This is a genomic window from Intestinibacillus massiliensis (assembly GCF_900155735.1).
Classification (GTDB): Bacteria; Bacillota; Clostridia; order Oscillospirales; family Butyricicoccaceae; genus Intestinibacillus; species Intestinibacillus massiliensis.
In genome coordinates this window covers 365672-420375 of record NZ_LT707059.1, presented here as the reverse complement: position 1 = coordinate 420375, position 54704 = coordinate 365672, and the positions used below count along the sequence as shown (strand labels likewise).

The following is a 54704-nucleotide window of genomic DNA, read 5'->3' as shown; positions in this document are numbered from 1 at the left end:
CCTCATGTCTTATTCTCCCTTACTCGATGCCCAGCACCTTATAGCCCGCCTGTTCGACCGCCGCGGACAGGTCGCCGTCGGCTACCGTGCCCGCCATGGTGACGACCGCCTCGCCGCTCTCATGGCTCACCGCCGCTTCCTGCACCCCCGGGATCTTGCACAGCGCGTCATGGACGTGGCCGGAACAGTGGGTGCACATCATGCCCTCAATCTTAATGGTCTTCTTCATCGTATTTTCTCCTTTTTTATGTGATACCTGGATCGGTGGTTGCCCTAATCCATCCCCTGTGCCCTGGCTTGCAATCGGCTTAAAGAACCGCAGGCGCAGCGCATTCGTGACGACGCAGACCGAGCTGAGGCTCATAGCGGCCGCGCCGAACATCGGGTTCAGCTTGAGCGCAAACGGGACGAAGAATACGCCCGCCGCGAGCGGGATGCCGATGCAGTTGTAGAAAAACGCCCAAAACAGGTTCTGGCGGATATTGCGGATGGTTTTCCGGCTCAGCCGGATGGCGTTCGCCGCGTCCAGCAGGTCGCTCTTCATCAGGACGACGTCCGCCGATTCGATCGCGACGTCCGTGCCCGCGCCGATCGCAATACCGACGTCCGCACGCGCCAGTGCGGGCGCGTCGTTGATGCCGTCGCCGACCATCGCGACCCGCTTGCCCTGCCCCTGCAGGGCGCGGATCTCCCGCTCCTTATCCTGCGGCAGCACCTCCGCGACGACCCGGCTGATACCGAGCTTGCCGCGGATCGCTTCCGCGGTCTTTTTGTTGTCGCCCGTCAGCATGACGACTTCCAGCCCCATCTCGCGCATGGCCTGCACCGCTTGCGCGCTCGACGGCTTGACCACGTCCGCGATCGCAATGACGCCCGCCGCCTCGCCGCCCTTGGCGAAATACAGCGGCGTTTTGCCGTCCTGCGCAAAGGCCTCGCCCTGCTGCCGGAGCGCGCCCAGGGAAATGCCGTTTTCCTCCATCATACGCGCGTTGCCCGCGCGGCACAGCACGCCGTCCACTTTGGCTTCCAGCCCACGGCCGACCTTGGCGTCAAACGCTTCGACCGGCTGCGCGGTCAATCCCGCCTGCTCCGCATGCGTGACGACCGCCTCCGCAAGCGGGTGTTCGGACGGCTGCTCAAGCGACAGCGCCAGCGTGAGCAGGCCGTTTTCCGTCATGCCCGCCGCCGGGACGACGTCGGTCACGCGGGGGTGGCCTTCGGTCACCGTACCGGTCTTGTCCAGCACCACGGCCGAAACCGTATGCAGGTGCTCGAGCGCTTCGGCTGATTTGAACAGCACGCCGTTTTCCGCGCCCACGCCGGTGCCGACCATGATCGCGACCGGCGTTGCCAGGCCGAGCGCGCACGGGCAGGAAATGACGAGCACCGCGATACCGGTCGACAGCGCAAACGAGAATGTCGCGCCGAGCAGCAGCCAGGCCACGGTCGAAACCAGCGCGATCGCCAGCACCGCCGGCACGAAAATGCCGCTGACCTTATCCGCCAGTTTGGCGATCGGCGCCTTGGACGCGCCCGCTTCCTCGACCAGGTGGATGATCTGCGCAAGGGTCGTATCGTCGCCCACCTTGGCTGCCCGGAACCGGATGAACCCGGTTTTATTGATCGTCGCGGCATATATCCGGTCGCCCACGCCCTTTTCGACCGGCATGCTTTCGCCGGTCAGCGCGCTCTCGTCGATCGCGGTCTGCCCCTCGGTGATCTCGCCGTCGACCGGGATGCTTTGCCCCGGGCGGACGATTACGGTATCGCCCACGGCGACCTCTTCGATCGGCACGGCCGTTTCCGTGCCGCCGCGCTCGACTACGGCGGTCTTGGGCGCGAGATCCATCAAGCGGGCGATCGCCGCGCCGGTCTTGCCCTTGGCGCGCGCCTCCAGGAATTTACCGACCGTGATAAGCGTCAGGATCATGCCCGCGGACTCAAAATACAGGTCGGATACATATTGGTTGACGCGCGCCGCGTCCCCGTGCCCCAGCCCCCAGCCGATCTGGTAAAGGGCGAACACGCCGTAAACCATCGCCGCGCCCGAACCGAGCGCGATCAGCGAATCCATATTCGGCGCGCGGTGCAGCAGGGTCTTAAACCCGTTCACATAATATTTGCGGTTGACGAGTACGATGGGCAGCGTCAGCAAAAACTGCGTCAGCGCAAAACTCATTGCGTTTTCCTGCCCGTGCAGGAAATGCGGCAGCGGGATACCCACCATATGCCCCATGGATACATACATCAGCGCGGCCAGGAACACGACCGAAACGGTAAGCCGCCGCTTCATTTCACGGATCGCGTCCGCGGCAACGTCGGTCTGCGCCACGGCTTTGACGGCGGCTTTTGCGCCGCGCAATGCCGCGCCGTAACCCGCGTCGGTGACCGCGCGGATAATATCGTTGTCCCCGGCCGCCTGCTCGTCGTAATTGACCGACATCGTGCCCGCCAGGAGGTTTACCTGCACCTCCTGCACGCCTTTGACCTTGGAAACGGCCTTTTCCACATGTGCCGAGCAGGCCGAACACGTCATACCGGTGACGTTAAAATTCTGTTTCAAGCCTTCACCTCCATACCACACCCCTCCGGGGGTGTCTGCTTGCAGTATAACCCAGCCGTTGCTACCTGTCAAGCGCTTTTTAGTTTTTGCGGCGGCGCGCCGCTTTATCCGCCGTTTGACAGGGGCGCGCCCAAAAGCTATAATAATAACAAAAAACGAAAGGGGCGTCTGAGCCATGGCATCCGAGCTTTTGAAGGCGGCGGGGCTCCGCTGTACCCATCGCCGCGAAGTCATCTTGCAGGTTCTGGCACAGGCCGGGACGCCGATGACGGCGGACGAAATCCATGCCCTCGCTGTAAAAGAAGATAAAATGGGGCTTTCCACCACCTATCGCGTGTTGGCGCAGCTCACCGAATGCGGCCTGCTGCTCAAAAACGACGGCGGGGACGGCCGCTTCTATTACCAGCTTAATTGCCCGCAGTCGCATAAGCACACGCTCCACTGCACGGTCTGCGGCGACGTCGTCCCGATCGACGGCTGCCCGCTCGGCGAGCTGGAAAAACGGCTGTGCGAGGAAACCGGCTATGTCATCACCGGCCACAGCCTGGCGTTTACCGGCGTCTGCCCGCGATGCCGCAAAAAGGGCGCGCCCTGTGCGCCGCATCATCACGAACACCCACATGGGCACAAAGAGTAAAAGCACCCCGGAAGGTACCGGGGTGCTTTTCTTTTAGTCCAAGTCTTGGATATTCATTTTGTCAAGCTCGGCCGCCTTTTTCTTATGTGAGCGGCAGGCAAAGTAGATGGCGAGCAGGACGAGCGTCGGGATGTTCATCATCAGCATCGTCACAAACGCCTGCAGCGCAAACTGGACCGTATGCATCCCATATCCCAAGATGCCGAGCAGGCCAAGCAGCGAATAGAGGAAGGTCAGCGCGGGTAATACCAGCCCCGGCCACCGGCTTTCCCTCCTGGATAAAAATATCTGCAGTACAACGCCGCCGACAAGGACGGCAAGCCAGAAAATTAAGACGACCGCTATCGTTTGAGAAGCAATTGCCATTTTCATATCCCCTCTTCCGGTTTCGCTTTTTTATATGCGTGAATCAGGATTTTTGCCGTGTTAAAATCCAGCTTTTCATTGATTGCAAGCTGCTTGACCAGCGCAATAAACGGGTCGCGCTCCGCGCTTTCGCTCAGTTCGATGCGCTGGATCAGGCGGTCGAGCCGCAGCCGCACCGTGGGATAGGTCACTTCGTATTGCCGCGCCATTTCCTTGAGCGAGCCGGACGCAAGCAGGAACTTTTTGATGAAAGTGACGTCCTCTTCCTCCAGCCCCGCCATCCAGCCGGGTACCACTTCGATTGCCACACCGCACCTCCTTTAATATAGTTCAATATATCATTTAATTTTAGTAAAGTCAATATTGAATATATATTTTCATTTTTATCATTATAAGGTTTCTCAAAACTGTCAATACTAAGCCGGACTGGAAAAGAGGGATTCAAATGATTTACACACTCACCTGTAACCCTTCGCTCGACCTGGTGGTCTCGCTGCCCCGCCTCAGCCCCGGTACGGTCAACCGGGCGGCGGGCGAACAGGTCTATCCGGGCGGGAAAGGCATCAACGTATCGCTGATGCTCACGCGTCTCGGCCTGCCAAACCACATGCTCGGCTTTACGGCGGGCTTTACCGGGCGTGAGCTGGTGCGGCTGCTGCACGCCCAGGGCTGCACGCCCGATTTTATCGAACTGCAGGAAGGCTGCACGCGCATCAACCTCAAACTCCGCGCGCAGGAGGAAACCGAAATCAACGGCGCAGGGTCGGCAATCCCGCCGCGCGCGCTTGCGAACCTAAACGACCGCCTGGACGGCCTGCACAGCGGGGATTACCTCGTCCTGTCCGGCAGTATCCCGCCGAGCCTCCAGGACGACCTCTACGAAACGGTTTTGCGCCGCATGAAGGGGCGCGGCGTACATTGCGTCGTCGATGCGGCTGGCGCGCTGCTGCGCCGCACGCTCCCCTACGCGCCGTTCCTCATCAAGCCCAACCAGCATGAACTGGGGGAACTGTTCCAGGTGCGCCTGCACGCCATAGAGGACGTGGTCTTCCACGCAAAGCGCCTGCAGGGGTTTGGCGCGCGCAACGTGCTGGTTTCCATGGGACAAGAGGGCGCCGTCCTGCTGACCGAGCAGGGCGAGAGCCTGTGTATCCCCGCGCCGGAAGGGGAACTGATCGGCTCCACCGGCGCCGGGGACAGCATGGTCGCCGGCTTCCTTGCCGGATGGATCAAAACGGGCGCTTACCAGCCCGCGCTGGAATGGGCGGTCTGCGCGGGCAGCGCCACCGCCTATTCCGAGTGGCTTGCCGGCCGCGAAGCCGTACAGGCGCTGCTGCGCCAATACCAAGGGGAAGGGGAACTTTTATGAAAATTACCGACCTGTTGCAAAAACAATCCATCCTGTTGCAGGTGCGGGCGAAGAGCCGCGACGGCGTGATCGACCAGTTGACCGATCGCATGGCGAAAAGCGGCGCGGTCATCAACTCGGAGCTGTACCGCAAGGCGGTCTATGCGCGTGAAGCGCAGGGCACGACGGGCGTCGGCGACGGCGTGGCGATCCCGCACGCGAAATCGAGCGCCGTGCGCGAGGCCGCCCTCTGCGCGATGACCATCCCGGACGGCGTGGATTTTGCCTCGATGGACGGCGCGCCTGTCCGCCTGGTATTCCTGATTGCCGCACCGGATACCGCGGATAACGTGCACCTGGACGTGCTTGGCCGCCTGTCCGTCCTGCTGATGGACGAGGCGCTGCGCGCCGACCTGCTGCGGGCAAAAAAGCCGGAGGAATTCCTGCGGCGCATCGACCGCGCGGAACGCGAGAAATTCAGTGAAAATGAACCGCCGCAGACCACGGCTCCCACGCCTGGGGACGGCTTCCGCGTGCTCGCCGTAACCGCCTGCCCGACCGGCATCGCCCACACCTATATGGCGGCGGAAGCGCTGGAAAACGCGGCGCGGAGCATGGGCGTCCCCATCAAGGTCGAAACCGACGGCTCGGGCGGCGCAAAAAACGTGCTGACGCGCGAGGAAATCGAACGCGCGGATTGTATCATCGTCGCGGCCGACCGCAAGGTGGACACCGCCCGCTTTGACGGTAAGCCGCTCATCCGGGTGCGCGTGGCGGACGGCATCCATAAGCCGCAGTCCCTGCTGCGGCAGGCCACCTCCCCGGGCGTGCCGATCCATCATGAGCGCGGCGGCTCCACGGACGAGCCGGCGGAAGGCGCAGGGCGCAGCCTGTACAAGCACCTGATGAACGGCGTATCGCATATGCTGCCGTTTGTCATCGGCGGCGGCATCCTGATCGCGCTCGCCTTCCTGTTCGACGACTACAATATCGATCCCGCGAACTTCGGCAAAAACACGCCGCTTGCCGCGCTGCTCAAGACCATTGGCGAAACCGCGTTCGGCTTCATGCTGCCTGTGCTGGCCGGTTTTATCGCCCTTTCCATCGGCGACCGGCCGGCGCTCGCCGTCGGCTTTGTCGGCGGTATGCTGGCCAATACGGGCGGTTCCGGATTCCTGGGCGCGCTGCTGGCAGGTTTCCTCGCCGGATGGATCGTAAACGCGCTGCGCCATATTTTCGACCGCCTGCCGAAAAGCCTGGAGGGCACCAAACCCGTCCTTTTATACCCGTTTTTCGGCATCCTGCTCATCGGCGTATTGATGCAGCTCGTCGTCGGCCCGCCAGTCGCGGCGCTGAACGCCTGGCTCACCGCGTCGCTCGACGCGATGGGCAATACCAGCCGCGTGCTGCTCGGCGGCGTGCTCGGCGCCATGATGTCGATCGATTTCGGCGGCCCGATCAACAAGGCCGCCTATGTGTTCGGCACGGCCTCGATCGCTTCCGGCCAGCCGCATATCATGGCCGCCGTCATGCTGGGCGGCATGGTGCCCCCGCTTGCCATCGCGCTGTGTTCGCTGTTCTTCAAAAACCGGTTCACCCGGCGTGAACGCGGCTCCGCCCTGACCAACATCATCATGGGCTTTGCCTTCATTACCGAGGGCGCGATCCCCTTTGCGGCGGCCGACCCGCTGCGCGTGATCCCGGCGTGCGCGGTCGGTTCGGGCGTGGCCGGCGCGCTGTCCATGTTCTGGGGATGTACGCTGCCCGCGCCGCACGGCGGTATTTTCGTCTTCCCCGTCGTCGGGAAGCCGATGCTGTATCTCGCGGCGCTGGCCGTCGGCGCGGCGGTCGGCACGGTACTGCTTGCAATCCTCAAACGGCCGGTCAAAAACGCACAAAACGCATAAAGAAAGCGTCCTTCCGCCAAGGCGGAAGGACGCTTTCTTTATTTCTTTGTGACCGGGATCTGCAATTCGGTCAGCCAGTCTTCTTTGCTGTCCTTGTTCCAGATGCCGTCAATATAGCTTTCGCGCGGGTTATCGGCCGCTGTATAACCGTTTTCCTCGATCCATTTAAACGCATAGGCGTATGCCTCGGGCAACCCGGCGTAGTCCCCCCTGTGCATCACGGAGACCGCCGTCACGGGCTCTATCCGCTTGAACACGATATCGTCAAAATCGGGGCGCATCCCATCCACCGCCTCGCAGAACTCCACATGGATATCCTTTTCACGGTATTCCCCATCCAGATAGATAATGAAGCAATACTCCGGCACCGTGCATTTGATATCGGGGTATTTTTCCATCACCGCCTGCCCGATCGCGGGGATCCTTTCAAAATACGCATCGTAGCCCGGCACCGTCATCTGTTGGGAATACACGGTGCATGCGGGCAGTTCTTTTAACACTGCAACATAGTTCATAAACCTTTCCTCCTCCTGTCCCGATAGGATAAACGCAATCCTGGATAGCTGTTCCTCCCCTGCGGCGATCTCTGCGCGCAGTTCCGCCCGGCGCTTTTCCAAAACCGTGTGCAGGTCGGCGCCCGCCAGGATCGCCTTGATTTCGTCGATCGGCAGGCCAACCTGCCGGAACGACTGGATGCGGTGCAGCTCGATCAGTTGCCGGGTGGTATAGCGCCGGTACCCGTTTTCACGGTCGATGCATTCCGGCTTGAGCAGCCCGATTTCGTCGTAGTACCGCAGCGCCTTGATGGTCACCTTGCCCATCTTGGAAAATTCACCGATCCGGAACATCCTGTCCCCTCCTTCCGTATCCTATCGTAATGCCTCCCCTAACAGGAGTGTCAAGGCCTTATTTCAAAAAGCAGGGCGCCGCCTGAAAAGGCATGCGCCCTGCCCGCCGTCAGGCTGTGCCGCCGGTTTTCGACAGCAGGTATACTATGAGTGCAATCAGGCCGATGACGACGAAGATGCCGAGCATCCCCTGCCACATCATCGTGGCCGCCTGCATCAGGTTTTGCAGCACCTGTTCCGTTAACATAACGCTTCCCCCTTTACAAGAAGAACCCGAGGATGACGCCGCCCGCGACAACGCTCGCGATCTGGCCGGACACGTTCGCGCCGACCGCGTGCATCAGCAGATGGTTCTGGTTATCCTCCTGGATGCCCATTTTTTCCACAACGCGCGCCGACATCGGGAAGGCCGAAATCCCCGCGGCGCCGATCATCGGGTTGACCTTGTTCTTGCAGAACAGGTTCAGCAGCTTGGCGAACAGCACGCCACCGATCGTGTCAAACACGAAGGCAAACAGCCCGAGGCAAAGGATCATGAGCGTCTGCCATGTAACGAACTGTTCCGCATGCATGGAGAAAGAGATCGTCAGGCCGAGCAGCAGCGTAACCAGGTTCGCCAGCTCGTTCTGCGCGGTCGCGGCCAGGCGGTTCAGCACGCCGCATTCCCGGATCAGGTTGCCGAACATCAGGAATCCGACGAGCGAAACCGAAGCCGGCGCCACCAACCCCGCGATGACCGATACAAGGATCGGGAACAGGATGCGCATGCGCTTGGATACATTGCCGGGCGTATACGGCATCCGCATGGCGCGTTCCTTCTTCGTCGTGACGAGCCGGATCGCCATGGGCTGGATGATCGGCACCAGCGCCATATACGAATAGGCCGCCACGGCAATCGCACCCATATACCCGCTGCGCAGCACCTGGGAAACCAGGATCGAGGTCGGGCCGTCCGCCGCGCCGATAATGCCGATGGACGCCGCGTCGCGGATGTCGAACCCGAGCAGCGTGGCGACGATAATCGTCAGGAAGATGCCGAACTGCGCCGCCGCGCCGAACAGGAACATCTTCGGGTTGGAGAGCAGCGGCCCAAAGTCGATCATCGCGCCGATGCCAATGAACAGCAGCAGCGGGAACGCCTCGGATACGCCGATGCCCGTTTCAAACAGCCACTGGATGATGCCGTGCGTCGTCCCCACGCCCTGCGCGATCTGGTCGATCACCCCCGACATCGGCAGGTTGACCAGGATCGCGCCGAACCCCATCGGCAGCAGCAGCGCCGGCTCATAGTTTTTCTTGATCGCCAGCCAGATCAGCGCGCCGCCCACACAGTACATGACGAGCTGTTTCCAGGTGACCGCCAGGATGCCTTCCCACAAAAACTCCATCTCATCGCCTCCATTATTTTGCACCATACCTGCTTATCTTGCCCATATATCCCGGGCTGGATAACAAAAAAGACCTGTGTCCCTGAAAAACAGGAACACAGGTCTGGTCATTTAAGGTGAAGCCAGGATGCCCTGGGCGGGCAAACACGCTTGTTGGCTTCATCACGCAGGCATCTGCCCGCGCTGACTACTCCCCTTTGTTACAGGTATCATACCATGGGGCGGGAGAAACTGTCAAGCAAAATCTTCCGCCAGCCAGCGCGCGACATAGGCGGCGTCCACGTCCATGCGCGCTGCGACCTGCGCGTTTGTCATGCCCTGCGCACGGAACCGCAGGCACACGTCGCGCATGCTTTCCCCGACCTCTATGACATGCCTGTCCGGGTCGTAAAAGCGCACGCCGCGCTGTCCCCAGGAGTGTTCCTGCACCGGGTGGACGTACTCCAAACCTGGCCAGGACTCCAGCTTCTTTACGAACCCGTCAAAGTCGTCCCCCTCGAAATAAAGCTCTGCGTCGTTGCCCGCAAACCGCACGTCAGCCGGGGCGCGATGGATAAACCCCGACCAGCTTTCCAGGGTTTGCAGCGAAAAGGCGTTGTCAAACGTGATGTTTGCGCCAAAATCTTCGGTGACCTTGCAACCCATAAGCTCCATATAAAAACGCTTGGAGCGTTCCAAATCCTGCACTACAAGCAGGGTGCCGTTAAATTTCATCGGATTTCCCCTTTCAAAACAGCGTAAGCTGACGTTCCGCATAGCCCTGCCGGGACGCGCGGATAATGGTTTTCATATCGAACAGGATACCATATGCGGCGCACGCCTCGGTAAAGGCCGCCCACAACTCGCGGGCGCGCGGGCTGGTACAGACGTAACGCGCCCCGTACCGCCTGACATATTTGTCCCGGAGGCCGGGGAAATGCTCGTCCAGCCTGCCGTAATAATACTCCCGCTGCCGTTCCCGGCAGGTCATCCCAAAGGCCGGATAGATAAACCTTGCCCCCGCCCCATGCGCGCGGCGCACAATCTCTAGCACGTTTTCCCGGCTGTCCTCCAAATATGGCAACACGGGCATGAGCAGCACGCCGGTAAACAGCCCCGCGGCCGAGAGCCGCTCCATCGCGCGGAACCGCGCGGACGGCGGCGGCGCATGCGGTTCGACCCGGGCCGCGAGCGCGTCGTCCGCCGTGGTCACCGTGAGCTTGCAAAGCACGGGCATCTGTGACCGTATTTCGCCCAGGATATCGATATCCCGTGTGATAAGGTCGCTTTTCGTCGCGATCGCCGCGCCAAACCCGAACGCCGAAAGCAGTTCCAGCGCGTGGCGCGTATACCGGTGCTCCCGCTCAAACGGGTTATACGGGTCGCTCATGGCGCCGGTGCCGACCACGCCCGTTTTGACCTTGCGGCGCAGTTCGTCCCGGACAATTTCCAGGCAGCCCTGTTTCACGCGCACGCGGTCAAAATCCTCTATGCCGTAGCAGGCCGAACGGCTGTCGCAATAAATACAGCCGTGACAGCAGCCGCGGTACAGGTTCATATTATAATCGATCCCGAACCAGGCGCCGGGCGACTTCGTGCGTGTGACAATCGTTTTTGCGGGGACGGTATCCATCTTACTTGCGCCACCTCTTCAGCGTCGGGAAATACGACAGCATCATGTCGCGGGATTTCTCGCGGTCGGTATAGATTTTCGGCGCCACGTCCAGGCAGGTCTCGATCATCTGCTCCATCGTGCAGTCCGCCGTAAACGCCCCCTTTTCCATGCAGTAAACACAGTATTCCGCGCTCCGGCTGCCGTCCGCTTCCGTGCCGTACTCCTCCGGCTTTGTCATCGGCATACCGCAGGACTGGCAGATATCCGCAAGGCCGATATAAATGTTGATCTGTGCGTTGGCCTCGTCGCCGTCCTCACAGATGTATTCCTCAAAGTCTATGCGATAGGCGCGCGGCAATTCGGTCTGCCAGACCTCGCCCCAGAACCGCCCGGTATCCTGCGTCACATCCCCACGGAAGGAGAATTTTGCGTACCGGCCGCCCGGGATCGTTACGCGCTGGAAGCCCTCCGGCAGCGGCGCGTCGCCCTGCGCGCCCCAAGCCGCAAGCATGTCGTAGGAATTATCGTCCCAGGTGTAGTTATAGTACAGGCCATAGCAGCGATCCCCCGTCCTGCCCGGTATGCGCTCGACCGCGCCGCCGCCCATAAAATCCTGCCAGACCTTGCCGATCTTCTGCATCATATCCGGTGCATCGTTGCCTGTCCGCGTGCCGATCCCGACGACCGTGCGCTCATCGAGCGTTACTACCTCATAATTCATAATCTGTTGCCTCGCTTTCCTTTTTGGTATCTCCAGCATAACAGATCAAACAGGACACCCTATGTCATATTAACCATATATTTTTGCAATCCGCTGCGCGGCCTGCCGGAGCGCCTGACGCGCCTCCAGCGGCTCCAGGACCTCCACGGCCGCCCCGAACGACAGCAGGTAGCCATACCCCCAATCGCCCGCCGGCCACGCGATCGAAACGTCCAGGCTGCCGTCCGCGTTCCGGGTGATCTTCGACCGTTCAAACTCATCATACACGCGGAACGCCATTTCCGGCGCAAAGCGCAGGCGCAGCGGCATCATTGGGAGCGTATCCCCCGGGTCGTCCATGACCGGAACCGGCTCCAGCCGCGGCACAAACGTCTCGTCCGTAAGGCGCACGGCGTCCATCCGGCTGATTTTAAAGGTGCGGTAGGCCTGCTTTTGCCGGCACCATGCCTGCAAATACCAGCCTCCGCTCTTAAAGCCAAGCCGCATCGGCTCGGTTTCACGGGAGGAATGCTGCCCGTTCGTATTATAATACTCAAACGCCACCACTTTCCCGCTTAAAATGCCCTCCTTCAAGACGGCAAACACGCGGCGCTCCTCGTCCTCGCTGCCCCAGCGGGAAAAATCGACGTCGATCCAGTCTACATGGGAGCGTCGGAACAGGCCGGAAAGCCGGGACAGCGTATCGGATGCCCCGGCCGCGCCGGTCGCGTGCAGGCTTTGCAGGGCAAACAGGATCTCGTCCTGCTCGCGTGTGGAGAGCAGGGACTTGCTGAGCACAAATTCCGGCAGGAGTCGCACGCCACCGCCCCGCCCGCGCGCCGCATAAACCGGGATCCCAGCGGCGGAAAGCGCGTCAATATCGCGCTGGATCGTGCGCGTGGAGACCTCGAAGCGCTGCGCCAGCGCCGCAGCCGTCATGCTACCGTGTTCCAGCAGTAGGTAAACAATCTCAAATAGCCGGTGCATCTGCATGCGCGGCACCCCCTTCCGTATCCAGTATACCATACCATGCCGCCATCCGGATACCCGGGGATTACAGCCAGTGGTAATTGCGTATTGCGCCCAGTACCCGGCCGAGCGGACGGAGCTCATCCGCCTCGTGGACGACGACCGAACGCAGGTCAACATTGACAGCCACCAGCTTTTTGATCCCCTTTTTGCAGTACATTTTCCGGACAAAGCCTTCCCGGTTCATAAGGAATACCCCCAGCTGGTTGTGCGCGACTTCGCCCGATTTTATCGCGAGGATCGTCCCCTGGGGGTAAATCGGCTCCAGCGCATCGCCCGATACCTGCACCGCCATATCCGCCTCCTCCGTACATGGGGAAAGCACGGCGGCCAGGCTACGGTACAGGAACGCGTCGGCGAAGGAACCGTGATCCCCCTGTGCCGGCGCCACGCAGCACAGCAGCACCCGTTCTTCAGCGCCCTGGCTGGCGGCGCCCAAACGGGTATAAAGCTGGTTGACCAGGATATCGACCGTGTCCTTCGCATGGTCGTCGAGCGCCCGGTAACGCTTCGCCAATTTCATCTCCCGGCCGCTGATGCAATCCAATTGTTCATGCTCGGCAAAAACGGACAGATCGCATTCGATCGGGATGGTGTTATCCAATAAATAATGCAGCGGCACACGGAACACATGCGCCAGGCGGTCCATCGTGCGCAACGCCGGGTTTTTGGTGATGCCCGTCAAGATCTTGTTCAGCGTGCCCAGTGGTATGTTTGCCATCCTCGATATTTCTTCCGCAGTCCAGTGGTCGCGCTTACGCAGATAGTCTAGCTTCTGTAAAAGCATTCCCCGTTCTCATCCTCCTTTTCCATATTTGGAAAAACTTTTTCAAATCCTCCCCCGTTTTCTCCCATCTAATTGACAATTTTATGGGAATATTATAAGATTGGCTTGTTTTTCCACGGATTGTTTCATTATACCACAGTTACATCTTCCCGCAAATTTTTATGTGTTCCAGTGGTATCGAAACCGGATGCAAACGATAAAAGTAAAAGGAGAGAATGGAAATGTTATACCGCGTTGTGGAGGACCACACAACCACCCCGACCATGTTTGGACTGGCTGCACCAGGGGGCTATTGCATGCAGCGCATATCCACGGATTCTTCCGAAATGGAACAGCTGGCGCGCACGCTCAACCGCCTCCAGTTATCGCCAATCCACTTTTACGAAATTGTTGAAGACTTCCGGAAGTCTTGAGCGCCGGCCGTTTGCCGTCGCCCAGGCCACGGGCAGCCGTTACCATATCCCCCAGCAGACCCGGTTTGTGGCGTCTAAAAAAGGCTTCGACCCTGCCCTGTCGAAGCCTTTTCCCGTCCTGCAAAGCCCTTACATACCACATCTGTCAGGCCTTTTTTGATTGGTATTCCATGCCCCAAGCGGTCATTGCGTCCAGGACAGGTTTAAGGCTGTAACCCGTTTCTGTCAGGGTATACTCCACCTTCGGCGGCACCTCCGGATAGGCCTTCCGGGTCAGCAGGCCGTCGGCCTCCATCCCGCGCAGGTTCGCTGTCAGCACCTTTTGGGAAACGGCGCCGATGGACTTTTTCAGTTCGCCAAACCGCTTGGTGCCGCCCATCAGGTCGCGCAGGATCAGCACCTTCCAGCGGTCCGAAATCAGCATCAGGGTGGTCTCTACCGGGCACGCGGGCAATTCCTTTGCCATCGCCATAACACCTCGTTCCTTCATTCCCAAATGGTGGCTACCATCTACGGCCGTGCCTGCTCAACAAGACTTCCTTATAGCGTTATAGTAATTCCAGCCGGGAGAAATGTCAAGCACAACCGGTCGGGCAAACGGAAGGGCGGCACCCCCGCTGGGCGCAAAAATGCGGCGCGGTATGCTTTGGCATACCGCGCCGCATTCCTATCCTAACACGCTGCAGTGCGTGCCTTATCCAAGCTTTACAAGCTCCTGCGCCAGCAGCTTGTTGATCATCTGCGGATTGCCCTGCCCCTTGGAAGCCTTCATGCACTGGCCAACCAGGAACCCGGTGACGTTCTTGCCCGCCTTATAGTCGTCGATTGCCTTCTGGTTGTCCGCCAGCACGTCCTGTACAATCTTCAGGATCGCGCCCTCGTCGGACACCTGCTTAAGCCCCATACGCCCGACAATGGCCTCGACCGTCTCGTCGGTCTCGAACATGGCCGGCAGCACCTTCTTGCCGGCCGCGCCGGAAATCGTGCCCTTGTCGATCAGTACGATCAGGTCGATCAGCTTGTCCGCCGTCAGCTTGGTGTCTTCCAGCTCCACAGCCTTGTCGTTGAGGTACTTGGAGATGTCGGACAGGATCCAGTTCGCAGCCGCCTTGGGCTTCACCTTGCCCGAGCGCGCGGCCGCGTCCAGCAGCTCCGCCTTGGCAAAGGAATCGGAAAGCTGGCGCGCCTCCATGGCGGTCATGCCGAACTCGTTCCGGTAGCGCTCGTAACGGGCGACCGGCAGCTCCGGGATTTCGGAACGGATCTTGTCCATCCAGGCGTCGTCGATCTCGACCGCGATCAGGTCGGGGTCCGGGAAGTAACGGTAGTCCTGCGCGTCTTCCTTGGTACGCATGACGGTGTTCTTAAGCTTAACGTCGTCCCAGCGGCGCGTCTCCTGCTGGATCGTACCGCCGTGCTCGACCACGTCAATCTGGCGCGCGACTTCAAAATCAATCGCGCGCACCGCGCCGGAAAACGTGTTGATGTTCTTCATCTCAACGCGGGTGCCCAGCTCCGTGGAACCCTCCGGGCGGATGGATACGTTAACGTCGCAGCGGATCGAGCCTTCCTCCATCTTGCAGTCGCAGATATCGAGGTAGGACAGCGTGGTCTTGATGGTTTCCAGGAACTCCTTCGCCTCAGCGGACGAATGGAGGTCGGGGCGCGTGACCATCTCGATCAGAGGCACGCCGCAGCGGTTGAAGTCGACGACCGTGCCGTCGATCTCGTCGTGCAGCAGCTTGCCCGCGTCCTCCTCAAAATGGATGCGCTCCAGGCGGCAGCACTTCTTTTCGCCGTCCACATAGAAATAGACCTCGCCGTTTTCACAGATCGGAACGTCGAACTGCGAAATTTGGTACGCCTTGGGCAGGTCGGGGTAAAAATAGTTCTTACGGTCGGACTTGCACAGGCGGTTGACCGTGCAGCCGGTCGCAAGGCCCATCTTGGCCGCATAATGTACCACCTGGCGGTTGAGGACCGGCAGGGAGCCGGGCATACCGGTACAGACCGGGCAGGTGTGCGTATTGATGCCCGCGCCGAACTTGGCGGAGCAGGAACAGAAAATCTTGCTCTCGGTGGACAGCTCTGCGTGCACCTCGAGGCCGATTACAGCTTCGTATTTCATCGTTTGCCTAACCTCCTTACAGTGCCGCAATGATGTTTTTGAGACCGGACGCCTGCTCAAAGGCAAGGCCGGCGTTCAGCAGGCGCTGCTCGCCAAAGCGCGGCCCAATGAGCTGCATGCCGATCGGCATCTTGTGCGCGTCAAAGCCACAAGGCTGCACCATCGCGGGCAGGCCGGCGATATTGACCGAAACCGTGCACACGTCGCCCGCGTACATCTCGAGCGGGTCGGTGGACTTTTCGCCGATCTTGTAGGCCGTGGTGGGCGCGACCGGCGTCAGGATCACGTCGCACTTCTGGAACGCGCCGTTAAACTCCGCCTTGATGCGGCGCTGCGCGGCGCGCGCCTTCTTATAGTAAGCGTCATAGTAACCGGAGGACAGCACATAGGTGCCCAGCATGATGCGGCGCTGTACCTCGCTGCCGAAGCCCTGGCTGCGCGACTGGACATATAACTCGGTGATGTCCTCAATGCCTTGCGCGCGGAAGCCGTACTTCACGCCGTCAAAGCGCGCCAGGTTGGAGGACGCCTCCGCGGAGGACAGGATATAGTAAATCGGCAGCGCATATTCGACGAGCGGCAGGGAGATTTCAAATACCTCCGCGCCGAGCGCCCGATAGGTTTCCGCCGCGGCCAGCACGCCCGCGCGCACTTCCTCGGAGATACCCGCGCCGAAATACTCCTTGGGCAGGCCGATCTTCAGCCCCTTGACGTCGGGGTTCAGCCCCGCATGCAGCGAGCCGAACGGCGCGGCGCACGAGGTCGAATCCATCTTGTCCTGGCCGATGATGACGTCGGAGAGCAGCGCGACGTCCTCCACGCTGCGGCCGAACGGGCCGATCTGGTCGAGCGAGGACGCGAACGCGACCAGGCCGAAACGGGAAACCGCACCGTAAGTAGGCTTGAGGCCGACCACGCCGCAGAACGACGCAGGCTGGCGGATCGAGCCGCCGGTATCGGAGCCGAGCGAAATCGGCGCCTCGCCTGCCGCGACGACCGCCGCGGAGCCGCCCGAGGAACCGCCCGGCACATGGTCAAGGCCATGGGGGTTATGCGTCGGGTGCATCGCGGAGTTCTCGCACGAGGAACCCATTGCAAATTCATCCATATTGGCCTTGCCGGTGATGACGAGGCCGTTTGCCGCCAGCTTGTCCGCAACCGTCGCGTTGTAGGGCGGCACAAAATTATACAGCATCTTGGAGGCGCAGGTCGTCAGGATGCCCTTGGTGCAGATATTGTCCTTGACCGCCACCGGTACGCCTGCGAGCGGCGGCAGCGGCTCCCCTGCGGCGCGCTGATTGTCAACCGCCTTGGCCTGCGCCAGCGCGGCATCCTTTGTGACCGTCACATAGCCCTGGACGCGCGCTTCCACCGCGTCGGTACGCGCAAGCACGTCCTGCGCGAGCTCGACAGCGCTAATTTCCTTGGATGCGAGCAGCGCGGAAAGCTCGCCCGCCGTCTTCTGATACAATTCCATCTGTTCCACCTCTTATTCTACCACACGGGGTACGGCTACGCCGCCCGCCTGAAAATCGGGCGCGTTGGGCTTGATCAGCTCTTCCGGATTGCTTTCCGGCTTCGCCACGTCCTCGCGCAGCGCGTTTTTGCGCTCCGTATCGATCTGGTCGGTAATATCGCCCAGGTCAAGCTGCTGCAGCTTGTCTACCATGCCGATAATGCCCTGCATGTCTTCCGCCAGGCGGTCAAAAATGCCGCCCGTGCTGTCGAGCCGCGCCAACACCGCAATATGCTCGATTTCTTTCCTCGAAATTGCCATTTACGAGTTCCTCCTCTATTTACAATGAAAATTTACCCATTATCTTCCGCCATGCGGCGGAATTCGTCCTCCGTCAGCACCGGGACACCGAGCTGCTCGGCCTTCGCAAGCTTGGAACCCGCCGCTTCGCCCGCAACCACATAGCTGGTCTTTTTGGAGACCGAGCCGGACGCCTTGCCACCCATGCTTTCGATGATCGCGGTCGCCTGCTGGCGCGTAAACTGCGTCAGCGTGCCGGTCAGGACGAAGGTCAGCCCGGCGAACTTGTCGCTTTTGGCGACCTTTTCCCCGGTAAAGTTGACCCCCGCGTCGCGCAGCCGCGCGATCAGCCGTTTGGACTGCGCCTGCTCCCGCCAGGCCGCGATGGATTCCGCCGTCGTCTGCCCAATATCGCGTATCTCGGTCATCTCTTCGACCGACGCTTCCAGCACCGCGTCCAGGCTGCCAAAATGGTCGGACAGGACCTTGCCGGCCTTCTGGCCGACATGACGGATGCCAAATGCAAACAGCAGCCGCGACAAATCCTGCGACTTGGAACGCGCAATGCTTTCAATCAGGTTGTTCGCCGACTTTTCCTTCTTGCGATCGAGTTTCAGCACGTCCTCGGCTGTCAGGTAATACAGGTCGGCGGCCGAGTGGATGAGATCCGCCTCGACGAGCGCCTTGAGGACGGCTTCGCCACAGCCGTCGATATCCATCGCGTCGCGCGACGCAAAGTGCATCAGGTTGCGCAGGAGCTGCGCCGGGCACGCCGCGCCCGTGCAGCGGATCGCAGCCTCCTCCTCATCGGCGTAAACCGGCGCGCCGCAGACCGGGCACACGTCCGGCCAGGTGAATGGGAGCGCGCCTTCCGGCCGCTTGTCCGTCACCACCCCGACAATTTCCGGGATGATCTCGCCCGCCTTGCGCACCCGCACGGTATCCCCGACGCGCACGTCCAGACCCGTGATAAAATCGCGGTTGTGCAGCGTCGCGCGGGAAACCGTGGTGCCGGCCAGCCGTACCGGCTCGAGCACGGCGTTCGGCGTGAGCACGCCGGTGCGGCCGACGGAAATCACGATATCGTGCAACAGCGTTTCCTTGACCTCGGGCGGGTATTTGTAGGCCGCCGCCCAGCGCGGGAATTTCGCGGTGGAGCCGAGCATCTGGCGCTGCGCGAATGCGTTTACCTTGACGACCGCCCCGTCGATATCAAAATTCAGTTCCCCGCGGGATTCGCCCATCTGTTCAATTTCGCGGCGCACCTCTTCCGGGGTGCTGTATACGGGATACCGCGGGCTGACCTGGAAGCCCAGCTTTTTCAGGTAGTCGAGCGATTCCGTATGGCTGGCGAGGGGCAGTTCGTCGCTGTTCTGGATATTAAAGCAAAAGATGGATAAGCGCCGCTGCGCGGCGACGCGGCTGTCCTTCTGCCGCAGGGAGCCTGCCGCCGCATTGCGCGGGTTGGCCAGCAGAGGCTTTTCATGCAGCTCCAGTTCGGCGTTCAGGCCGTCGAAAACCGAACGCTTCATGTAGACCTCCCCGCGGACGATCAGCCGCGGCGGCGCGCCTTCGAGCTTTTGCGGGATATCCCGGATTGTGCGCAGGTTGTGCGTCACATCCTCGCCGTCCACCCCGTCGCCGCGCGTGGCGCCGCGCACAAACACGCCGTCCTCGTACTCGAGCGCGACGGATAGGCCGTCGATCTTATATTCCACCACATATTCAGCTTTTCCTGCGGCGTTTTCGACACGCTCGAAAAATTCCTGCAATTCCTCAAAGGAAAAAACGTCCTGTAGGCTTTCCAGCGGATATGCATGGTGCACCGGCGCGAATTTTTCCGACGCGCGGCCGCCGACACGCTGCGTCGGGGAATCCGGGTCCGCATATTCCGGGTGCGCCTCCTCCAGTCCGCGCAGGCGGCGCTGCATCATGTCATATTCGTAGTCTTCAATTTCGGGCGCATCTTCGTTATAGTACTTTTCATTATGATGCCGCAGCTGCGTGCGCAGCGCGGTGATTTCCTGTAAAACGTCCATGCTTCTCTCCGTTCCAGTACGCGCATCACGTACTTTTGTATTATACCAAACATTGGCCGTTTACGGAAGGGTTATTTTGACGTTTTCGGTATTTTAGGCGCCGGTTCGGCATAATCATTGATTTTTCCGAGCAGGCTTTGTTCCGTGTCGTCAATATACGTATACTGTTCCGGGACCGTGCCCACAATCACCGTATCCGTGACGTTGAAGCGGCTTGTGACCGTCGTCGTGCAGCGCCCGAACGCCGTCATTACGTCGACGTCCGCGCGCACCTCGAGGATGATATTATGCCGCGTCTGGTTGATCCCCGCCTGTGTAAAGGCGCTGATGAATTCCGCGCTCGCAACCCCCAGCCCGGACATGCCCACGTGCATCTTCGGCCCCATGCCGCCCAAATAGTCCGGCGCAAGCACCGTGCCCGCGGGGATGTCAAGCGAAGTACGCTCCAGGCCGTTGACCGCGTCATAAAGGGTGTTGACAATTTCGGTCTTGATCCGGTTAATCGAAATCGCGTCGGTCTTGAGCGCCGTTACACGGCTGTCGTTGTCCCGTTCCAAAACGACCAGTTCTTCATATTGTGCGCGGTTCTGGTAAATTTTATCCTGCACGGCGTCATTGATTGCGCGCGTGGCGGTGAACTGCACCAAATTTGCCGCGTGGAGCAAAATGATCGGCCTGACATATACCGTAAACAGCACCGCACAGCCGAGCGCTGCCGCAAATAGGAGCAGCAGCCGCGCCCGCCAGGACGTACGCCTTGGCCTGCCCCGTCTCCTGTGCCGCATTTTCCCACCTCCCTGCCTAGTTTACACTCTATGCAAGGGGGACGTAAAAAAGGCGTACCCATTCGGGTACGCCTTTGGTTTACAAGGGGATTAGTCTTCGTCTGCATCGTCGTCCGCGCCGTTCATGGCCGCACGGATAGACAGGGAGACCTTCTTCTTCTCATCGTTGATGTCGATGATCATAGCCTCGACTTCCTGGCCAATGGTCAGGACTTCGTCCGGCTTGGCAATGCGGTGATCCGCGATCTGGGAAATGTGGATCAGACCGTCAACGCCCGGGATGATCTCGGCAAACGCGCCGAAGGGCATAAACTTCAGGATCTTCACGGTCGCAACGTCGTCAACCGCATAGTTTGCCTTGAAGATATTCCACGGATTGTCCTCTGCGCGCTTGTAGCCCAGGGAAATCTTCTTGTTTTCCTTGTCCAGGCCGATGACATAGACATTGACCTCGTCGCCAATCGCAACCACCTCGGACGGGTGCTTGATACGGCCCCAGGACAGCTCGGAAATGTGGATCATGCCATCCACGCCACCGATGTCTACGAAAGCGCCATAGGAGGTCAGGGACTTGACAACGCCCTTGAATTCCTGGCCGACCTCGATGGTCTCCCAGATCTTCTCGGCAGCGGCCTTGCGTGCTTCCTGCTGTACTGCACGGATGGAGCCGACTACGCGCTTGCGCTGGCGGTTGATCTCGGTGATGTAGAAGGACTGCTTGGTCTTCAGCAGCTGCGCCATCGGCTGATCCTTCGGGATGCCGGTCTGGCTCGCCGGGATGAATACGCGCACGCCGAACGCGGTCGCTACGACGCCGCCGCGGTTCTCTTCGATAATGGTGCCCTCGACAACGGTATGCTCTTCCTTCGCCGTCTCGATGGTCTCCCAGCCCTTGAGCTGGTCAACGCGCTTCTTGGACAGGGTGATGGTGCCTTCGCCATCGTTAACGCGGACTACAACAGCTTCGATCTCGTCGCCGGGCTTGTACTGCTCCTCGACCTTGTAGGCCGGGTCGTCAGACAGCTCGCCAAGCGGGATATACGCCGCATGCTTAACGCCCAGGTCGACCTGGACATCTGTAGCGGTGATCTGGATAACTGTACCGGTGACCTTATCTCCTGTATTTAAAGTTTTGAAGGATTCTTCCAGCATTGCTGCAAAATCCTCGCCATTTTCGATCTTGGTTTCTTCGCTCATCATGTTACTGACCTCCTTAATTATCCATGCCGGAGTGGATGCGCCTGCTGTAATGCCGATGTGCCGCTGACTAAGCTGCTCCCTGTCCGCCTGCGGTAGCTCTGCAGCGTCTTCGATATAGAGCACCTCATGGCAAAGGGACTTGCTGATTTCATACAAGCGCTTTGTGTTTGAGCTCTTTTTATCGCCAATCACAATCATAGTATCCGATTTTCCGGCAAGCAGACGAGCTTCAGCCTGACGCTCGTCCGTCGCATTACATATTGTATCAAATATTTTGCAATTTGTACACTGTTTTTTTAGAATCTCAATAGATTTCTCCCAAAGTTTCCGGTTGATGGTGGTCTGCGCCACCACGCTGACCGGCGTATCCGCGGGCAACGCGCCCGCGTCGGCCGCCTGCTGCACTTCTTCGGGCGTTTCAAACACGGTGGAACCCTCGCACCACCCCTGGATCCCGACGACCTCGGGATGGTTCCGGCTGCCGAAAATGACGATCTTCCGGCCGCCTTTGCTCTCTTCTGCAACAATGCGGTGGATTTTCGCCACAAACGGGCAGGTTGCGTCAAGCACCTTACACCCTTTGGCGCGGAGGGCGTCGTAACAGCCCGCAGGGACGCCATGCGCGCGGACGAGCACCGACGCGCCGTCCGGGATGTCGCTGATTTCCTGCGCCGTGCGCACGCCCTTTGCCGCGAGGCGGCGGATCTCATGGGTGTTGTGGATGATCTCGCCGTACGCATAAATGCCCGCGTGCCGCGCGGCCTCGTGCTCGGCCATGTCGACCGCGCGCCGCACCCCAAAGCAGAAGCCCGCGGTCTTTGCTACCTCGACGCTCATGCGCGCGTCTCCCCGTTGAGCGCATAAATACGGCGCAGGATATCTTCCGCGATGGCCGCATAGTCCTTGCTGCCCTTTTCCGGGTAAAACGGCTTGCCGATGATCACATCGACGCGGCCGAAACGCTTTTTGTTTTCCGTGATGTACACCGGCAGGATGGGTGCGCGGGTGCGCGCGGCCAGCATCGCCGCGCCTTCCTTGGTCTCGCCCTCCGCGGCGTCGCGCGTCCCCTGCGGGAAAATAATCAGCTTACGCCCATCCTTTACAGCCTGGAGCGCGGTCTTGATCGCGGTGATGTCCGCATCGCCGCGGGATACCGGGAACGCCCCAAGCCAGCCGATCAGGTGTGCAAAAAAGCCGCCCTTTTCAAACAGCTCCTTTTTGGCCATCAGCGCGATGTTCGTCCGCCAGGTGAGCGATACGGCGGCCAGCGGCGGGTCGGCATAGGAGGTATGGTTCGGGCACACGACACAGCCGCCCTCCGGGATATTTTCATGGCCGGTAACATGCAGGCGGTAATACAGGTGATACACGGCGCTTACAATCGGCACGGCAATTTTTTGCAGCCAGCGATGGAATTTCGGCATGGTCTTCGGCATGGTCTATTGTCCTTTCTATTTGCGATTACGGCCTTTTGCCGTCGATGACGCGGCGCACCGCCGCAATGCTCTGTGCAAGGTCCAGCCCGCTCGTATCGACGAGGACGGCGTCCTCCGCCTGGCGGAGCGGCGCGGCGGCACGCCCCGCGTCCTGTTCGTCGCGCGCGGCCATCTGCCGCAGCACCTCCGCGGGCGTGACGTCCTGCCCTTTCTCCCGCAGTTCGAGGTACCGGCGCTGCGCGCGCTTTTCCGCGCTGGCCGTCAAAAAAATCTTCACTTCCGCATCGGGCAGGATCACGGTGCCGATATCCCGGCCGTCCATGATCACGCTGTCCTTTTTCGCCATATCGCGCTGTAAATCCAGCAGATAGGCGCGCACGTGCGGAATGGCGGACACCTGCGACGCATAGCGCGAAATCTCCGGCGTGCGGATCGCCTCCGACACATCCTCGCCGTTCAGCAGGACGTGCTGCGCGCCGCCCACATACCGCAGTTCAAGCTCCAGCCCGGGCAGCAGCGCGGTAACGCCGTCCGCATCGTCCCCCGCAACCCCCGCGCGGCAGGCCGCAAGGCCGATCGTGCGGTAGAGCGCGCCCGTATCCACATATATAAAGCCCAGCTCAGCCGCAACCGCACGCGCAATCGTGCTTTTCCCTGCGCCCGAGGGGCCGTCAATTGCCACCGCAATCCGTCCCATCATCCAAACTCCCCTTTTTTAATATCGTAATCGTCAGCCCTGCGCGGCGGATACCCCTGCGAGATATCCGGTCGACCAGGCGATCTGCAAGTTAAAGCCGCCCGTATAGGCGTCCACGTCCAGCACTTCGCCCGCGAAAAACAGCCCGTCCACCTTTTTGGACGCCATGGTCTTGGGCGAGATTTCCCGGACGCTGACGCCGCCCGAGGTGATGATGGCCTCGGAAATCGGCCGCGCGCCCGAAATGCCGACCTGGAACGCCTTGAGCGTGTCTAGCAGGCGCCGGCGCTGCTCCTTCGTGATGCTGTTGACCTTGGCGTGCGGGTCGATCCCGGACGCCTGCACCACCACCGGTATCATTTTACGCGGCAGCAGTTCGCCGAGCGCGTTAATGAAATCGCTGTTCTTATGCTTTTCAAAATCGGACAGCAGGCGCTTGTCCAGCGTCTTGCGGTCAAGCGCAGGCTTGAGGTCGATCTCCAGGCGGTACGCCTTGCTGCCGAAATGCCGCATGTGCGCGGAAGCTGACAGGATCAGCGGCCCCGACACCCCGAAATGGGTAAACAGCATTTCCCCGAAGTCCTCATAGACCTTTTTATTGTCCTCAAAAACCGTAACGGACACATTTTTAAGGGATAGCCCCATCATCTCCCGGCAAAGCGCGCCCGCTTCGACCAGCGGCACCAGGGAGGGGCGCGCCGGGCTTACCGTGTGCCCCAGCGCCTTTGCAAAACGGTAACCGTCCCCGGTGGAGCCGGTCGCCGGATAGGAGGCGCCGCCCGTCGCAACGATCACGCGGTCCGCCCCGTAAAAGCTGCGCGCGGTGCGCACGCCGCTGACCCTTGCATCCTGCGTGGCAATTTCACAAACCTCTTCCTGTACCAGCTTCACGCCCTCGCGGCGCACGAAGCGGTAAAGCGCGTCGATAATGTCCGCCGCCTTGTCCGATACCGGGAATACGCGGTTGCCGCGCTCGGTCTTGAGCGGCACGCCCTCCTGTTCAAAAAAAGCCTTGACGTCCGCCGGGCTGAACGCGTCCAGCGCGCTGTACAGGAAACGCGGGTTGCACGGCACGTTTGCGAGCACCGTCTGTGCGTCGCAGTCGTTGCAGACATTGCACCTGCCCTTTCCCGTGATAAAAAGCTTGCGCCCGACCTTTTGGTTTTTTTCAAACAGCAGCACGCGCGCGCCCCCGCGCGCCGCCATGCCGGCCGCCATCAGCCCGGCCGCGCCGCCGCCGACAACTGCAATCGTAAGCATTGCCAATGTAGTGTTCTCCCCTATCCGGTGCAGACGGCTGGCCCGTCCTATTTTTATTCGTCTTCCAGCTTTTCGTATACCTGGTACTCGTCCCAAATGCTTTCAAGCTTATTGAACGTCCCCTCGATCTCCATCTGTTTGCCCATGCCGACCGCAACGATCAGCGCGTTGATGACCGACAGCGGCGCGACCAGGGAGTCGACAAAGGAGGCCATGTCGCTTTTGGCGATCAGGGTATGGTCTGCGAAGCGCGTGAGAGGCGACAGGCGGGAATCCGTCAGCGCCACGACCCTTGCGCCGCAGTCCTTCGCATATTTCATGGCGCTCAGCGTGCGCTTGGAATAGCGCGGGAAGCTGATGCCGATCAGCACGTCGTCCCCGCTGATGCGCAGGATCTGCTCGAACGTCTCGCTGACGCCGGCGGTATCGACCAGGCGCACCTGGTCGAACAGCAGGTTAAAATAAAAGCCGAGAAAACCCGCCAGCGCGGACGAGGAACGCACGCCGAGGATATAGATGCGCCGCGCCTTCAGGATGGCCTCGACCGCGCCGTGGAACGCGTCGCGGTCGAGTTCGTCGAGCGTCATGCGGATTTTCTCCACATCCGCGTTCAGCACGGTCTGCAGCACGTCGCGGTTGCCCATGCGGTCGTTCGTGACCTCCATGCGCTGCACCGCCGTCAGCTTGTTGCGGATCATTTCCTGCAGCGCCTTTTGCAGGTGCGGATACCCGTCGTACCCCAGCTCTGTGGCAAACCGGACGACCGTGGATTCGCTCACGCCCACCGTCACGCCCAGGCGGCTGGCCGTCATAAAGGCGGCCTTATCATAGTGCTCGATGATATAGCGCGCAATCAGGCGCTGCCCCTTGGAAAAATCGCTCAGGTTATTCTGAATTTTGGCCATCAAATCATTCATGGCGGCGCTCCTCTTTCCCCCAGAAAATTTCTTCTCTTATTTTATGCGGAATCGCGGCAAAATGCAAGGTATTTTACATGAACTTTCATTTTTGCCGCAGCTCCTGCATCAAAGGGATTTTAAGTAAGCGACCTCCGCATCCGTCAGCAGCCGCCATTTGCCCGCGGGCAGGCCGCGGTCGAGCGACAGCTCCCCCACCGCCTCGCGCTTGAGGCGGCGCACCGCAAAGCCGCACTTTTCGCACATTTTCCGGATCTGGCGGTTGCGCCCCTCATGGATGACCATATGCAGGGAGGCCTGTCCGTCTTCCTGGCGCAGCACGGCGACCTGCGCGGGCTGGAGCTGGTAGCCGTCGATCTCCATCGGCTGGGACAGCTCCGGCAGGCGCGCAAGGTTGCCGCGCACGCTGACGAGGTAGCGCTTGGGGACTTCATGCTTCGGGTGGGTAAGCTGGTAGGCGAGGTCGCCGTCGTTCGTCATGAGGAGCAGCCCCTCCGAGTCATAATCCAGCCGGCCGACCGGGTAGACGCGCGCGCCGCAGCCCTGTACAAGCTGCGAAACGTCGCGCCGCCCCTTTTCGTCGTGCATGGTGGTGACAAAGCCGCGCGGCTTGTGCAGCATCAAATATACCTTTTGCTCCGCGCGGGCAACCGGCTTGCCGTCCACGCAAATGCGGTCGCGCGCCGCGTCCGCTTTCTGCCCCAGGCCGGCGCGGCGGCCATTCACCGTCACACGCCCGGCCGTAATGATCTCTTCCGCGGCGCGGCGCGAGCACACGCCCGCCTGCGCTAAAATTTTCTGTAAACGCTCCTGCATTTTCTATCTCCTGTCTATTCATCCTGTTTTGGGCTTAACAGCCCGCGCAGCCGGTCGATCAGCCGCGCGGGCGCGCCCTTCTCCTCCGGGAGCAGCGCCGCGCCCGTTTCAAACGTCAGGCTATCCTGCGCGAGGACGGCGTCGCCCACCCGGTACTCGACCGTGCCGTAGGTGCTGCCCGCCGTGACCGGCGCATAGGTGAAGCGGCTTCCCACGAATGCGGTTTCCAGCATCTCGTGTTCCCGCTGTGTCAGGTACAGTTCCACCGTAGCCCCCGCCCGCAGGACGGAGGAAGCCGCGGAGCCGCCCTCGATCGGCTGGGTACGCAATATCGCGCCCGCCTCGTGCAGCGTATACGGCTGGTACTGCGCAAACGCGCTGTCCAGCATCGCCGCGTGGTCATTCCAATCGTCCGGCGCGTTGAGCGTGACCGCGACGAGCAGCCGCCCGTTGCGCTCCGCCGCGGAAACCAGGCAGCGGCCGCTTTTCTTGGTGAAGCCGGTTTTCACGCCGCAACACCCGTCGTACAGTGTCAGCATCTTATTATGGTTTTTCATGTAGCGGCCGGCTTCATTATAGCTTTTGGTCCCCACGATTTCGCGGAACTGCTCGTTTTTCATAGCGTATGCGGCCAGTTCCGCCAGTTCGCGCGCGGTCGTGTAATGCGTTTCGCTGTCCAGCCCGTTGGGGTTGTCGAAATGCGTGTTTGTCAGGCCGAGCCGCGCGGCCGTTTCATTCATCAGGCCAATAAAATGCGCCTGCCCGCCGCACTCCCCCGCGACCGCGAGCGCCGCGTCGTTGCCGCTCATCAGCATGAGTCCGTAGAGCGTGTCGCGCAGGGTGATATCCTCCCCCTCCCTCAGGTACATCGAGGAGCCTTCCACCTGCGTGTATTCCTTTTTCACGGTATATTCCCGGTCGATATCGTAGTTTTCAATCGCCGTAATGGCCGTCATGATCTTGGTCGTGGACGCCATGGGCAGTTGTTCGTCGGCGTTCTGGTCGAACAGCACAAAACCGGTCGCCCCGTCGATCACCACGGCGCTCCGCGCGCTGACGGCCTGCGCCTGCACTGGCAGCAGCAGGCATAGGACCGCCGCCGCCATCACCCCGGCAATTTTTTTCATATCTTTTATTCCCCCTCCGCATAGAGAAGCCTACCCGTACAATCAACTATACGAGTAGGCCCCGGGGAATATTATATTAAATTTCCGGGTCGGGTTCCAGGTCGCCGTCGTCCTTGCCCTTGTTTTTGCGCTCCTCAAAGAAGCTGGAAACCTTGCTCACCGCGTCCGGGATCATCTCGACCAGACGGTCGACCGTGGAGTCAGCCTGCACGTTGATCGGCAGGATGCGCGCACCGCCGCGGTCCACGACGACAAAGGCCACCGGCGTGACCGTCACACCCGCGCCGCCGCCGCCGCCAAAACAAAGCGGCGTGTTGTCCTTGGCGTGTTTGGACATATAGTCCGAGCCGCCAGAACCAAACCCGAAGCTGACACGGGAAATTGGGATAATCGTCGTGCCGTCCTTGGTTTCCACAGGCGATCCTACAATGGTGTTGGCGTCGACAAGGTTTTTGATTTTTTCCATGGTTTCGTTCATTAAGTTGCTGATCGGATGTTCGCTCATACAGTTTTCGCCCCTTCTTCTTTCGTTATCAGCCGGTACAGATCCATCAAGCGTTTGCGGTTGTGCAAGAGCACGGCAAGCAGGCTGCCCGGCCGCACGGCAAATACCAATTTAACATTCCAATGCGTGACGGCCGCGTCAAAGTCGGCGTCAACCGCAATATGGCACTTTCCCATTCTAAAATTTTGCTCCAAAAACGGCAAAAGCATACCCGCCCCCGCCGCGGAATACCCGTAAAGGATGCCGGTACGCGCCGCGTCGCCGGTCCCGATGACGACATCCGCAAAAACGGTTTCCAAAATCAGCTTTTCGCGCATCTGGCTGAGCAGGTCGAGCACCAGGCACAGCACGTCGCCCAGGCCGAGTTTTTCCAAATGGAATTTCCCCGCCGCCGCTTTTTCCGGTTTGGGCTTGCCCTTTGTCGGCGCGTGCCCTCCTGCCTTTTCCGCGCGCCCGCGCAGCGCCTTCGGCAGCGGCCAAATCTTAAAATGGAACGGCCCCAAGCCCACGCGGATCGAAAGGTCGCCGTCCTTTCCCCGGAAGTCCACCCGCGCGCGGGCAAGCAGCAGAAAAAGCCCAAGCGCGCACAAAAGCAGCAGCAGGGAAAGCAGGATCAAACCAATGGTTTTTAAAACGATCATACGCCTTGCCCCGCTTCACCCCCGGGCGGCGCGCCATCCGCAGGCATCCCTGCATCAAAGCTGAGCTGTTCGCCCTCCGCCCCAGTGAGTTCGGGCAGGGACGGCAGCTCGTCCAGGCTGGAAATGGAGAATGTGCGCAAAAACGCCGCCGTGGTGCGGAACAGCACCGGCCGCCCCGGCACGTCCAGGCGGCCGCATTCCTCGATCAGCCCTTTTTCCACCAGCGAAGACACCGTGCCGGAACTGTCCACGCCGCGAAGCTGCTCTACAAACGCACGCGTTACCGGCTGGCGGTACGCCACGATCGAGAGCACTTCGAGCGCCGCCGGGCTGAGCGAGGGCGGGCGGCGGCTTTCCGTCGCGCGGCGGATGTAGTCCGCGTAGTCCGGGCGGCTGCAAAGCTGTACCCGGTCTTCCATGCGCGCGAGCATAAGGCCGCGCCGCTCAAAATCATACCGGTCGGACAGCGCCTGCAGCGCCTGCGCCACCGTTTCCCGGTCGGCGCCAAGCACCTGCGCAAGCCGCTCCACGGGCACCGCGTCGCCCGCGGCAAACAGGATGGCTTCAATTATGCATTCGATTGTGTCGATCCCGCTCATGCGTCCTCCCGCGGCTCCGCCGCCAAGATCAGTTCGGTCTCCTCGCCTTCCCCCTCGATGCGTACGCGCCGGGTTTTTGACAGCTCGAGCACTGCCAGGAAGGTCGCCACAATTTCGGAGCGGCTCCCCGCCCCGTCAAACAGCCGCTGGAACCGCAGCCGCGCGCTGGACAGGAATTTTTTAAGGATCACGGTGATTTTGCCGCTGACCGGCACCGGGTCCCGCCCCACGATGCCGGAAAACGAACTGACCGGCGGCGGGAGGCGGCGCTGTGCCTTCCGCATCAGGTTGCGCGCCGCGCGCGCCAGGTCGTCCGGCTTATGCCGGTATTCCACCGGCCGGGAGCGGTCGCGCAGTTCCGGCCCTTTGACAAAAATATCGCGCCCCAGGTCGGTCTGCTGGCGGAAGTACGGGGTGACCTCCTTGATGCGCTGGTATTCCAGCAGCATCTCAACCAGCTGCGCGCGCGGGTCCTCTTCTTCCTCCTCGTCATAGGAGGGCAGCAGCATCTTGGACTTGATGTAGACAAGCTGGGCGGCCATTGCGATAAAGTCCCCCGCCACGTCCATATCCATCGTCCGGGCGCTGTCCAGCACCGCCATATACTGCTCCAGGATTTCGGCAATCGGGATATCGTAAATGCTGACCTTGTTCTTACTGATCAGGTGCAGCAGGAGGTCGAGCGGCCCCTCGAAATTTTCAAGCTGAAAGGTCATTTCCACGCCGTCGCCCCCCTTCCCGTATCCGACTCAGCCAAACAGCATGGCCGCCAGGCCGTACACGCCGCGGTCCGCCCAGCTGATCAGCATATCCAGGCCGCCGAACCACAGCACGACGATCAGCGCGAGCATAATGAGGTTCTGGTATTTGCGGCAGAAGTTATTAAAGCGCACTTCATACTTGTAAGGCAGCAGGGCGTCCAAAATACGGGAGCCGTCCAGCGGGTACACAGGGATCAGGTTGAAAACGCCGAGGCCGATTGACAGGATCGCGCTGTAGCCGATAAACGTCAGCACGACGAGCAGGAATACCTGGAGCCCGCCCAGCCCAAGCTGGCCGGACATCAGCAGCGACAGCAGCAGCGCAGGGCCGACCGGCCCCAGGGAAGTGATTTCCGGCCCCAGGATGGCGCGCCCCATCACCAGGTACAGCGCATACATGATAAACGCCAGGATAAAGTTGGAGAGCGGGCCTGCAAGCGCGGTGACCGCCATGCCCGCGCGCCGGTTTTTGAAACGCGTAATATTAACGGGGACGGGCTTTGCCCAGCCGAACCCAAACAGCACCATGCAAAGGAAGCCCATCGGGTCGATATGCGCAAGCGGGTTCAGGGACAGGCGCCCCTCGTCGCGCGCTGTGCGGTCGCCCAGCGCATAGGCCGCGAGGCCATGGCAGGTTTCATGCACGGAAAGGCACAACAGGATGGCAGGCAGCGACAGCACAAGGCCGATAATGGCGCTGTTCAGGTTGCCGCTCGATAACAAACGAAATAGCAAAGCAAAGTCCTCCGGCAAAAATCTAAATACGAGTATAGTATACCGTTTCTTGCCTGTAAAAACAAGTGTCGCCAGGAATTTAACAATTCAAACACAAAAAAGGCGGACTTCCGTCCGCCTTTCCCCCATGTGTTAACCTCGTTTCCGCCGCCACACCCACCACACGATAGCGGCGGGCAGCGCGACGGCCATTGCCGTGCTGGCAACCGTTATGAAGACCTCATACCAGCCGATCCCCACAAAAACTTGGTAAACATGATGTTCCATTTTTAAATCCCCAGTTCCTTTTTCAGGGCGGCGATCATTTCCTGATACTCCGCGTCCTCGAGGAATACAGGCTGGTCGTTGCCGATTGCAAAGCTGCCGCCGAACTCAAAACCGCCCTCATACTTCGGGACAATGTGGAAATGCAGGTGCGGGTTGGTATCGCCGTAGGAACCAAGGTTGATCTTGGTGCAGCCCCACAGCTTCTTGACCGCGCCCGAAGCGGCGGCGAGGTCTGCGCAGAAATCGTTGCGCTCCTGCTCGTCGCATTCGCAAAGCTCTTTCTTATGGGTGCCGAGCGCAAGCGCGCAGCGGCCCTTATGCGCCTGGTCCTTGAACAGGTACAGCGTGCCGGCCTTCATCTTGCCGACCTCGAACATCAGGTTTTCACGACCCTCATGGTGCGCGTCACAATAAAAGCATCCAGTTGCCATTGGAATCCTCTCCTTTATACATTTCCATACTTTTCATTCCAGCCCTGTGGCTATACCCCCAGTATACACGCGGCAGGGCAAAAATTCCAGTCTTTTTCATGGCGCGGCCGCATATAAATTTGTGTCCCATGCGGGCACATACGGGTGGTGCCGCAGATAGATCCGGTAGTCCGGGCACAGGCTGTGCACGAGCAACGGCAGGTCGAACAGGTCCTCGTTGCGGTGGTATACGGCCACGTTGAGCTTCGGCCGCCAGGTGCGGATGGTTTCCCGCGCGCCCTCGAGCGCGCGCCGCTCCGCGCCCTCGACGTCCAGCTTGAGCATCGTGCAGGGCGCGCCGTCCAGCACGCTGTCCACCGCGCGCACGGGCGTTTCCACCCCCTGCGCCGCAAGCGCCGAATTACGCCCCGCCTTTGCCGCGAACGCGCGCACACCGTCGCAGTCCCACGCCCCCGCGTGCAGCACGCGCGCACGGCCGCCCAGCGACGCATCCACATACTGCTGCAGCTTTTTACAGTTTTTATGATCCGGCTCCAGCGCCGTGACCGAGGCGTACGCGCCCCCGGTGTAACCCAGCAGTTCGCGGATGGTATCCCCGTTATACGCCCCCAGGTCTACAAAATGTTCCTGCTCCCCCGGCTGCAGCAGCCCCCGGAACGCCTCGTCCTTACCCGTCTCGCATCCGCGCAGGTAGGACAGCTCCCCGGTGAGTTTAAAGGCCACGGTATTTTCAAATACACGGCGGGACGTATCGTCCGCCAGCAGCGCGTAGGCGCGGCGCAGCGTCTGTGCATGCGCCGCCGCATATTCGAGGTCGAACAGCCCGCCGCCCGTCACGGGCACGTCCGGCGCAACCACATCGAACCGCTCCCCGAGCGCATACATTTTGGCCAGCACCTCCGGGCGCTGGCTTGCGAATGCGATCACGATGACGATATCGTCATCCAGACGTGCGGTTATTTCGGACAGCTTCTCCACACGGAAACCGGCAAAACTGTGCCCGCGGACAAACTCGTCGCTGGCAAACACCCCGGACGCTTTAATCTGATACCGTTCAAAAACATCCAGGATTTTCTGCGCGCCGTCCCCCATGCCGTAAAGCACGATAGGCCGGGGCTCCCGCCGCAGCCTTTGCCATACCGTTTCCGTTACCCCATTCCACTCCAACGCCTTCACCCCATTTTCAATCGATACGCTTATTATAGCGTTCTTACAGGAATCTGTAAAGTTTCTGTCGCTTTTGCAAAAACAAATGCAGTTTTTTTAATTAGCTATTGTGATTTTACACAAAGCAATTTATAATAGATGTGGTAAATCATTTACAAACTTAAGGAGTGTGCGCCGCATGGCAAATGAAAAAACAGCTTCCCCCAAGCCACGCAGTATCCTCGACCTGGCGCCTGGCAAGCTGCGTGAAATTGACGGCGTCGTGCTCGATTTAGACAGTTATGCCAAACACAGCGCGCCGCCCCCCGTGGCAGGCCCGGCGCCGTCCCCCGGATACGGTGCGGAGGAAGCCGGGCAGGCGCGCCTGTCCGAGCCGGTGCATACCGGCTGGTACGAAGCAACGGAAGAAACCGTCGCCTACCCGATTATGGAGCGCTATGTATATGTCGGCGGCTCCGGCTCAGGTTCCTATGTAAGCTCCTACCGGACGTCTTACATCCGCACCTCGGGTTCCGGCTCCTGGACGACTTCCGGTTCCGGCGTTTTCAGCGTCGGGGGCTACGGCCTGGAGCTGATTTAACATGTTTGCTTTCCATGTAAACTGGACACGCCCGTTTACGGCGCGGAACCCGGGCGCGCCGTATGCGGTGGAACCGTTCGAGCTGCTCACGACGGTCCTCTCCGCGCTGGAATGGCAGCGGCAAGGCGGGGTGATCGCCATGGCGACCGACGGCCTGGCCGCCGCATATTATGAAGGCCTCGGGCTGGGCTCCCTGTGGAACGGCGGCATCCGTCCCGTCCTGCAGGACGCCATCCCGGACACGGTCTCCCCCTTCGCCTTTTGGGCGGCGGGCAAGCTTTACGCGCTGCGGGAGATGCCCGCACCCTGCGTCATGATCGACACCGACTTTATCCTCTGGCGCAGCATTGAAGCGCAGTGCGCCGGTGCGGATGCCGCCGCGATCCACCGGGAGGAAATCTACCCCGACATCTATCCAGGCCCTTCCCATTTCCAGGTGGAGGAAGGGTTCGATCTGGACGGGCTCGACTGGTCGGTGCAGCCCTGCAACACCGCCCTCGCCTATTTCGGCAGCGCGGCCTTCAAGGGGCTGTACACCGCGCGCGCGATTTCCTTTATGGAGCACGCGCCACACGCAGACGACCCCTTGACCTATATGGTCTTTGCGGAACAGCGCCTGCTCTCCATGTGCGCGGCGGAAGCCGGCGCCAAGCTGGCGATCCTGTCCGACCTGGACACGTTGTTTGGCTCAGGGCAGCAAGCGTATACCCATGTCTGGGGGTATAAGCAGCAAATGCGGGACGACCCCGCGGCGTACATAGCGTTTTGCCGCAGGTGCGCAGCGCGGATTAAACGCGACTATCCCGGCTTTGCCCCCACCGCGGCTGCAGTCCCTTGCTTGTCACAGTATTTTTAACGGGGTATCCCCATAAAAAAACGGCTGACCAACCCGGTCAGCCGTTTTTTTATGAATCCTTCAGAAGCGATTCTTCTACCATTTGCGCCGCGTACTTGATACAGTCCTCGCAGGATACCTTGCTGGAACCGCCCTTCAGTTCGCTGCAAAGCAGCGCGCCCGCCGCGTCCTTAAACTGCGCCGTCAGGCTGCGCGCCACCTTATAGGTCGCGCCTTTGGTCTTGCCGGGCGCTTCCACGCCGCCGCTGCCGTCCAATCCGGCGAGCACCAGCGCGCCGCTCAATGCGCCGCACACGTTCTGCGTACCCATACCGAAGCCAAAGGCTTCCGTCATCTTGTACGCAGTCTGTTCGTCGACGCCAAACAGGTCGCAGTACGTGCAGGCAATCGCCTGCGCACAATTATAGCCTTTATTGTGGCGGTCAACCGCCGCCAACACCCTGCTTTCCATTGCAAAGCTTCCCTTCTTATGTATCAATATTCATGGTTTTCAAAATACGCCATGATCGCATTATACAGCGCCTGCGCCTCCGCCCTTTGCTCTTCGTCCGAATCGATCTTGACAGCGTCGGATGCGTTATCGAGGAAACAGAACTCGCTGAGGATGCCCGGCACGCCGAATTCCGAAGGTACGCGCACCATATACAGGTTCTGCGTCTTAACGCCGCGGCTGGTCTGCCCCAGCTTCTTATACTCCTCGATAATCAGGTTGCCCAGGTCGCGGCTCGCGCCCGAAGGGTCCTGCTTGTCGGTCTGCACGAAAACTTCCGCGCCGACGCCGCCGCCGCCGTTATGATGGATGCTGACGGAGAGGTCAAAGTTATACTGATCCATCTTCTCGCGGACGAACGCGATGCGGTCGGAACCCTTGAGGTCGGTATCCAGGCTCTCGACCGTCATGACGACCTTCACGCCTGCGTTTTCCAGCATTTCCTTCAGGTACTGTGTCACCGCCAGGTTGACCCGCTTTTCCTCCAGGCCATTGCCGGATTCGCCAGGGTCTTTGCCGCCGTGCCCGGAGTCGAGCAGGATGGTCATGACGCCGTCCAGCCGCCGCGTATTGACAACACCGCCCTGGTTCGCGGAACTGCCGGAATCGTCCGTATTCCCCATATCGTCCGCGTCGCCCTTGGGCGTCCATTTGGCGTACAGCGTCACATCGCGCGCGACAACATCGGTCGCAAACGACCAGGCGATGTAGCAGTCGCTCTCTGCGTACCAGCCGCCGAAGACATACCCGTCGGCCGTCGGCTTGGCGGGCTCTGTGATCTTCGAGCCGGTCTTGACCCCTGTTTTGGGGCTGACCTGCGTGCCGTGGCCGTTCATTTCGAAGGTCACGGTAAAGGTCTGCGTCCATTTCGCGTAGAGGGTAACGTCCTCCGTCACCGTATCCTTGGAGAAATTCCAAGCCGTGTTGCAGCCGCTGTCCTTGTACCAGCCATCGAACGCATAACCCGTGGCTTCCGGTGCGGCGGGCGCGCTGATCTTGCTGCCCTCATCCACGTTCGCCTTGGGGGAAATCTGCGTGCCATGCCCGTTCATATCAAACGAAACGGTATAACGGTTTGGCGCAGGCTGCGGGTTGTCGATCAGGATGGTGCGGCTTGTGTTGTCGTACCCCACGTCGAACCCGAGCTGCGTGCCGATATCGCGCAGGCGGAAATAGTTGTTGCCGTCAATATTATATGCGGTCATAGACACCGGCTTGCCATCCACCAGCACTTTGGCGTTGGATTCCCGGATGGTCGGCTTGGCGGCCGCGCCCGCCATTTCGCCGCCGGCCTTCTGGTAGGCCGCGCCCGTCGTCAGCGTAATGCTGCTCGTCGCGCCGTCCCAGCCCACGTTAAACTGCGCCTGCTTGCCGTTCATCAAGTAGGCGATATCGCGCAGCTTAAAATAGTTTTCGTCATTGATGTTGTACCCCGCGGGCTTGACCGCGCTGCCGTCCAGCTTGATCGCGTTCGTCGTGACCGAAAGCTTATGGACCGGGGGCGAGGAGGTGGTCGCGCCGGTTGCCGCCGCGGCAGTCGGCTTTTCCGGGTCGCTCCCGGACGCGCCCTGCCCGTTTTCCGCAACCGCGGGCGGCTGTACCGTCTCCACGGCCTGTGACGCCGCCGCGCCCTGCTCCGGGTCTGCCGTATCGGCCGCCTGCGCGCCCAAACCGAGCAGCATGGCGGCCGCCAGGGACAATATACAGATTTTATGCGATATGTGCTTCATCAATTTTCCCTCTATGTCAAAAACGGTAAATACTACATACTGTTTGTATTATAGCATCGTAATTTGGCAAAATCAAGGTTACCTGAAACAAACACACAGAATTGTAATACTACAAATTTTCCCTTTAACGCGCCAGCATCGCGGCGCCGATGATGCCGGCATCGTTCCCCAGCTCGGCAAGCACCAGTTCGGCCTGCTCGCAGTCCGCCTTCATCAGGCCGCGCCGTATCAGCGCGCGCACGGGGGACATCAGCTTTTCCCCATAGCCGGCAAGCCCGCCGCCCACGACGATCTTCTCCGGCTGCAGGATTGCGATCATGTTGTTAAGGCCGCATGCAAAATACTCCACGTACTGCCGGAATACGCCGTCCGCCAGGCTGTCGCCTGCGTCGCGGGCATCGCAGACCATTTTTGCCATGAGCCGCCCGCCGTTTTCCGCCTTCATGCCGCGCAGCAGGCTGTCGCCGCCCCGCGCCAGCGCGGCTTCCGCGAGGCGCACCATGCCGGTGGCGGAGGAATACGCCTCCCAGCAGCCCCGTCGGCCGCAGTTGCACGGCAGCCCGTTATAGTGCACCACCATATGGCCGATCTCGCCCGCAATGTCGTTCGCCCCCGTGTACAGCTTGCCGTCCAGTATCAGCCCGCCACCAAGGCCGGTGCCCAGCGTGACCATGACCATATTGCGCACGCCGCGGCCCGCGCCGCCGATATACTCGCCGAGCGCGGCGCAGTTGGCGTCGTTATCCAGATAGACCGGGCAGTTGAATTCCGGCTGGAACGCCTGTGCAAAGCTGACGTCGTCCATTTGCAGGTTGGTGCCAAAGGTCAACGTACAGGTGCGTTTGATAAAAGAGCCCGGCACGCCGATGCCGACCTGGCACACCTCGTCAGGGGCGACCCCCTTTTCCGCGCATACTGCAAGCGCAAGGCGGCGCATGTCCGCGCGCAGGCCGTCCGGGTCGCCGGTACGGGTCGGCGTGCCCTGCTTGCAGAGCAGCGCGCCTTCGTCCGTGCACAGGCCGACAACCGTATTGGTTCCGCCGAGATCCACACCAATTTTCATAAAAAAACCTCCTGACCCGCAAAACGGGCTGCGGCGATGGCGCCGCAGCCCGTCCGGTTGTCCGCTGTAATTAACCGCCAAACTCCTTGAGCATGCGGTCCTGTAATTCTTTCGCGGCGTTGAAGCCCATCTTCTTGTGACGGTTGTTCATCGCTGCAACCTCGATGATGACCGCGAGGTTGCGGCCCGGTTTGACCGGGATCGTCAGGGATGGGATCGCGATATCCAGGATGCTGGTGGTCTGCCCATCCAGCCCCAGGCGGTCATACTGCTTGCCCTCTTCCCATGCTTCCAGGTTGATGATCAGTTCGACCTTTTCCGTGAGCTTGACGGCGCCCATACCGAAGATGCGGCGTACGTCGACAATGCCGATGCCACGCAGCTCGATAAAGTGGCGGATGACCTCCGGTGCCGTACCGACCAGGGTCTTGTCCGATACACGCTTGATTTCGACCGCGTCGTCCGCAATCAGGCGGTGCCCGCGCTTTACCAGCTCGATGGCCGTCTCCGACTTGCCGACGCCGCTGTCGCCCAGCAGGAGCACGCCTTCGCCGTAGATTTCAACCAGCACGCCGTGCAGCGTGATGCGGGGCGCAAGCTTTACCTTGAGCGATGCCACCATGGCGTTCATGATCGTCGAAGTGAATTCATTCGTACGCAGCAGCGGTACGCCGTGCTTCTGCGCCGCCTCCAGGCACTCGGGGAACACATCGATATTGCGGGAAATGATCATGGCGGGGATCTGTGTGGCGAACAGCTTGTCAAAGCATGCAAGCCGCATTTCAGGCGTGAAACGCTCGACAAACGTCGTCTCCACCTTACCCATGATCTGGATACGGTTCGGGTCGAAATAATCGAAAAAGCCAGCCAGCTGCAGGCCGGGGCGGTTGATGTCGTCCTTTGTAATTTCTATCTTATCAAAGCCATCCGGCCCATAGATCACTTCAAAACCAAATTCCTGGATCAATTCACCCAGGCTTACGCTAAATTCCTTCAGCTGCATACGCCGTTACCTCCCTGCCTCTCGCAAAGTTATAATTTATTATATCCCAAAGAAACCCCTTTTTCAATGGCAACCGGGGGCGCCGTCTATTTTTTTCCTTTCGATAAATTTTTTTGTCGGATTGACTTGCAATCCCCCACCGGTTGTGATATCATAATATGCGTTACTCAATGCCTACAGATAAGGAGGTGCAGGAAAATGGCAAAGTGCGATATTTGCGGCAAGGGCGTTACCTTTGGTATTAAGGTTTCCCACTCCCATAGACGTTCCAACAGGACCTGGAAGCCGAACGTTCGTCGTGTAAAGGCTCTGGTGGACGGTACTCCCCGCCATGTCAACGTATGTACTCGGTGCCTCCGCTCCGGCAAGGTTACCCGCGCTATCTAAGGTTGCGCGCATATTTTGATTAGAGAAGGCTCCCTGCCCAAGGCAGGGAGTTTTTTTTATACCTTAAAGGCTCAAAAAAGCAGGCGGGGCAATGCCCCGCCTGCTTTTTGCTGCCGTTTTACTGTTTTGCCAGGCGCTCTTCCAGCGCCTTCCTGCGCTCTTCGTACCCGGGCTTGCCGAGCAGCGCAAACATATTCTTCTTGTAATCCTCGACGCCGGGCTGGTTGAACGGGTTTACGCCCAGCAGGTACCCGGACAGGCCGCAGGCCTTCTCAAAGAAGTAGACCAAGTAACCGAAATGGTACTCGTCGGCGCGGTCAATCTCAAATACGATGTTCGCGGTACCGCCGTCCACGTGCGCCATCAGCGTGCCCTCGTATGCCTTGCGGTTTACAAACTGCATAGATTTGCCCGCCAGGTAGTTGAGGCCGTCGATATCCTCCTCGTCGGCCTGGATGACCGCATCCGTACGCGGCTCCTTGACCCAGATTACGGTTTCAAACAGGCTGCGCGTGCCGTCCTGGATGAACTGGCCTACCGAGTGCAGGTCGGTCGAGAAGTTTGCAGACACCGGGAACAGGCCTTTATGCTCCTTGCCCTCGCTCTCCGCAAAGAGCTGCTTGAACCATTCGCCCAGCATCGTCAGCGCCGGCTCATAGTTGACCAACACTTCAATGTTGATGCCCTTGCGGTACAGGATGTTGCGCATTGCGACATACTGCAGGCAATCGTTGTTATTGATGTCGTTGGTCTCGTACATCTTCATCGCTTCCTGCGCGCCGCGCATGACCTCGTCGATGTCCAGCCCGGCAATCGCCATCGGCAGCAGGCCGACCGCGGTCAACACAGAGAAACGGCCGCCAATATCGTCCGGCACGACAAAGGTTTCATAGCCCTCCGCGTCGGCCAGTTCCTTGAGGGCGCCCTTTTCGCGGTCGGTCGTGGCGATGATGCGCTCCTTTGCGCCTTCCTTGCCGTACTTCTTTTCTATCATTTCCTTGAAGATACGGAATGCGATTGCAGGCTCGGTCGTACGGCCAGATTTAGAGATTACATTAATGCAGAAATCGCGGTCGCCGACAATTTCAATGATATCGTTCAGATACGCCGAACTGACGTTATTGCCGACGAAATACACGTCCGGCGTGTCCTTGCCATGCTTGTTATTATAATATTGCCCTTTGACAAACTCGATGGCCGCGCGGGAACCCAGATAGGAACCGCCAATGCCGATGACAACGACAACGTCGCATATGCCCTGCACTTTTTTCGCGGTCTTCTTGATCCGGTCGAACTCCTCCCTGTCGTAATCGTTCGGAAGGTTTACCCACCCCAAGTAATCATGGCCAGCGCCGGTTTTGCTCTTCAGCCACTCATTACACATGTTAATCATTAAACTGATGTTGCGGATCTCGTCTACATTGATGAACGGGCGAATACCGGTCAGTTTTAACTCCATTGCCATCTTTTCCACCTCTTATGTCGTTACAAGCCCCAAAGCTTTGGTTATATTATACCATAACCACCTGTATTTTCAAGACCCCATTTTGCTTTTTGCATAAAAAATACAGCCAATCCTTCGACAGAATTGGCTGTATTGTCAACATAATTCTTAGTAAATCGGAAATTGCTTACAAATTTCGCAAACGCCCGCGCGGATCGAATCGGCCTTTGCGTCGAAATCGGTCGCCGTCTGCCAAACGAACTCGGCAATGCGCACCATTTCGGGCTCACGGAAGCCGCGGGTCGTGACGGCCGGCGTGCCAATACGCATGCCGCTGGTGACGAACGGGCTTTCCGGGTCGTTCGGGATGGTGTTCTTGTTTGCGGTAATGTACACTTCGTCCAGGCGGCGCTGCAGTTCCTTGCCCGTAACGCCGGCCTTGCGCAGGTCTGCGAGCATCAGGTGGTTATCCGTGCCGCCGGAAACCAGGTCAAAGCCCTGCTTCAGCAGCGCGTCCGCGAGCGCCGCCGCATTGGTGACGACCTGCTTCTGATATGCCTTGAACTCCGGCTGCAGCGCCTCATGGAAGCAGACCGCCTTGGCCGCGATGACGTGCATGAGCGGGCCGCCCTGGGTGCCCGGGAAGATCGCCTTATTGAACTTCTTGGCCAGTTCCTCGTTATTCGTCAGGATGACGCCGCCGCGCGGGCCGCGCAGAGTCTTGTGCGTCGTGGTGGTGACCACGTCGGCATATTCCATCGGGTTCATATGCAGGCCGGCAGCGACAAGGCCTGCGATATGCGCCATGTCGACGAACAGGTAAGCGCCGACTTCCTTGGCAATGTCGGCAAAAATATCAAAACGGATGGCGCGCGGGTATGCGGATGCGCCCGCGATGATCATCTTCGGCTTTTCCTTCTTGGCAAGCTCGCGCAGGGCGTCGTAATCGATATAGCCGTTTTCGTCGACGCCATAGGGGACGATATGGTAAAGGAGGCCGGACTGGTTTACCGGGCTGCCGTGGGTCAGGTGGCCGCCGTTGTCAAGGCTCATGCCGAGCACCGTGTCGCCCGGCTGGCACAGCGCCTGATAGACCGCCATATTGGCCTGTGCGCCGGAGTGCGGCTGCACATTGGCAAAGCCCGCGCCGAACAGCTTGCAGACGCGCTCGATCGCCAGGCGCTCCACTACATCGACGCACTCGCAGCCGCCGTAGTAGCGCTTACCCGGGTAGCCCTCTGCATATTTGTTGGTCAATACCGTCGCCATCGCCGCCATTACGGCAGGGGATACGATATTTTCAGAAGCGATCAGCTCGATATTGCGGCACTGGCGGTCGTATTCCGCCTGTACAGCATCGCCGATCTCCGGGTCAAACTGCTTTATAAACTCCATCGCTTCGCGCACCATATTTTTTGCCTCCGTTTTCTTATTCTAAAGTGTAAAAACCCTATTGTTTATATTAAACCAATTCTGTAACCCTTTTGCAAGCTATGAGGCATACGAAAAAAAGAGCGAATCGACAAATAGTTCTGGTAATTGTGCTGATGCCATTTTCATTTTCAACCAGGTATGCTACAATAAAGTCGAATTCAAGCAAAACAAGGAGGCCTGATATGACTAAGAAAGAACGTGCGGCCGCCGTTACCGCCCTGCTGAAGGAAGCCTACCCGGATGCGACCTGCGCCCTGCTGTATCAAAAGGATTACGAGCTGCTCTTTGCAACCCGCCTTTCCGCGCAATGCACCGATGCGCGCGTAAATCTGGTTACAAAGGATCTTTACGTGGACTTCCCCACGCTCGAAAGCTTTGCCGAGGCGCCAGTCGAGGCGATCGAGGAGGGTATCAAAACCTGCGGCCTTTTCCACACCAAGGCGCGCGATATCAAGGCCGCCGCGCAGATGCTGCTTACCGAGTTTGGCGGCAAGGTGCCCGACAATATGGCGGACCTGCTGCGCCTGCCCGGCGTCGGCCGAAAAACCGCCAACCTGATCCTGGGCGATATCTACGGCCAGCCCGCCGTCGTGACGGACACGCACTGTATCCGCCTGTCCAACCGGCTCGGCTTCGTCAAGGACCTCAAGGATCCTGCCAAAGTGGAAACCGCCTTGCGCAAGCTGCTCGACCCGCAGGAATCGTCGGACTTCTGCCACCGGCTTGTACTACATGGGCGCGAGGTCTGCACGGCGCGCAGCCCCAAATGCCAGCACTGCTGCCTTGCGGCAGTCTGCCCGTCGTATCCAATGGGGAATAAATAATTACATTAAAAAGCACAAAAAGCGTGAAACAAGTTGTTTCACGCTTTTTCCATTTGCGTTTGCACCGCCTGCGCCAGCATCATGCGGAGTTCCCCCGCCGGTTGGAAGCGCAGCCGCCACGCGCGGCCTTCCGCATCATGATAGTACAGGGTGCAGCAGTCCCAGACACGGCCGCGCAGGGTTGCGCAGCAGTTCAGGGTGCGCCCGCCGAAAAAGCAGCGCCCCATGGAGCCGCTCCGGTCGCGCATGCCCTCCATCTCCTCCTGGCGTACCACCAGGCGGTAATTCTCCATCCGGTCGCTGCGACGCACCACCAGTTCGCCGCTGAACCACATGTATTCCATCTCTACACGGGTGTACCGCCAGATGATGACGGTGACTACCAGCATCACTGCCACCCAGCAGAATACCGCCCAGCCCGGCCAGCCGAGCTCACGCATCCCGGCGTCCGTGACGCTGTAAAGGATGAGCGCGCAGGATAAGACGGAAACCACGGGCATCAGGGGCCCGCGGGCGCCAATGCATTTTTGCTTAAACATCCACGTCTTCCTTCTTCCCATCGGCCTCGCAGCCGATAAACGCATGCCGGTTCTGCTGATAAATCCGGAGCAGCCCCTCCAGCGTCAGGTTGCTGTCCACCTCGTCGATCAGCGGGCAATATTCCGCCATCATGCGGCCCATGCCGCCTGTCGCGACCACGCGCACCGCGCCCTTCATCTCCGCCTTCATATCGCAGATGATGCCGGTCAGCGCGCCGACATAGCCCCGCACCGCGCCGGACTGCATGCTCTGCACCGTCGTGCGGCCGATCGCCCGCTCCGGGCGCACGATCTCGACGCGCGGTAGCTTGGCCGCCTTCATAAAGAGCGCCTCCATCGCGACCTTGACCCCCGGGAAGATGACGCCGCCCAGGTACGCGCCTTCCTCGTCGATTGCGTCGAAGGTCGTCGCCGTGCCGATATCCACGATAATCAGCGGCTTGCCGTATTTTTCCGTGGCCGAAACCGCGTTCACCAGGCGGTCGACGCCGACTTCGCGCGGGTTCTGGTATTTATTCTGGATGCCGGGGTCCACATCCTCCCCGACAATCTGCGGGCGCAGGCCAATGTATTTCTTGATCGCGTTCGTCAGGGAATACATGACGGGCGGCACTACGGAGCCGATAATGACCGCATCGGTCTTTTTCGGGTCCAGCCCCTTAAAATTATAATACTGCAGGATCTGCATGCCGAGTTCGTCAGAGGTGCGCCCCGCGTTCGTTGAAATGCGGAAGGAACCGCACAGCGTTTCGCCCTCGTACAGGCCGAAGACCATATTCGTGTTGCCTACGTCTATTGCTAAAAGCATCTCTTATATCCACCCTGTCATCCTTTTGTCCGCCCGGTATGGCCGCCCCTCTTCATCCAGCATGGCGACGTCAAACAGCCGCCCCTCCGCCACAACCAGGCGCGCATAACTTGCCGGGCCGCCGCGTGGCAGGCTGATGCTGCCCGGGTTTAAAACGAGCACGCCGTCCGCTTCCTCCTGCAGGACGCGGTGCGTGTGCCCGTACAGCGCGACGCGGCAGCCGGCTTCCCGCGCGCGGCGCGGCAGCACGCCGAGCGACGACCAGCTCACGCGCTCCTTGTGCCCGTGCGTCAGGTACATCGGCACGCCGCCGGGAGCAACCACCGCGCTGAAAGGCGTATCCGGCTCATAATCGTTATTCCCCCGGACATGCCATATTGTCAGTTCCGGATAACTCCGCATCAGGTCGCGCGCATCCTCCACGCAGTCCCCCAGGTGGATCACCGCGTCCGGGAGTTCCCGTTCGATCGCCCCATACATCGCCAGCGTCCGCCCATGGGAGTCGGAAAAAACCAGCACTTTCAATTTGAAATCACCATCCAAGCGGCCCGGACGTGCAATCTTCCGCGCCGTCCGATATGCCCTTAAACTATACACCAAACATTTGTCGTTGTAAAGACTGTTTTTGAGTCACTTCCGGCACGTCCCGTACATATAGTGAAAGTACACGAGACGACGAACTGGAGGTACACAACCATGGTTGACTTTAACGCACTCGCCCGGCAGCTACAGGAAAGCGCGGCGAAAGACCCGCAGGCGCGGGCAGCCCTTGATAACCTGATGCAGCACGCGCAGTCCCCGGACGGCAAACGCATCGCACGGAGCATCCCGCCCGCCTGCGCCGGGCAGATCGAGCAGGCCGCGGCCGCCGCACAGTGGGGCGACATGAACGCCGCGAAAGCCGCGCTCTCGCAGATGATGCAAACGCCGGAGGGCGCGGATCTTGCCCGCCAGCTGCAATTCCTCATGGGCAAATAATAAAGGAGGGCCTGCTTACAAGATGGAACCGTCAAACGATATGCTTTCCTCGCTGTTTTCCGACCCGGAAAAACTGCAAAGCGCCATCAACATGGCCTCTTCCCTGTTCGGCGGCAGCCCCGGCGGCGAACAGCCCCCGCAGGCCGAGCCACAGCCAGAACCCTCCCCCGCACAGGCGCGCCCTTCCCCCGGGAACGCCGCGCCTGCGGGCGGGTTCGGCGGTTTTACACCGCCGCGGCCACAGCATGGCGCGAACACGGACTACGACCCTTCGGCCGAGCTGATGAGCCGCGCGATGCCCGTGCTCCACGCGATCGCGCGCAGCGGCGCGAACGCGGTCAGCCGCGAGAAGGTCAACCTGCTCAATTCTCTCAAACCCTTTGTCGCCGACGGCGTCGGCCACCAGCTCGACCATGCGATGCGCCTGGTCAGTATGGCGCGCATGGCGCGCAGCGCAATGGGGCAGCTGGGCGGGCCGCGCGGCACGGGGGACGACGGGACACGTGAAATCTAACGGAAGGGGGGCATTGCCTTGTATAACCGTTATCTGAGTACCGCGCGTGAGAACCCCCCGCGCGAACCGGAAGCCGCGCCGCAGCCCGGGGGGCAGGCGTCCGCGGTACATAACGAAACCCCGCACGAGCGGGAGGCCCCGCCCCAGGCGCAGCCTGCAGGCGGCATCCTGTCCGGCGTCGGCGAGGCGCTTTCCGGGCGCCTGCGCAACCTGCACTTCGACCTGGACACCCTGATCGTCATCATCGCAATTTATTTCCTGATTGCGGATTCGGACGACTTCGACGTCGACCTGCTCGTGCTGATCGGCATCATGCTCGTGCTCGGCCTCTGACTTCGGTCAGCCGAGCATGGCCGCTGCGCGGTTGGCCAGGTTTGCAAAATCCGCCAGCGTCAGCCGTTCGCCACGGATTTGCGCGTCCAGCCCGCAATCCGCGATCAGCGCAGCCACCTGCGCCTTGTCCAGCCGCCCGCCAAAAGCCGGCACCGCCGCATTGGAAAGCACCTTGCGCCGCTGGTTAAAGGCTGCGCGCACAATGGCGAAGAACAGCCTTTCGTCCGTTACCTCGACCGCCGGCTTGTCCCGCGGCACAAGGCGCAGCACCGCGGAATCCACCTTGGGGCGCGGCACAAAGCATTCCGCCGGGACGTCAAACAGGATTTCGGCCGCGGCGTGGTACTGCACATAAATGGAAAAGGCGCTGTAATCCGACGTGCCGGCTGCCGCGCAGATGCGCTGCGCAACCTCCCGCTGCACCATCACGGTGACCGCCTCAAAAACCCCGGCGTCAAGCAGTGCGGAGATTGCGGGCGTTGTGATATAGTATGGCAGGTTTGCGCAGGCGTACACCGGGCGGCCGCCGAATTTTTCGCGGCATAATGCCGCCAAATCGGTCTTGAGCACGTCGCCCTGCACCACCTCGGTGTTGCCCGTGCCGGAAAGCGTCTCCTCCAGCACCGGGAACAGCGCGCGGTCGATCTCGATGGAGACCACCTGCGCCGCCTTCCTGGACAACTCCACGGTCAGGCAGCCCATCCCGGGCCCGACCTCCAGCACGCCGCTGCCCGCGTCCGCCCCGCATTCCGCCGCGATCCGCTCCGGCACCCATTGCGCCGTCAGGAAATTCTGCCCCAACGATTTGGAAAAGCGGAAACCGTGCCGCCCCAATATCTCGCGGATCGTATTTAAATCACAAAGCCCCATAGTGCCCTCCGTCATTTTGAATGTCCTCACAGTATACCACACACGCCCGCAAAACGCAAAAGGCTGGAAACCGTGGTTTCCAGCCTTTTCCCTCAGCTCAACACATAGACCTTTGCGCCGCGCACGCCGAACCGGCGGCACTCCGCCTGGGTATTGTAATACAGGTCGATCCGGTTGCCCTTGATCGCGCCGCCGGTGTCCTCGGCCACGGCCGTGCCGTATACCCAGGATTCGCCGTCCGGCGAAGTGATATACAGGCGGGAACCCAGCGGGATGACCCGCGGGTCGACCGCCACCGCACCGACGCGGCAGCGTGTCCCGGTTGCGGTGATTTTATTTTCACGGCTCCAGCCTTCCGTGCTGTAAGCGGTGGCCTTGACGTCCACGACCCGCGCGTAGCGCAGGATCTCGCCGCCGCGCGTGACGACCGCGCCGCCCGTACCGACCTCGAGGATCTCGCTCTGCGGCTCCCTCAGGACGGCCTCGTCCTGCACCTCGCGCGAAACCTCCACGCCGTCGCGCTTCGTGACCAGCACGGTCTGCTCCGCTTCGCCGTCCATGCCCTGCTGGGAGACACGGGTCTGTCCATAGTCCAGTTCGGCCGTGTTCCGCTTGATGCTTTTATAGGGGATCGCCGCGCGTTCCGTCACCGTTTCCTTGGTGACGCGCGAGACCGTGATCCGCGGGTGCGTGCCCGCCGTCAAACGCGCATCGGCCGAGGGCGACACTTCATCGTACTGCCCCAGCGTAACGCCCTGTTCCGCCAGGATTTCACGCACCGTACCCGGCACGGCCTTGGCCTCGTACTGCCGGCCGTCGGCAAAAATGCTGACCGGGAACTTCCGCTCCACGCGGAGCGTGCGGATCAGGTTATCCGCCCCGCTGTCCGCCACCAGCGCGTAGTCCTCCCCGTCGTAACCCGCCAGCGCACAGGCTTGCAGCGCGTCGTCCGTGAAGCTTTTTATCTGTGTCGTATGAACGCTGTCTGTCACCTCGTAGATATTGAGCTGCGAAGCCATCGCCGTCAGCATCGACGTCGCGCCCGCGGCCAGCAAGGCGGCAGACAGCCAACGCGATCGGGCTTTACATTTCTGTTTTGACAATTGTTGCATAATGGTCCTCCTTATCCTGCGGCAAGCGCCGCCCTTGGCAGATATCCCATTCTATCCCCACAGCATAAAAAAGATTCCAGTTTGCATGTATCTGCCAAATATGTTTTTCCCGTTTTTGAAAAATCTTAAACTATAATATTTGCAAAACTTCATTTTGTCAAGCTTTTAAAGAAATTCCGATTTGTCTCACAAAATTTTATATATTTTTTGTATGTTTTTCACAAGCATTGCCCGTTTTTTGTTTTTAGTAATGATACATATTAATTTTCGTAAAAACAGGCTATTTGTTGGGCATATTTTCAGCCCAGCCCCACCAATCAAAAATGCAAGGCTATGTGCCGCGATCAAATTGGACAACCATTTTGCAAGCAGCCGGGCAAAATACATCATTTTATACAGCAACCGCGCAGCGGCGGCAACTTGACAGAAAAAAAGCGCCCGGTTTCCACAAATTACTTGTCGAAACCGGGCGCCTTCCCCTAAAATTTATGCTGTTGTAAGGATTAATATGCCGTTTGCCTCGTCCCAGTCGACGCGGAACCCGAGCGCATCCCCCAGGCTGCGCAGCTTAAAACAGTAGTTGCCGTCGATATTGTACGCCGCCAGCATGGCCGGCTTACCGTCTACCATGAGCGGGTCCACCATGGATTTCCCGCTGTGGGGCTGCTGGCTGAGCGGCGCAAGCTCGCTGCCGTCCGGCGTGTATTGCGCCCCCTTCTGCACCGTTACCCTGCCGTTTTCCCAGCCTACGGAAAACCGCGCCGCGGTACCGTCCAGCAATGCGGCCACGTCGCGCAGCTTGACGTAATTGTTGCCCCCGATCTGGTACGCCGGGAGCGCCACTTCGCGCCCGCCCAAGGAGACTTTGGACGTCACCGGTGTCGCCGTGGCGCTATGCTGGAGCAACTGGCTGACCGGCAGTTCCATGGTAATACGGTAACGCGGGAGCCCGTAAAGCCCGTTGCGGATATCCGCCGTGCTGCTTTTGGTCGTCGTACTGACGAACAGGCCGTTATCGACCAGCACCTGGCCGAACCAGGCGTCCGTCGCCCCGAAGGGGTAGGAGAAATACCGCACGCGGGCGTTGTCCCCCAGGTTGGCCTGGATGGTGCGGATGCTCATGCGGATATCCTGCCCCACGCGGGTCTGGTAATCCATCCAGCTTTCGCCCTTCATGCGCTGGACGCCGTCGGGCCCGCCGGGAAGCTCGAAGCCGCCATTTTCCTCATTATGTAGCATATGCGTATGCGTGCCGATATCGACAATGCCGCTCTGATACATCTCTCGCGCCTGCTGCCAGGTCATGGAGGTGGGCACGCCTACATTGGCGTTGTCCCGGATATGCGACGTAATCAGCGAAATGGTGGCTTTCATGCCGGTCTCTTTTAAGATGGGGAAGCCCAGGGTATAATTGCTCTCATACCCGTCGTCGAACGTGATCATGACCGGCTTTTCCGGCATCGCCTTTGCGCCGGCGCTGATATCGATCAGGTCGGCCGACAGCAACGGCGTGTAGCCGTATTCCTTCAGGAACTGCATGTCCTCCCGGAACCGCTCCTGGGTGATGGTCATGGAATTGGTTTCGCCGTCCACCGTCAGGTTGTGGTACATGAGGATCGGCAGCTGCATATCCGCAGCCTGCGCGCTTTCCCCGCCGCATAACGCCGTGGTGGCGGCAGCAAGCAGCGCGCATACCGCAATTTTTCTGAATTTTTTCATCGAAGCCCTTCTTCCCTTCTTTTCGAGTTCCCCGCATAAAAACCACGGTGCCGCCGCACACTAAGGACGAGGTGACGGAAATGAATCAATTTTGTAACGACAGCGCCACGGAACGCTATTTTCAGTCGCTCCCGATGAGCGTACAGGAGAGCATCAAGCAGTGCGGCCTGACCTTCCGCTCGGAAGCCGACCTGCGCGCCTGTGCACAGCAGCTCATGGGCGGGCAAAGCCCTTCTGTCCAATAAGACGTTCCGCAAAACCCATTTGCTACAGGCACACACAAAACAAACGGCAGGGAGCCAGGCGGCTCCCTGTCGTTTGCTTTGCCGCTAAACGGCGCACTCCCAAAGCCCGTGGAGGTTGCAGTACGCATATGCGCGCAGCGGCTTTTCCTCCGCAGGCAACGCAAATATGGCAACCGGCGGCGCATCGTGCGCCAGGTATTGCATTTGGTAACCCGCGCTGGTCTCCAGGCAAATCCAGCCGATATGGTGCTTGTCCTCCATCGGGTGGCGCACGCTGCCGACGTCGACCATCACCGTGTTGCCCTGCGTCTTGACGACCGGCACATGCTTTTCCCCGGCAGCTTCCGTGGAGTTGGGCGCAATCGGCTGCATCTTTTCCCCGCAGCACAGCACCGGAACGCCTGCATCCGTTGCAAAGGTGATGATGTTGCCGCAATGCTTACACAGATAGAACTTCATATAAGCCACTTCCTTTCCCCCTTACCTTACCCGGCGGGCGGAAGAAATATGCTTAATCCTTATAGTAGCTTCTGGTCGTATAGTTCACTTCGCCGTTCATGTAGCGCTTGGTTATGTAGCCGTCGCCGCTCTTGGATACGGCGATCTTGGTTTGCGGGGGCGTCGCGTTGGAGGGGCCCAGGATATGAAAGGTCAGTTTCCCCTTCGCGGAATCATAGCTGGCCGTGATTTTTACCGGATAGGAGTTGGAATTCTTAAACCGGAATTCCGGGCCGCCCCAGGAAACCGTCGCGTCGCGGCCGGCGGGCAGGTAATGCACGCGCAGGCCGTGGCTGCTCCGCGTGGTAATCTGCATATTGGCAAGCAGCGCCGCGTTGAACAGTGTGGAAGATACCTGGCAGATGCCGCCGCCGATACCGTCGACCGCTTCGCCGCCGGAATAGACGGTCGCCACCTTGTAGCCCTTGGCCTCCGTGCGCTGGCCGACCACCTTATTAAAGTCGAACACCTCGCCCGGCTGCAATACCGTGCCGCTGATCGCGGAGGCCGCCAGGCGGATATTGGTGTTGCGGTTGGTCTGCCGGGGGTTATAGGACGTCGTATAGGTGCCCAGCGTCGTGGCGTAGGGCTGGATCGCCGGCTTGGCCGGTTCGGGCACAGGTTCCGGCTGGGGCTGCGGTTCGGGTTCAGGCTCGGGTTCCGGTTCCGGGGTGGTCACGGTATTGATTTCATCCTTTACCGCGTCTACCGCCCGCACAATTTCCGAAGGGATGGCGTCGACGTCTACCGCCTGCGCCGGCGTCATGCTGAGCGCCCCCGCAAATACAAGCAGGAGCGCAGTGGTCTTTATCATGAGGTTTCCTCCCGTATGGTATTGGTTTCCTAAATGTACTGAAACGCCGCACCGTTCACAAAAACAGGCTGGCACCGCATAAAAGCGCTGCCAGCCTGTCCGATTTACTCAGTCAGCCGATTTTTCTCTCTATTTATTCGCTTTCAATGAGGCCATAGCCGCCCGCTGCGCGCTTGTAGATGACTGCGTGGACATTATCGTCATCAGAGTTCTTAAAGAAGAAGAACTGATGCCCCAGCAGGTTCATCTGCAAAATCGCCTCGTCCACAGACATGGGCTTCACGTCGAATTTCTTGCGGCGTACCACGTCGAAATCCTCTTCCGCAAATTCGGACGGCGCCGGGATGCCCTTGGCAAACGCACCCTCGCGCAGCCGCTTTTCCAGGCGGGTCTTATTCTTGCGGATCTGACGTTCGATACTGCTGATCGCGCCGTCGACCGATGCAAACATGTCTGTCGTCGTCTCTTCCGCGCGGAATATCATACCGTTGTGGTTGACAGTGACTTCGACGGTCTGGCGGCCGCGCAATTCACTGAAAGTAATCGTCGCTGCGGAGTCCGACTGGAAATAGCGATCCAGCTTTTCCACCTTTCTCAGCGAGTAATCGCGAAGGTCATCAGAAATTTTGATCTTTCTTTCGACGATGGTGAACTTCATAACATCAACTCCTCGTGGGGCCTACGAAAAAAGCCCCTGTATTCCGATATTCAATTGTACGGGTTTTGCTGGTTTCAGTATACCACGTTTTCTCAGGATACGCCCCTTCTTTACCCGTCAAATTCCGCCATTACCGGTGATTATCTCCCGGATGCTTGAAATCCCTGATGTTATCGTAATCTAACTTAATTTTTCTTTCTTTTTTATCTATTGTTTACAGTTTTCCCTCGGCATGCCGGGTCACATGACAGCCAATATTCACAACACACGGCAGGCCGGCAATATGGGTCGCGTACGGCTCGATTGCAGCAGCCAGCGCGGTTACCGTGCCGCCCAGCCCCTGCGGCCCGATGCCGAGCGCGTTAACGCGGCGCAGGATTTCTTCTTCCATTTCCGCATACAGGGGATCCGCCGCGCGCTGGCCGGCAGGCCGCATCAGCGCGCGCTTTGCCAGATACGCCGCCTTGTCGGAGGTGCCGCCGAGGCCGACGCCGATCACGATCGGCGGGCACGGGTTGGAGCCCGCGCGGCTGCATGCGTCCACGATAAAGCCGATGATATCCTCCTTGGAAGCCGCGGGGGTAAACATCTTCATGGCGCTCATATTCTCGCTGCCGAAGCCCTTCGGCGCAACCGTAATATGTACTTCATCCCCAGCGGCCAGGCTGGTGTAGAGGATCGCGGGGGTGTTATCGTCGGTATTGACGCGGCGCAGCGGGTCGCCTACCACAGAGCAGCGCAGGTAGCCGTCCCGGTAGCCCTGGCGCACGCCTTCGTTCACCGCGTCCTCGAGCAGGCCGCCCTCCAAGTGCACCTCCTGCCCGATTTCCGCAAACACCACCGCCATGCCGGTGTCCTGGCAGACCGGCACGCCGTTTTTACAGGCGAGGTCGCAGTTATCGATCATTTTCCCGAAAATCTCTTTGCCGAGCGGGGATTTTTCCGCCGCCTGGCCTTTTACAAAGCTTTCGCGGATATCCGCCGGCAACTCGCAGTTCGCCTTGATGCATAGCGCGCGCACCAAGGCGGTAATTTCCGATACATGGACCGTTTTCATTGTCCTTCCCTCCTGAATACACAATTCCCTTCACAAAACACCGCTTCCACCTGGCTCCTGTAATCAAACGGGTGGCCGGTGAACAATACCAGGTCGCCGTCCTTGCCTTCCTCGATCGACCCGACGCGGCCGTCGATCTGCGCGATGCGCGCGCCCTCGATGGTGACCGCGCGCAGGGCGGCGTCCTCGTCCATACCCGCGCGCACCGCAATGCGCGCCGCATCCATCAGGAACTTGAGCGGGATTTCCGGATGGTCGACCGTGATCGCCACCTGCATGCCCGCGCGATGCAGCAGCCCGGGCGCGCGCTCGGTCAGGTTGGCCAGCTCGGGCTTGGAGCGGTCGGTCATATACGGCCCGCTGATGACCGGCACCCCGTCCTGTGCCAGTAGGTCGGACACCAGGTGCGCTTCCGTGCCGTGCACGATGACAGGGCGGACGCCGAACTCCTTTGCAATGCGCAGCGCGGTGAAAATATCATCCGCGCGGTGCGCATGGAAATGCCCTGCAATCTCGCCGCGCAGCAGTGGGAGCAGCGCCTCCAGCTTCGGGTCGAAGTCGGGGGCGTCCTTGTCCTCGTCTTCCTCCGCCTCTTCTTTGCGGCGGCCGTACTCGTCCGCCTTTGCAAGTTCCTCCCGGATCAGGGCGGCCGTCGCCATACGTGTGACCGGCGTCTCCTCCTTGTCGTGGTAGACCGATTTTGGGTTTTCCCCGAGTGCGAATTTGATCGCGAGCGGCGCGCGCAGCACCATATCGTCGATCCGGCGGCCGCTCGTCTTGACCGCTGCAAGCTGCCCGCCGATCGGGTTGGCGCTGCCGGGGCTGATTACCACCGTCGTCACGCCCGCGGCGCGCGCCTCGGCAAAGCCGCGCTCCAGCGGGTTGATCCCGTCGATCACCCGCAGCTGGGGCGTGACCGGGTCGGTATCCTCGTTCCCATCTGCGCCTTCAAAGCCCAGCGCATCTTCATACAGCCCCAGGTGCGCGTGCGCGTCCACCAGGCCGGGTAGCAGGTAGCCGCCCTTTGCATCGAGTACGGGCGCGTCCGCCGCCGCGGGCAGCCTGTCCATTTTACCGAATGCGGCGATCTTCCCCGCGCGCACCCAGACAAAGCCCGGATCAATCCGCCCCTGCTGCATCGGCAGGACGGTTGCGTTTATAATCAGTATATCGCTCATGCATGAAACCTTTCTGAATTTTAAAATTAGGATTGACATATATTTACATATATGCTATTATATCCATGGTGGTAAGAAGTTATCACCATGCACCGTTCATATCTTTATCCCCACAATCCTATCTTTGGCGCCCCCTATCCGGGGGCGCCCTTTTTTCGGCCAAACAGAAAGAAAACCGAGGCGCTGCCCCGGTTTTTCCCCGTTCATACGCGCCTACTTCTTGCGGCGCGCGCCGTTTTTGCGGTCGTTATTATGCTTAATGTCGGACAGGCGGCTTTCGCTGTCCTGCATAAAAAGCTTGAGCTTATCTTCAAATGTCATGGATGCGGGGTCGACCGGCTGGCGTGCCCCACGCTGCGGAGCGGACCGCGGGCGGGGGGGGCGGCGCTCAAACGCAGGGCGGGGGGCGTTCCCCGGCGCCGGCTGCTGCGCCTTCTTAATAGACAGGTTTATGCGGCCTTCACGGTCGATGTTTATCACTTTTACGGAGACCTGCTGGCCCTCCTTGAGGAACTCTTTGATATCGCTGACATAGGAATTGGCGACTTCCGAAATATGCACCATTCCCGACTTCCCCTCCGGCAAAGCTACAAAGGCACCAAATTTGGTAATACCCGTAACCTTTCCCTCCAAGATTGATCCTACAACCAAATCCATACCTTTTGTTTTGCCCTCCGTTGTTTTTTGTGAAAAAAGATTATTTGCTAGACGCGTCGACAAAAA

General features: G+C 59.9%; 63 protein-coding genes (1 of these 63 cut by a window edge). 12 read left to right on the top strand and 51 right to left on the bottom strand.

Features of this window, described 5'->3' with window-relative positions; genetic code table 11:
* Together CZ203_RS09885 and CZ203_RS09880 are read right to left on the bottom strand one after the other, a co-directional pair.
* Nucleotides 1-6, bottom strand: partial view of a metal-sensing transcriptional repressor gene (locus tag CZ203_RS09885; protein ID WP_087065933.1) — the 5' end (the start) only. Its footprint begins 267 nt before the window's first position; 6 of the gene's 273 nt are visible here — the first part of the coding sequence; its start codon is at nucleotides 4-6; its stop codon lies beyond the left edge, outside the window.
* A gap of 13 nt (nucleotides 7-19) precedes the next feature.
* Nucleotides 20-2563: a heavy metal translocating P-type ATPase gene (locus tag CZ203_RS09880; RefSeq protein WP_268875369.1), complete on the bottom strand. Its 2544-nt coding sequence runs from the start codon at nucleotides 2561-2563 to the stop codon at nucleotides 20-22.
* 175 nt (nucleotides 2564-2738) lie between these two features.
* Between CZ203_RS09880 and CZ203_RS09875 the strand changes: the two genes are divergently transcribed.
* The gene (locus tag CZ203_RS09875; protein WP_087065931.1) at nucleotides 2739-3200 is read left to right on the top strand and encodes a Fur family transcriptional regulator; all 462 of its coding nucleotides are present in this window, start codon (nucleotides 2739-2741) and stop codon (nucleotides 3198-3200) included.
* Nucleotides 3201-3233: 33 nt separating this feature from the next.
* Here CZ203_RS09875 and CZ203_RS09870 read toward each other — a convergent pair whose 3' ends face one another.
* Complete coding sequence (locus tag CZ203_RS09870) at nucleotides 3234-3572, bottom strand: hypothetical protein (protein WP_328588161.1); 339 nt, start codon at nucleotides 3570-3572, stop codon at nucleotides 3234-3236.
* Nucleotides 3569-3874 carry a DUF2089 family protein gene (locus CZ203_RS09865; protein ID WP_087065929.1) on the bottom strand — a complete coding sequence of 102 codons (306 nt, stop codon included), beginning with the start codon at nucleotides 3872-3874 and terminating at the stop codon, nucleotides 3569-3571. The genes CZ203_RS09870 and CZ203_RS09865 overlap by 4 nt, the downstream gene beginning before the upstream one ends.
* Before the next feature lie 137 nt (nucleotides 3875-4011).
* On the opposite strand from CZ203_RS09865, the gene pfkB reads away from it, so the two are divergent.
* Both pfkB and CZ203_RS09855 read left to right on the top strand, forming a co-directional pair.
* Nucleotides 4012-4935: a 1-phosphofructokinase gene (gene pfkB, locus CZ203_RS09860; RefSeq protein ID WP_087065928.1), complete on the top strand. Its 924-nt coding sequence runs from the start codon at nucleotides 4012-4014 to the stop codon at nucleotides 4933-4935.
* On the top strand, nucleotides 4932-6821 hold the full coding sequence (locus tag CZ203_RS09855) for a PTS fructose transporter subunit IIABC (protein ID WP_087065927.1): 1890 nt from the start codon (nucleotides 4932-4934) through the stop codon (nucleotides 6819-6821). The genes pfkB and CZ203_RS09855 overlap by 4 nt, the downstream gene beginning before the upstream one ends.
* A 38-nt stretch (nucleotides 6822-6859) precedes the next feature.
* Here CZ203_RS09855 and CZ203_RS09850 read toward each other — a convergent pair whose 3' ends face one another.
* From CZ203_RS09850 to CZ203_RS09815, 8 genes are all read right to left on the bottom strand, one after another.
* On the bottom strand, nucleotides 6860-7669 hold the full coding sequence (locus CZ203_RS09850) for a MerR family transcriptional regulator (RefSeq protein ID WP_087065926.1): 810 nt from the start codon (nucleotides 7667-7669) through the stop codon (nucleotides 6860-6862).
* Between the two features lie 109 nt (nucleotides 7670-7778).
* The gene (locus CZ203_RS09845) at nucleotides 7779-7916 is read right to left on the bottom strand and encodes a sodium pump decarboxylase gamma subunit (RefSeq protein WP_200809469.1); all 138 of its coding nucleotides are present in this window, start codon (nucleotides 7914-7916) and stop codon (nucleotides 7779-7781) included.
* A 13-nt stretch (nucleotides 7917-7929) separates the two neighbouring features.
* Complete coding sequence (locus tag CZ203_RS09840; protein ID WP_087065925.1) at nucleotides 7930-9057, bottom strand: sodium ion-translocating decarboxylase subunit beta; 1128 nt, start codon at nucleotides 9055-9057, stop codon at nucleotides 7930-7932.
* 234 nt (nucleotides 9058-9291) lie between these two features.
* Nucleotides 9292-9771, bottom strand: a complete 480-nt coding sequence (locus CZ203_RS09835; RefSeq protein WP_087065924.1) for a VOC family protein — start codon at nucleotides 9769-9771, stop codon at nucleotides 9292-9294.
* 13 nt (nucleotides 9772-9784) lie between these two features.
* Complete coding sequence (locus CZ203_RS09830; RefSeq protein ID WP_087065923.1) at nucleotides 9785-10669, bottom strand: SPL family radical SAM protein; 885 nt, start codon at nucleotides 10667-10669, stop codon at nucleotides 9785-9787.
* 1 nt (nucleotide 10670) lies between these two features.
* Complete coding sequence (locus tag CZ203_RS15380) at nucleotides 10671-11372, bottom strand: effector binding domain-containing protein (RefSeq protein WP_159456463.1); 702 nt, start codon at nucleotides 11370-11372, stop codon at nucleotides 10671-10673.
* Nucleotides 11373-11441: 69 nt separating this feature from the next.
* Nucleotides 11442-12344 carry a helix-turn-helix transcriptional regulator gene (locus tag CZ203_RS09820; protein ID WP_159456462.1) on the bottom strand — a complete coding sequence of 301 codons (903 nt, stop codon included), beginning with the start codon at nucleotides 12342-12344 and terminating at the stop codon, nucleotides 11442-11444.
* Between the two features lie 61 nt (nucleotides 12345-12405).
* On the bottom strand, nucleotides 12406-13143 hold the full coding sequence (locus CZ203_RS09815; protein ID WP_407927734.1) for a S24 family peptidase: 738 nt from the start codon (nucleotides 13141-13143) through the stop codon (nucleotides 12406-12408).
* 239 nt (nucleotides 13144-13382) lie between these two features.
* Here CZ203_RS09815 and CZ203_RS15525 point away from each other — a divergent pair, with 239 nt between their 5' ends.
* A complete protein-coding gene (locus tag CZ203_RS15525; RefSeq protein WP_407927728.1) occupies nucleotides 13383-13580 on the top strand; it encodes a DUF6514 family protein in 198 nt (65 codons plus the stop codon).
* Between the two features lie 145 nt (nucleotides 13581-13725).
* Here CZ203_RS15525 and CZ203_RS09810 read toward each other — a convergent pair whose 3' ends face one another.
* From CZ203_RS09810 to CZ203_RS09715, 21 genes are all read right to left on the bottom strand, one after another.
* A complete protein-coding gene (locus tag CZ203_RS09810) occupies nucleotides 13726-14046 on the bottom strand; it encodes a winged helix-turn-helix transcriptional regulator (protein ID WP_087066232.1) in 321 nt (106 codons plus the stop codon).
* Nucleotides 14047-14274: 228 nt separating this feature from the next.
* Nucleotides 14275-15708, bottom strand: coding sequence for an Asp-tRNA(Asn)/Glu-tRNA(Gln) amidotransferase subunit GatB (gene gatB, locus CZ203_RS09805; protein ID WP_087065920.1), 1434 nt, complete (start codon nucleotides 15706-15708; stop codon nucleotides 14275-14277).
* Nucleotides 15709-15724: 16 nt separating this feature from the next.
* A complete protein-coding gene (gene gatA / locus CZ203_RS09800; protein ID WP_087065919.1) occupies nucleotides 15725-17185 on the bottom strand; it encodes an Asp-tRNA(Asn)/Glu-tRNA(Gln) amidotransferase subunit GatA in 1461 nt (486 codons plus the stop codon).
* A gap of 12 nt (nucleotides 17186-17197) precedes the next feature.
* On the bottom strand, nucleotides 17198-17485 hold the full coding sequence (gene gatC, locus CZ203_RS09795; protein ID WP_087065918.1) for an Asp-tRNA(Asn)/Glu-tRNA(Gln) amidotransferase subunit GatC: 288 nt from the start codon (nucleotides 17483-17485) through the stop codon (nucleotides 17198-17200).
* A gap of 32 nt (nucleotides 17486-17517) precedes the next feature.
* Nucleotides 17518-19503, bottom strand: a complete 1986-nt coding sequence (ligA, locus tag CZ203_RS09790; RefSeq protein ID WP_087065917.1) for an NAD-dependent DNA ligase LigA — start codon at nucleotides 19501-19503, stop codon at nucleotides 17518-17520.
* A 71-nt stretch (nucleotides 19504-19574) separates the two neighbouring features.
* The gene (yunB, locus tag CZ203_RS09785) at nucleotides 19575-20288 is read right to left on the bottom strand and encodes a sporulation protein YunB (protein WP_087065916.1); all 714 of its coding nucleotides are present in this window, start codon (nucleotides 20286-20288) and stop codon (nucleotides 19575-19577) included.
* A gap of 90 nt (nucleotides 20289-20378) precedes the next feature.
* Nucleotides 20379-22325 (bottom strand): bifunctional 4-hydroxy-3-methylbut-2-enyl diphosphate reductase/30S ribosomal protein S1, encoded by a 1947-nt coding sequence (locus CZ203_RS09780; protein ID WP_087065915.1) that lies wholly within the window; start codon nucleotides 22323-22325, stop codon nucleotides 20379-20381.
* Nucleotides 22322-22924 carry a lysophospholipid acyltransferase family protein gene (locus CZ203_RS09775; protein ID WP_087065914.1) on the bottom strand — a complete coding sequence of 201 codons (603 nt, stop codon included), beginning with the start codon at nucleotides 22922-22924 and terminating at the stop codon, nucleotides 22322-22324. The genes CZ203_RS09780 and CZ203_RS09775 overlap by 4 nt, the downstream gene beginning before the upstream one ends.
* A gap of 25 nt (nucleotides 22925-22949) precedes the next feature.
* On the bottom strand, nucleotides 22950-23621 hold the full coding sequence (gene cmk, locus CZ203_RS09770) for a (d)CMP kinase (protein WP_407927733.1): 672 nt from the start codon (nucleotides 23619-23621) through the stop codon (nucleotides 22950-22952).
* Nucleotides 23622-23654: 33 nt separating this feature from the next.
* Nucleotides 23655-24881 (bottom strand): BaiN/RdsA family NAD(P)/FAD-dependent oxidoreductase, encoded by a 1227-nt coding sequence (locus tag CZ203_RS09765; RefSeq protein ID WP_087066231.1) that lies wholly within the window; start codon nucleotides 24879-24881, stop codon nucleotides 23655-23657.
* Nucleotides 24882-24934: 53 nt separating this feature from the next.
* Complete coding sequence (locus CZ203_RS09760; RefSeq protein WP_087065912.1) at nucleotides 24935-25798, bottom strand: MurR/RpiR family transcriptional regulator; 864 nt, start codon at nucleotides 25796-25798, stop codon at nucleotides 24935-24937.
* A gap of 108 nt (nucleotides 25799-25906) precedes the next feature.
* Complete coding sequence (locus tag CZ203_RS09755; RefSeq protein ID WP_087065911.1) at nucleotides 25907-26614, bottom strand: pseudouridine synthase; 708 nt, start codon at nucleotides 26612-26614, stop codon at nucleotides 25907-25909.
* Nucleotides 26615-26628: 14 nt separating this feature from the next.
* Entirely contained in the window at nucleotides 26629-27741 is a 1113-nt protein-coding gene (locus CZ203_RS09750; protein WP_087065910.1) for a serine hydrolase, read from the bottom strand.
* Between the two features lie 76 nt (nucleotides 27742-27817).
* Entirely contained in the window at nucleotides 27818-28246 is a 429-nt protein-coding gene (gene ytfJ / locus CZ203_RS09745; RefSeq protein WP_087065909.1) for a GerW family sporulation protein, read from the bottom strand.
* The gene (locus tag CZ203_RS09740) at nucleotides 28243-28887 is read right to left on the bottom strand and encodes a DUF2953 domain-containing protein (RefSeq protein ID WP_087065908.1); all 645 of its coding nucleotides are present in this window, start codon (nucleotides 28885-28887) and stop codon (nucleotides 28243-28245) included. The genes ytfJ and CZ203_RS09740 overlap by 4 nt, the downstream gene beginning before the upstream one ends.
* Nucleotides 28884-29486: an SMC-Scp complex subunit ScpB gene (scpB, locus tag CZ203_RS09735; protein ID WP_200809468.1), complete on the bottom strand. Its 603-nt coding sequence runs from the start codon at nucleotides 29484-29486 to the stop codon at nucleotides 28884-28886. The genes CZ203_RS09740 and scpB overlap by 4 nt, the downstream gene beginning before the upstream one ends.
* On the bottom strand, nucleotides 29483-30202 hold the full coding sequence (locus CZ203_RS09730; protein WP_235847518.1) for a segregation and condensation protein A: 720 nt from the start codon (nucleotides 30200-30202) through the stop codon (nucleotides 29483-29485). Before CZ203_RS09730 ends, scpB begins: the two co-directional genes overlap by 4 nt.
* Nucleotides 30203-30235: 33 nt before the next feature.
* Nucleotides 30236-30982, bottom strand: a complete 747-nt coding sequence (locus CZ203_RS09725) for a site-2 protease family protein (RefSeq protein ID WP_143436187.1) — start codon at nucleotides 30980-30982, stop codon at nucleotides 30236-30238.
* A 132-nt stretch (nucleotides 30983-31114) separates the two neighbouring features.
* A complete protein-coding gene (locus tag CZ203_RS15285) occupies nucleotides 31115-31249 on the bottom strand; it encodes a hypothetical protein (RefSeq protein ID WP_268875368.1) in 135 nt (44 codons plus the stop codon).
* A gap of 2 nt (nucleotides 31250-31251) precedes the next feature.
* Nucleotides 31252-31680, bottom strand: a complete 429-nt coding sequence (locus CZ203_RS09720; protein ID WP_087065905.1) for an HIT family protein — start codon at nucleotides 31678-31680, stop codon at nucleotides 31252-31254.
* A gap of 96 nt (nucleotides 31681-31776) precedes the next feature.
* Nucleotides 31777-32784: an FkbM family methyltransferase gene (locus tag CZ203_RS09715; protein ID WP_235847501.1), complete on the bottom strand. Its 1008-nt coding sequence runs from the start codon at nucleotides 32782-32784 to the stop codon at nucleotides 31777-31779.
* A 241-nt stretch (nucleotides 32785-33025) separates the two neighbouring features.
* Here CZ203_RS09715 and CZ203_RS09710 point away from each other — a divergent pair, with 241 nt between their 5' ends.
* Both CZ203_RS09710 and CZ203_RS09705 read left to right on the top strand, forming a co-directional pair.
* Complete coding sequence (locus tag CZ203_RS09710; RefSeq protein WP_087065904.1) at nucleotides 33026-33427, top strand: hypothetical protein; 402 nt, start codon at nucleotides 33026-33028, stop codon at nucleotides 33425-33427.
* 1 nt (nucleotide 33428) lies between these two features.
* Nucleotides 33429-34283 (top strand): hypothetical protein, encoded by an 855-nt coding sequence (locus CZ203_RS09705; RefSeq protein WP_087065903.1) that lies wholly within the window; start codon nucleotides 33429-33431, stop codon nucleotides 34281-34283.
* Between the two features lie 49 nt (nucleotides 34284-34332).
* On the opposite strand, the gene CZ203_RS09700 is transcribed toward CZ203_RS09705, so the two are convergent.
* From CZ203_RS09700 to hprK, 4 genes are all read right to left on the bottom strand, one after another.
* Nucleotides 34333-34734 (bottom strand): C-GCAxxG-C-C family protein, encoded by a 402-nt coding sequence (locus CZ203_RS09700; RefSeq protein ID WP_087065902.1) that lies wholly within the window; start codon nucleotides 34732-34734, stop codon nucleotides 34333-34335.
* Nucleotides 34735-34757: 23 nt separating this feature from the next.
* Nucleotides 34758-36503 (bottom strand): InlB B-repeat-containing protein, encoded by a 1746-nt coding sequence (locus CZ203_RS09695; protein ID WP_087065901.1) that lies wholly within the window; start codon nucleotides 36501-36503, stop codon nucleotides 34758-34760.
* 124 nt (nucleotides 36504-36627) lie between these two features.
* Entirely contained in the window at nucleotides 36628-37566 is a 939-nt protein-coding gene (locus tag CZ203_RS09690) for an ROK family protein (RefSeq protein WP_087065900.1), read from the bottom strand.
* Between the two features lie 70 nt (nucleotides 37567-37636).
* Entirely contained in the window at nucleotides 37637-38569 is a 933-nt protein-coding gene (hprK, locus tag CZ203_RS09685) for an HPr(Ser) kinase/phosphatase (protein WP_087065899.1), read from the bottom strand.
* Between the two features lie 198 nt (nucleotides 38570-38767).
* Here hprK and rpmB point away from each other — a divergent pair, with 198 nt between their 5' ends.
* Nucleotides 38768-38956, top strand: coding sequence for a 50S ribosomal protein L28 (gene rpmB / locus CZ203_RS09680; protein ID WP_087065898.1), 189 nt, complete (start codon nucleotides 38768-38770; stop codon nucleotides 38954-38956).
* Between the two features lie 118 nt (nucleotides 38957-39074).
* Here rpmB and CZ203_RS09675 read toward each other — a convergent pair whose 3' ends face one another.
* Complete coding sequence (locus CZ203_RS09675; RefSeq protein ID WP_087065897.1) at nucleotides 39075-40421, bottom strand: glucose-6-phosphate isomerase; 1347 nt, start codon at nucleotides 40419-40421, stop codon at nucleotides 39075-39077.
* Between the two features lie 147 nt (nucleotides 40422-40568).
* Entirely contained in the window at nucleotides 40569-41810 is a 1242-nt protein-coding gene (gene glyA, locus CZ203_RS09670; protein WP_087065896.1) for a serine hydroxymethyltransferase, read from the bottom strand.
* Between the two features lie 206 nt (nucleotides 41811-42016).
* On the opposite strand from glyA, the gene nth reads away from it, so the two are divergent.
* Complete coding sequence (gene nth, locus CZ203_RS09665) at nucleotides 42017-42658, top strand: endonuclease III (protein WP_087065895.1); 642 nt, start codon at nucleotides 42017-42019, stop codon at nucleotides 42656-42658.
* Between the two features lie 38 nt (nucleotides 42659-42696).
* On the opposite strand, the gene CZ203_RS09660 is transcribed toward nth, so the two are convergent.
* The 3 genes from CZ203_RS09660 to CZ203_RS09650 are packed head-to-tail and all read right to left on the bottom strand — an operon-like array spanning nucleotide 42697 to nucleotide 44524.
* Complete coding sequence (locus CZ203_RS09660; protein ID WP_087065894.1) at nucleotides 42697-43197, bottom strand: hypothetical protein; 501 nt, start codon at nucleotides 43195-43197, stop codon at nucleotides 42697-42699.
* Nucleotides 43190-44005: a type III pantothenate kinase gene (locus tag CZ203_RS09655; protein ID WP_087065893.1), complete on the bottom strand. Its 816-nt coding sequence runs from the start codon at nucleotides 44003-44005 to the stop codon at nucleotides 43190-43192. The genes CZ203_RS09660 and CZ203_RS09655 overlap by 8 nt, the downstream gene beginning before the upstream one ends.
* A 3-nt stretch (nucleotides 44006-44008) precedes the next feature.
* Nucleotides 44009-44524 (bottom strand): metallophosphoesterase family protein, encoded by a 516-nt coding sequence (locus CZ203_RS09650; protein ID WP_235847517.1) that lies wholly within the window; start codon nucleotides 44522-44524, stop codon nucleotides 44009-44011.
* 177 nt (nucleotides 44525-44701) lie between these two features.
* Between CZ203_RS09650 and CZ203_RS09645 the strand changes: the two genes are divergently transcribed.
* The 3 genes from CZ203_RS09645 to CZ203_RS09635 are packed head-to-tail and all read left to right on the top strand — an operon-like array spanning nucleotide 44702 to nucleotide 45830.
* Nucleotides 44702-44983 carry a hypothetical protein gene (locus CZ203_RS09645; protein ID WP_087065891.1) on the top strand — a complete coding sequence of 94 codons (282 nt, stop codon included), beginning with the start codon at nucleotides 44702-44704 and terminating at the stop codon, nucleotides 44981-44983.
* A 22-nt stretch (nucleotides 44984-45005) separates the two neighbouring features.
* Entirely contained in the window at nucleotides 45006-45497 is a 492-nt protein-coding gene (locus CZ203_RS09640) for a hypothetical protein (protein WP_087065890.1), read from the top strand.
* Between the two features lie 18 nt (nucleotides 45498-45515).
* On the top strand, nucleotides 45516-45830 hold the full coding sequence (locus tag CZ203_RS09635) for a hypothetical protein (protein WP_087065889.1): 315 nt from the start codon (nucleotides 45516-45518) through the stop codon (nucleotides 45828-45830).
* A gap of 6 nt (nucleotides 45831-45836) precedes the next feature.
* Here CZ203_RS09635 and rsmA read toward each other — a convergent pair whose 3' ends face one another.
* The 3 genes from rsmA to CZ203_RS09620 form a co-directional block, all read right to left on the bottom strand.
* On the bottom strand, nucleotides 45837-46715 hold the full coding sequence (gene rsmA, locus CZ203_RS09630; protein WP_227103379.1) for a 16S rRNA (adenine(1518)-N(6)/adenine(1519)-N(6))-dimethyltransferase RsmA: 879 nt from the start codon (nucleotides 46713-46715) through the stop codon (nucleotides 45837-45839).
* Between the two features lie 77 nt (nucleotides 46716-46792).
* Nucleotides 46793-47812, bottom strand: coding sequence for a 3D domain-containing protein (locus tag CZ203_RS09625; protein ID WP_087065887.1), 1020 nt, complete (start codon nucleotides 47810-47812; stop codon nucleotides 46793-46795).
* A 486-nt stretch (nucleotides 47813-48298) separates the two neighbouring features.
* Nucleotides 48299-49531 carry a polysaccharide deacetylase family protein gene (locus CZ203_RS09620; RefSeq protein WP_087065886.1) on the bottom strand — a complete coding sequence of 411 codons (1233 nt, stop codon included), beginning with the start codon at nucleotides 49529-49531 and terminating at the stop codon, nucleotides 48299-48301.
* A gap of 80 nt (nucleotides 49532-49611) precedes the next feature.
* On the opposite strand from CZ203_RS09620, the gene CZ203_RS14945 reads away from it, so the two are divergent.
* The gene (locus CZ203_RS14945) at nucleotides 49612-49776 is read left to right on the top strand and encodes a hypothetical protein (protein ID WP_200809467.1); all 165 of its coding nucleotides are present in this window, start codon (nucleotides 49612-49614) and stop codon (nucleotides 49774-49776) included.
* An 84-nt stretch (nucleotides 49777-49860) separates the two neighbouring features.
* On the opposite strand, the gene CZ203_RS09615 is transcribed toward CZ203_RS14945, so the two are convergent.
* From CZ203_RS09615 to CZ203_RS09590, 6 genes are all read right to left on the bottom strand, one after another.
* Nucleotides 49861-50235 carry a desulfoferrodoxin family protein gene (locus CZ203_RS09615; RefSeq protein WP_087065885.1) on the bottom strand — a complete coding sequence of 125 codons (375 nt, stop codon included), beginning with the start codon at nucleotides 50233-50235 and terminating at the stop codon, nucleotides 49861-49863.
* Between the two features lie 52 nt (nucleotides 50236-50287).
* Entirely contained in the window at nucleotides 50288-51088 is an 801-nt protein-coding gene (locus CZ203_RS09610) for a VanW family protein (protein WP_087065884.1), read from the bottom strand.
* A 133-nt stretch (nucleotides 51089-51221) separates the two neighbouring features.
* The gene (gene hpf, locus CZ203_RS09605; protein ID WP_087065883.1) at nucleotides 51222-51746 is read right to left on the bottom strand and encodes a ribosome hibernation-promoting factor, HPF/YfiA family; all 525 of its coding nucleotides are present in this window, start codon (nucleotides 51744-51746) and stop codon (nucleotides 51222-51224) included.
* A gap of 214 nt (nucleotides 51747-51960) precedes the next feature.
* Entirely contained in the window at nucleotides 51961-52803 is an 843-nt protein-coding gene (locus tag CZ203_RS09600) for a fumarate hydratase (RefSeq protein ID WP_087065882.1), read from the bottom strand.
* Entirely contained in the window at nucleotides 52800-53981 is a 1182-nt protein-coding gene (locus CZ203_RS09595; protein WP_087065881.1) for an amidohydrolase, read from the bottom strand. The genes CZ203_RS09600 and CZ203_RS09595 overlap by 4 nt, the downstream gene beginning before the upstream one ends.
* Nucleotides 53982-54194: 213 nt before the next feature.
* A partial coding sequence (locus CZ203_RS09590) for a S1 RNA-binding domain-containing protein (protein ID WP_328588160.1) occupies nucleotides 54195-54704 on the bottom strand: 510 nt, incomplete at its 5' end.

Excerpts from the sequence above, each read along its gene's own strand:
- ligA (WP_087065917.1), bottom strand. The coding sequence starts at position 19,503 with ATGGACGTTTTACAGGAAATCACCGCGCTGCGCACGCAGCTGCGGCAT.
- nth (WP_087065895.1), top strand. The coding sequence starts at position 42,017 with ATGACTAAGAAAGAACGTGCGGCCGCCGTTACCGCCCTGCTGAAGGAA.
- CZ203_RS09850 (WP_087065926.1), bottom strand. The coding sequence starts at position 7,669 with ATGTTCCGGATCGGTGAATTTTCCAAGATGGGCAAGGTGACCATCAAG.
- glyA (WP_087065896.1), bottom strand. The coding sequence starts at position 41,810 with ATGGTGCGCGAAGCGATGGAGTTTATAAAGCAGTTTGACCCGGAGATC.
- gatB (WP_087065920.1), bottom strand. The coding sequence starts at position 15,708 with ATGAAATACGAAGCTGTAATCGGCCTCGAGGTGCACGCAGAGCTGTCC.
- pfkB (WP_087065928.1), top strand. The coding sequence starts at position 4,012 with ATGATTTACACACTCACCTGTAACCCTTCGCTCGACCTGGTGGTCTCG.
- CZ203_RS15380 (WP_159456463.1), bottom strand. The coding sequence starts at position 11,372 with ATGAATTATGAGGTAGTAACGCTCGATGAGCGCACGGTCGTCGGGATC.
- CZ203_RS09820 (WP_159456462.1), bottom strand. The coding sequence starts at position 12,344 with ATGCAGATGCACCGGCTATTTGAGATTGTTTACCTACTGCTGGAACAC.
- CZ203_RS09750 (WP_087065910.1), bottom strand. The coding sequence starts at position 27,741 with ATGAAAAAAATTGCCGGGGTGATGGCGGCGGCGGTCCTATGCCTGCTG.
- CZ203_RS09690 (WP_087065900.1), bottom strand. The coding sequence starts at position 37,566 with ATGAAAATTGGTGTGGATCTCGGCGGAACCAATACGGTTGTCGGCCTG.
- CZ203_RS09640 (WP_087065890.1), top strand. The coding sequence starts at position 45,006 with ATGGAACCGTCAAACGATATGCTTTCCTCGCTGTTTTCCGACCCGGAA.
- hprK (WP_087065899.1), bottom strand. The coding sequence starts at position 38,569 with ATGCAGCTGAAGGAATTTAGCGTAAGCCTGGGTGAATTGATCCAGGAA.
- CZ203_RS09675 (WP_087065897.1), bottom strand. The coding sequence starts at position 40,421 with ATGGCAATGGAGTTAAAACTGACCGGTATTCGCCCGTTCATCAATGTA.
- CZ203_RS09625 (WP_087065887.1), bottom strand. The coding sequence starts at position 47,812 with ATGCAACAATTGTCAAAACAGAAATGTAAAGCCCGATCGCGTTGGCTG.
- gatA (WP_087065919.1), bottom strand. The coding sequence starts at position 17,185 with ATGGAATTGTATCAGAAGACGGCGGGCGAGCTTTCCGCGCTGCTCGCA.
- CZ203_RS14945 (WP_200809467.1), top strand. The coding sequence starts at position 49,612 with ATGAATCAATTTTGTAACGACAGCGCCACGGAACGCTATTTTCAGTCG.
- CZ203_RS09855 (WP_087065927.1), top strand. The coding sequence starts at position 4,932 with ATGAAAATTACCGACCTGTTGCAAAAACAATCCATCCTGTTGCAGGTG.
- CZ203_RS09695 (WP_087065901.1), bottom strand. The coding sequence starts at position 36,503 with ATGAAGCACATATCGCATAAAATCTGTATATTGTCCCTGGCGGCCGCC.
- CZ203_RS15285 (WP_268875368.1), bottom strand. The coding sequence starts at position 31,249 with ATGGAACATCATGTTTACCAAGTTTTTGTGGGGATCGGCTGGTATGAG.
- ytfJ (WP_087065909.1), bottom strand. The coding sequence starts at position 28,246 with ATGAGCGAACATCCGATCAGCAACTTAATGAACGAAACCATGGAAAAA.
- CZ203_RS09830 (WP_087065923.1), bottom strand. The coding sequence starts at position 10,669 with ATGGATACCGTCCCCGCAAAAACGATTGTCACACGCACGAAGTCGCCC.
- scpB (WP_200809468.1), bottom strand. The coding sequence starts at position 29,486 with ATGAGCGGGATCGACACAATCGAATGCATAATTGAAGCCATCCTGTTT.
- CZ203_RS09775 (WP_087065914.1), bottom strand. The coding sequence starts at position 22,924 with ATGCCGAAGACCATGCCGAAATTCCATCGCTGGCTGCAAAAAATTGCC.
- CZ203_RS09730 (WP_235847518.1), bottom strand. The coding sequence starts at position 30,202 with ATGACCTTTCAGCTTGAAAATTTCGAGGGGCCGCTCGACCTCCTGCTG.
- yunB (WP_087065916.1), bottom strand. The coding sequence starts at position 20,288 with ATGCGGCACAGGAGACGGGGCAGGCCAAGGCGTACGTCCTGGCGGGCG.
- CZ203_RS09755 (WP_087065911.1), bottom strand. The coding sequence starts at position 26,614 with ATGCAGGAGCGTTTACAGAAAATTTTAGCGCAGGCGGGCGTGTGCTCG.
- CZ203_RS09705 (WP_087065903.1), top strand. The coding sequence starts at position 33,429 with ATGTTTGCTTTCCATGTAAACTGGACACGCCCGTTTACGGCGCGGAAC.
- CZ203_RS09870 (WP_328588161.1), bottom strand. The coding sequence starts at position 3,572 with ATGAAAATGGCAATTGCTTCTCAAACGATAGCGGTCGTCTTAATTTTC.
- CZ203_RS09875 (WP_087065931.1), top strand. The coding sequence starts at position 2,739 with ATGGCATCCGAGCTTTTGAAGGCGGCGGGGCTCCGCTGTACCCATCGC.
- CZ203_RS09845 (WP_200809469.1), bottom strand. The coding sequence starts at position 7,916 with ATGTTAACGGAACAGGTGCTGCAAAACCTGATGCAGGCGGCCACGATG.
- CZ203_RS09615 (WP_087065885.1), bottom strand. The coding sequence starts at position 50,235 with ATGAAGTTCTATCTGTGTAAGCATTGCGGCAACATCATCACCTTTGCA.
- CZ203_RS09710 (WP_087065904.1), top strand. The coding sequence starts at position 33,026 with ATGGCAAATGAAAAAACAGCTTCCCCCAAGCCACGCAGTATCCTCGAC.
- CZ203_RS09840 (WP_087065925.1), bottom strand. The coding sequence starts at position 9,057 with ATGGAGTTTTTGTGGGAAGGCATCCTGGCGGTCACCTGGAAACAGCTC.
- CZ203_RS09660 (WP_087065894.1), bottom strand. The coding sequence starts at position 43,197 with ATGTTTAAGCAAAAATGCATTGGCGCCCGCGGGCCCCTGATGCCCGTG.
- CZ203_RS09810 (WP_087066232.1), bottom strand. The coding sequence starts at position 14,046 with ATGGCAAAGGAATTGCCCGCGTGCCCGGTAGAGACCACCCTGATGCTG.
- CZ203_RS09765 (WP_087066231.1), bottom strand. The coding sequence starts at position 24,881 with ATGCTTACGATTGCAGTTGTCGGCGGCGGCGCGGCCGGGCTGATGGCG.
- CZ203_RS09655 (WP_087065893.1), bottom strand. The coding sequence starts at position 44,005 with ATGCTTTTAGCAATAGACGTAGGCAACACGAATATGGTCTTCGGCCTG.
- CZ203_RS09645 (WP_087065891.1), top strand. The coding sequence starts at position 44,702 with ATGGTTGACTTTAACGCACTCGCCCGGCAGCTACAGGAAAGCGCGGCG.
- CZ203_RS09700 (WP_087065902.1), bottom strand. The coding sequence starts at position 34,734 with ATGGAAAGCAGGGTGTTGGCGGCGGTTGACCGCCACAATAAAGGCTAT.
- CZ203_RS09620 (WP_087065886.1), bottom strand. The coding sequence starts at position 49,531 with ATGAAAAAATTCAGAAAAATTGCGGTATGCGCGCTGCTTGCTGCCGCC.
- cmk (WP_407927733.1), bottom strand. The coding sequence starts at position 23,621 with ATGGGACGGATTGCGGTGGCAATTGACGGCCCCTCGGGCGCAGGGAAA.
- rpmB (WP_087065898.1), top strand. The coding sequence starts at position 38,768 with ATGGCAAAGTGCGATATTTGCGGCAAGGGCGTTACCTTTGGTATTAAG.
- rsmA (WP_227103379.1), bottom strand. The coding sequence starts at position 46,715 with ATGACGGAGGGCACTATGGGGCTTTGTGATTTAAATACGATCCGCGAG.
- CZ203_RS09610 (WP_087065884.1), bottom strand. The coding sequence starts at position 51,088 with ATGATAAAGACCACTGCGCTCCTGCTTGTATTTGCGGGGGCGCTCAGC.
- hpf (WP_087065883.1), bottom strand. The coding sequence starts at position 51,746 with ATGAAGTTCACCATCGTCGAAAGAAAGATCAAAATTTCTGATGACCTT.
- CZ203_RS15525 (WP_407927728.1), top strand. The coding sequence starts at position 13,383 with ATGGAAATGTTATACCGCGTTGTGGAGGACCACACAACCACCCCGACC.
- CZ203_RS09835 (WP_087065924.1), bottom strand. The coding sequence starts at position 9,771 with ATGAAATTTAACGGCACCCTGCTTGTAGTGCAGGATTTGGAACGCTCC.
- CZ203_RS09720 (WP_087065905.1), bottom strand. The coding sequence starts at position 31,680 with ATGGCAACTGGATGCTTTTATTGTGACGCGCACCATGAGGGTCGTGAA.
- CZ203_RS09740 (WP_087065908.1), bottom strand. The coding sequence starts at position 28,887 with ATGATCGTTTTAAAAACCATTGGTTTGATCCTGCTTTCCCTGCTGCTG.
- CZ203_RS09760 (WP_087065912.1), bottom strand. The coding sequence starts at position 25,798 with ATGAATGATTTGATGGCCAAAATTCAGAATAACCTGAGCGATTTTTCC.
- CZ203_RS09595 (WP_087065881.1), bottom strand. The coding sequence starts at position 53,981 with ATGAGCGATATACTGATTATAAACGCAACCGTCCTGCCGATGCAGCAG.
- gatC (WP_087065918.1), bottom strand. The coding sequence starts at position 17,485 with ATGGCAATTTCGAGGAAAGAAATCGAGCATATTGCGGTGTTGGCGCGG.
- CZ203_RS09780 (WP_087065915.1), bottom strand. The coding sequence starts at position 22,325 with ATGAGCGTCGAGGTAGCAAAGACCGCGGGCTTCTGCTTTGGGGTGCGG.
- CZ203_RS09600 (WP_087065882.1), bottom strand. The coding sequence starts at position 52,803 with ATGAAAACGGTCCATGTATCGGAAATTACCGCCTTGGTGCGCGCGCTA.